Below are 57172 nucleotides of genomic sequence, written 5' to 3'. Positions count from 1 at the left end.
GGATGGCCACCTCGCGATCTCCATTTCACCCGTCTGAGCAGGACCGGAGCCAGCGGGCGGCGACAGGTGGGCAACGCTCGGTTACTGGCGGGTAAGGCCAGGTCAAGGCCCTACAGCTTCAAGATCGAAGGCCGCTGACCAGGCGTTACATCGCCTTCCGGGGAAGAGTTATGGCCTCCTTTTAGGCCGAACGGGTGAAATTGCGTGAAGCTCTCCCGAACTGAACGGCCACACGGCGTGATCTCGCCTGATTGGCGTAGCGCATTGCGAAAAAGCCCCCGGTGCTTTCCTTGCGGTGAGGGCATATAGTGCTTGGGCACTGAGAGGTAGTCGTGCGAACGGGAAGGGTCACGGTTCGATACCAGTGTCCGGAATGTGCCGGCTGGGGAAGCCATCGGTGACGCTGAGTATCGACAAGATCTCGAAGTCGTGGAGTCCTCAGTTGGTTCCCCGGCGTCGCGCCCTCCCCGCACGCCCGCCTTTCACCCCTGACCACCAGCACGACGATTGCGGGACCGCACGCATGCGCCGTTCGCCTACGCCTAGTTCGACACGCCTGCTTGACCAGCGCGGAGACGCACGAGGAGTCCGCTCGTGAGCGGGGACCGGCGGTCCGCCGGCTTCCTGCAGTGGCGCAACTGGTCGCTGCCCACGAAGCTGGCCGCCGTCGTTCTGGTGCCCGTTCTGTTCGCGATCACTCTCGGTGTCGGGCAGATCCAGTGGCAGGTCCAGCAGGCCGATGACTACGGCCGGGTCGCCCAGGTCCTCGACGCCGAGAAGCAGATCGAACCGCTGACCAGCGGTCTGCAGCGGGAGCGCAACCGGGCGGTCGACGCCCTGGTCGGCGACGGGCAGATGAGCTCCTACACCGACCAGATCGCGGCCACCGACAAGGCCGCCGAGGACCTGCGCTTCGTCATCACCGACAACGACATCTACACGGATGTCGTCGGCGAGCGGTTCACCGAGGCCCGCCGGGCGCTGGACGCGCTGGGCGCGGTCCGCGCCGGCGTGCAGGCTCACCGGGTCACCGCCGTGCAGGCCATCGGCGCCTACAGCCAGGCGGTGCGCGCCGGGCTGGCGCTGGACCGCGCGCTGACCACCAGCGTCGCCGACCCGCGGATCTCCTCCAGCGCGACCGCCATGACCGACCTGCTCGGTCTGACCGAAGAGGTCCGGCTGCAGCAGGCGCTGGTGCTGTCCGGTCTGGACGACGGCTCGCTGGACGCCGCCACGCTCGACAACCTCTCCGGCTCGCGCGCCCGGCTGCTGTCCAAGATCAACGACGCCGGTTCCGGTGTGGCCAAGCACTGGCAGCAGCGCCTCCAGCAGCAGCTGCAGGTCCCGGCGATCGTGCAGCGCAACCAGATGCTCGCCGCGATCATCAGCGAGAGCACCGACAACAAGTCCAGCGGCGGCTTCTCCGTCAGCCGCGAGGCCTGGAACAGCTCCAGCGACGGCTCGGCGGCCACCATCGAAGGCGGCCGCGGCGAGCTCGCCGCCGAGATCCGCTCGATCGCCCAGGGCTTGGCCGACGACGCCAGCAACCGCGCCGGGTGGGACTCGGTGCTGCTGCTGGCCTCGCTGATCGCCGCCGCCGGCGTGATCATCATGATCACCCGCCAGCTGCTCGGGTCGCTGCGCGAACTGCGCATCGGGGCGCTCGACGCCGCCGAGTACGACCTGCCGCAAGCCGTCACCGCGGTCCGCGAGGGCAAGGGCTCCGACGCCGAGGTGCCGCCGCTGCCGGTGAGCACGACCGAAGAGGTCGGCCAGGTGGCGCGGGCCTTCGACGAGGTCAACCGGCAGGCGCTGCGCCTGGCCGTCGAGCAGGCCGACCTGCGCCGCGGCTACAGCGACGCGTTCGTCAGCGTCTCCCGCCGCAGCCAGGCCCTGCTGGAACGCCAGCTGCGCCTGTTCGAGGAGCTGGAGCAGGACGAGGAAGACCCCGACCAGCTGTCCCGGCTGTTCCAGCTGGACAACCTCGCGACCCGGATGCGCCGGAACAACGAGAACCTCATGGTTCTGTCCGGCAGCGACCTCGCCCGCCGCTTCACCCAGCCCACCGACCTCGCCGACGTGCTGCGCTCGGCGGTCTCGGAGATCGAGCAGTACCCGCGGATCGCGGTGCAGCCGACCCCGGCGGTGAAGCTGCGCGGCAACACCGCCAGCGACCTGGTGCGGCTGACCGCCGAGCTGATGGACAACGGCGCGAACTTCTCCGCGCCGGACACCGTCGTCACGGTCTCCAGCTACCAGTCCGGTGACGGCACCGTGGTGCTCGACATCCTCGACAACGGCATCGGCATGGGCGACGAGGACCTGGCCGAGGCCAACGAGCGGCTGGCCCGCGTCGCCGAGGACGACATCTCGACCTCCCGCCGGATGGGCCTGTTCGTGGCCGGGCGCCTGGCCGCCCGCCACGGCATCTCGGTCGAGCTGCACGGCGGGCCCGACGTCGAGGGCGTGCGCGCCACCGTGCTGGTGCCCGCCGAGCACGTCGTCTCGTCCCAGGCGGGGCCCTCGCAGGCGCCGCCGTCGGCGCAGCCCGCGCAGGTCAACGGCCACTCGCTGCCCGGCCTGCACAACCCGGGCACCTTCCCGGGCTCCAGCTCGCTGGCCGGTCCCGGTTCGCCGCTGCCGCAGCGGATGCCCGACCGGAACCGCCCGGAGGACAGCGGCTGGCAGACCCAGGAGCCCTCGTTCACCGGGATCCAGGACTCGGGCGCCCACGACTTCAGCGGGCACGACTTCGGGGCCCAGGACTTCGGCGGCCAGGACTTCGGGGCGCAGGACTTCTCGTCGCAGGACTACGACAACGCCAACCAGCCGACCAGCCTGTTCGAGCCGATCTTCCCGCAGGACCAGGGCGAGAGCTCCGGTCAGTTCGACGGGACGAGCTTCTTCGAACCGGCCGGTGGCGGGCAGTCCAACGACTTCTTCACCCCCGCGGGGCCGGAGGACGCACCGACCAACAGCTTCTTCGGTTCGTCCCTCGACGCCGACCGGCCCGCGGCCGAGGAGGCCCCGGAGCCCGCGCCCGAGCCGGTGCGCAACGACCTGGCCGGGCAGTGGTTCATGCCCGCCGCCTCCGACTCGGTGTCGGAGACCGGCGAGTTCCACTGGCCGGAGACCCGGGACGGCGACTCCGCGCTGTTCACCTCGGGAGCGTCCGAGGACGATGAGCCGCAGCTGACCTCGTCGGGCCTGCCGCAGCGCAAGCCGCGCAACAAGCCCGCCGAGCCCGCCGAGGACGCCCAGCAGGGCGGCGGGCAGGGGCGCAGCGCCGAGGACATCAGCAAGCAGCTCGCGCGCGGCGGTGTCCAGTTCGGCAGCACCGACCCGGACTCGGCGTTCAAGCCGTGGCCGCCGGACCCGTCCGAGCCGGCGCCCGAGCTGCCCGAGGCCAAGCCCTGGATCCCGCAGACGCCGGAGGCCCAGGCCTGGGACTTCGCCGCGGACAAGGCCCGCGAGGCCGCCGAAGCCGCGGCGAACCCGCAGGAGACGTCGTTCACCAGCGCCGGGCTTCCGCGGCGCAAGCCGAAGGCGAACCTCGTGCCGGGGAGCGTGTCCAGCCAGTCGCAGCAGCCCAGTCAGCCGCGACGGCTCCAGCGCGATCCGAACGCCTTGCGCAGCAGGCTGTCCGACTTCCAGGGCGGTGTCAGCCGAGGCCGTCACCGGATGACCGACGAGGGCTGAGTGGTGGACACTCTCGAGAAGACACGTGATCATCTCGGCAACGAACAGGAGGTTGCATGAGCGCACAGACTATTTCCCGCAGGTTCGGCTGGTTGATCACGGACTTCACCGAACGCGTGCAGGGAGTGGCGCACGCGATCGTGGTCTCGGCTGACGGCATCGTGCTGACCGCGTCGGCGACGCTGCCGCGGGATCGTGCCGACCAGCTCGCCGCCGTGGCCTCTGGTCTGCTGAGCCTCACGCAGGGATCGGCGAAGTGCTTCGAGGCCGGCCGCGTCGTGCAGACGATCGTGGAGATGGACCGGGGCACGCTGCTGCAGATGGGCATCAGCGACGGTTCGTGCCTGACCGTGCTCGCCGCCCCGCAGTGCGACATGGGCCTGATCGCCTACGAGATGACGATGCTCGTCGAGCGCGTCGGTCAGATGCTCACCCCGGAGATCCGCAGCCAGCTGCAGAACAGCAACAGCGCTGCGTCGGGCCAACTGGTGTGAGGACGCGATGAGCAGACGCTCGGAGTACCCGCGCCGGGACCGAAGACGACAGAACTCGGGCGACGACAGCTTCGCCGACGTCGTCAACGCCTTCACGTTCGGCGCCAAGCCGCCCAAGCGCGACAAGCGCAGGGAGCGCTCGGCGTCGGATTCCTCGCAGGCGAACGAGCTGGATCAGCGCGCCCGCACGGTGTCGCAGGACCCCGCCGACGCCGTGCCGGAAGCCCCCGTGGCGTCCAGCATCCGCTCCTACACCTGGACCGGCGGCCGGACGAAGTCGAACTACGAACTGGCCATCGAGACCTTGGTCTCGGTCGGCGAGAATTACCGGCCCGGCGCACCGGTCCGGCTGGAGCACCAGTCGATCGCCGAGCTGTGCCAGCAACCGCGTTCGGTGGCCGAGGTGGGAGCATTGCTGTCGGTGCCGATCGGGGTCGCCCGCGTACTGCTGGCCGACATGGCCGAACTCGGATTGATTACCGTGCACAGCACGGTGAGCGAAAGCGGTAGCGCACCACACATGCTGTTGATGGAAAGGGTTTTGAGTGGACTCCGTCGGCTATAGCGCACCCCAGCTCGGCTCCATGCCGGAGGCTGCCAACCGGGGTGGCACCAGCTCGACGTCGGCGAAGATCGTCGTCGCGGGTGGGTTCGGTGTGGGCAAAACGACGTTCGTCGGTTCGGTCTCGGAAATCGTTCCGCTGACCACCGAAGCGGTCATGACGGAGGCTTCTCAGGGCGTCGACAACCTCGACGCCACTCCGAACAAGACCACCACGACCGTGGCCATGGACTTCGGCCGCATCTCGCTGGCCTCGGACCTGATCCTCTACCTGTTCGGAACCCCCGGGCAGCAGCGGTTCTGGTTCATGTGGGACGACCTGGTGCGGGGTGCCATCGGCGCCGTCGTGCTGGTCGACACCCGCCGGCTGGCGGACTCGTTCTCGGCGATCGACTTCTTCGAGGACCGCGGTCTGCCCTACCTGGTGGGCGTGAACATGTTCGACGGCGAGATGCTGCACTCGCTCGACCAGGTGCGGGAAGCGATGGCGATCGGCCCCGAGGTGCCGATCGGTCCGGTGGACGCCCGGGACCGGGAATCCACCAAGCGCACCCTGATCGCGCTCGTGGAGCACGCGATGCGGCACTGGACGCAGCGCCAGGCCATGTGATCCGGCCGAACGTCAGGACGTGATCGAGCGGCGCCTTTGGGGTTCCGGGGAAGTTTTCATGAAAACTTCCCCTCCCGCCGTCAAAGGCGCCTTTCGAACCGGATTCCGGGAACGGTGTTCCCGGATTTCCCGGATAACCCGGGGTTTCAGGGTTTGCGGGCGACGCCGCCGAGCAGGTTGTACTCGCCGTCCGAGGGCTCGGTCAGGCGCGGGCCGTCCGGCCACCAGTCGAAGAGGTGCACCAGGCCGGGCTCGATCATCTCCAGGCCGTCGAACAGCGCCTGGATCTCGTCGCGGCTGCGGTAGAAGCAGCTGCCCATCATCGAGTTGAACTTGACCTCGGACTCCTCGGCGAGCTTCGCGCGGGAGCTGCCGTCGGCCGGGTTGTGCAGGTGCGAGATCGCCAGGTACGAGCCGGAGGCCAGCGCGTCGAGGTAGGTGCGCATGATGGCCGCGGGGTTCTCGTCGTTGGTGACGTGGTGCAGCGTGTTGCTGTGGATCAACCCGACCGGCCGGTCCAGGTCGAGGTACTTGCGGACCGATTCGTGACCCAGCACCGCCTCGGGGTCGCGCAGGTCGGCGACCGCGAAGTGGGTGTACTCGTTCTCCTCCAGCAGCGCGCGCCCGTGCGCGGCGACCGACGGGTCGTTGTCGACGTAGATGACCGTGGCCTCGGCGTTGAGCCGCTGCGCCGCCTGGTGGGTGTTCTCCGCCGTCGGCAGGCCCGATCCCAGGTCGAGGAACTGGTCGATGCCGGCGTTGCCCGCCATGAAGCGCACGACGCGGATCAGCCAGTTGCGGCACTGCCTGCCGACCTGGATGGCCTCGGGCGCCAGCTGCTGGATCTGCCGCAGCACCTCGCGGTCGACGTCGAAGTTGTCCTTGCCGCCGACGAACGCGTCGTAGACCCGCGCGATGCTGGGCTTGGTCGTGTCGATCTGCGGGGGAGGGGCGTCAGCCATGAGAGGGGTCCGCTCGGTTGCTTCGTGGGGAACGATCTCGTACCAACAGTATGCCGGTGGCTGCGGCGGGTAAACAGCCATATCGGGGTAAGCGTGGGTGAGCTGGGCGACTGAGTCGGTCCAGCGGTCCCGGTCCTCTTGGGACGTTGCGACGCGGCAAAAACGTTGCACGGCAAGCTACCGGGTCCCACCGCGCTCGCGCGGGCCGGGGCAGTGGCAGACTGGCGCGCGATGAGTGACGCGGTACTGATCCTGGGTGGCCGGAGCGAGATCGGCCTGGAGGTCGCGAAGCGCCTGGTGCGCCGCGGCAACGGCAAGGTGATCCTCGCGGCCCGGCGCGCGCAGGACCTCGACGGCGAGGACGCCGCGCTGCGCGAGGCGGGCGCGACCGAGGTCGTGCGGGTCGAGTTCGACGCCGCCGAGCTGGGCACCCACGAGGCCCTGCTGCGCGACATCGCGCAGAAGCACGGCCCGATCGGCACCGCGGTGATCTCCTTCGGCATCCTCGGCGACCAGCAGCGCGCCGAGGACGACGCCGCCCACGCCGTCGACGTGGTGAACATCGACTACGTCGCCCACGTCAACGTCCTCACGCACCTGGCGAACCTGCTGCGCAAGCAGGGCCACGGCAAGATCGTGGTGTTCTCGTCGGTGGCGGGCGTGCGGGTCCGCCGCGCCAACTACGTCTACGGCTCGGCCAAGGCCGGCCTCGACGGCTTCGCGAACGGCCTCTCCGACGCCCTGGTCGGCAGCGGCGTGGACCTGCTGATCGTCCGCCCGGGTTTCGTCATCGGCCGCATGACCACCGGCATGGACCCGGCCCCGTGGTCGTCGACCCCGGACCAGGTCGCCGACGCCACCGACAAGGCCCTCCAGAAGGGCCGCCGCCTCGTCTGGGTCCCCGGCATCCTCCGCTGGGTCTTCGCAGCCATGCACTACGTCCCCCAACCCATCTGGCGCCGAATGCCCCGGTGACGGCCGGATCCCGAGCCATGCGCGACCAGCGTCCGCGCGGGAATCCCTGTCCGGCTGGTCACTGATCGACTACACTGAGTGATTTCCGTAGTGGTGCTCGGAGAGGTTCAGTGATGTCACGTCCTTGGGAAGCGGACCCCTCCGCGGGGCTCAAGCGCAGGTGGGGCAAGTCGCCGATCGAGCTCGGCAACACCGACAAGATCAGCGGATGCCCCGACGTCTGGGAGCTGGACAACGGCGACGTCGCCGTGATCGGGCGGGATCTCACCGAGCAGTACCGATCGCGCCTTCCCGAGAGCGCGGCCATCGCCGAGGACGAGCGGCTGGTGGTGTTGCCGCGGAACGTGCTGATCGCTGCTAAGCCGGACATCCCGGATGCGTGAGATGAGCGACCTCCCCGGCGAACGCCTGGAACTGGACGCCTATCTGGACGATTTCGACGCGCGGTTCGCGGATGCCCGCGGAGCTGTGTGGAAGCTGGAGCGACGACAGCACTTCCGGCAACCCGAGAGCGAGAGCTGGACGGCCTTCTCGGAGGGGAACTGGGACAGGGCGCTGCAACTCCTCGAGCGCAGCGGGCCCGGGGTGGCGGCCGAGTACCGGACCATCGCTGACAGCGGGCTGAGCGTGCACCGGGTGCGGGTCGTCGAGGAACCGATCGTTCCGTACCTGCAGTGGGAGCTGCATTCCTTGCGGATTCGTGAGCAGTGCGGCGAGCACATCAACGTCGTCTCGGCGGACCAGGTCGCATCGTTCGAGCAGGACGAGCAGCTGCCGGAGATCGTCACGCTCGGCGATGCCGTGCTGTACCAGCTCATCTACACCGATGACGGCATCCTAGACGGTGCCGTCCGCGTCACCGAAAGAGCTGTCGTCGAGGAACAGCAACGATTCGTCCGGGCCCTCTTCGCCCGGGGAGAGCCGCTGGAACGGGTCTTCTCCCGCCGAGTCGTCGACCTGCCGCCCCCTCATGGTCAGTGAGCACCGCGACGAAATTCCTGAACCCGCGTCCGGTTCCACGCGGTCGGAGATCTCCGGATCCGCAGAGCACGCGGTTCAGGCCAGAGACGTGCACGGCGGGGTTCACTTCCACTCGCACGGCATCGGCGGCGGGCCCGTACCCCGGCAACTGCCGAGTGACACGTGGGGTTTCGTCAACCGGAGCGCCGAGCTGGAAAGACTCGGCTTGCTGCTGACCGATGGCTCCCGTGACGAGGCGACCGTGCTGGTGATCGTCGGTACCGCCGGGGTGGGCAAGACCGCCCTCGCACTTCGCTGGGCGCATCGGGTGCGGGACCGCTTCCCGGACGGGCAGCTCTACGCCAACCTCCACGGGTACGACCCCGGCACGCCCGTGTCTTCCTACGACGTGCTGGAACGCTTCCTGCAAGCGCTGGGAATTCCCGCCGATGCGATCCCAGCCGACGTGGAGAGCCGTGCCGCGCTCTACCGGTCGGTCTTGGCCGAGCGGAGGTGCCTCGTCGTGCTCGACAACGCGGCATCCGTCGCTCAGGTGCGCCCCCTCCTTCCCGGATCCTCGGGTTGTCCTGTCCTGATCACGAGTCGAGACCGCATGTCCGGCCTCGTTGCGCGGAACGGAGCGCAGCGCCTGACTGTGGAGATCCTCAGCGCGGGCGAAGCCACGGCGTTGCTGGAGAAGATCACCTCTCACTACCGCGAGCGGGATACGCCCGAGGAAATCGCTGAACTCGCCGATCTGTGCGCCCGCTTACCGCTGGCGCTGCGCATCGCGGCCGAACGGGCCGCCGCCCACCCGCACATGCCACTGCGGGAACTCATCCAGGATCTTCGCGACGAATCCGAGCTCTGGGACGCCCTCACCGCCGACGACGCCCACGAGGGTGACGCCGTCCGCACCGTCTTCGCCTGGTCCTACCGGGCCCTGCCCGGCTCGGCCGCCCGCTTGTTCCGGTTGCTCGGCCTGCACCCGCGTCCGGAGTTCAGCGCGCACGTCGCGGCCGCGCTCGTCGGTACCACCCTCAAGCAGGCTCGTCGCGAACTGGACGTGCTCGCCGGTGCCCACTTGATCGAACAGATTCACCCCGACCGGTACCAGTTCCACGATCTGCTCCGCGCCTACGCCGTCGACCAGGCGCAGCGCGATGAGACCGACGAGAGCAGGCGGGAAGTCCTGCGTCGGCTGCTGACCTGGTACTTGCACGCGACGCACTCCGCGGCGTCGGTCATCGACTCCCACTTCCGGCCGGCACCCCTGGATCAGGCCGACTTCGCGGTCCCGCACTTCGCCGACGTCGACGAGGCCACCCGGTGGTACGAGATCGAACGGGACAACCTCGTGGCCGCCGTCGTGGCAGCGGCAGATCACGGCTTTCGCGACCTCGCTTGGCGGCTTCCCTTGGCGCTGCGGCGGATCTACGCGGTTCGCACGCCGGTCGACGAGTGGATCAGGACCGGGGTGATCGGTCTCGACGCCGCGCAGCGGACGGGTGCGCGAGCTGCGGAGGCTGATCTGCTCGAGAGCCTGGGAATGGCCTGCACCCAGGCACAACGCACCGAGGACGCGATCGCTCACCACCGGCGAGCGCTGTCGATCCGCCGGGAGCTCGGTGATGATTTCGGCGAGGCGACCACGCTCAACGCCCTCGGGCTGACCTTCCTTCGCAGCCACCAACTCGATCGGGCACGTGACTGCTTCGAACGATGTCTTTCCCTCGTCCGCGGGCTGGGCGAGCGGCGTTGGGAAGGCATCGCTCTCGGCAATCTCGCCGACACCACTACCGACCTGGGTGGTGCTGAGGCTCTCGGCATGGCGGAACGAGCCATCGCGATCCACCGGGAAACCGGCAACGTCCTCAGCGAGTTCGCCTGCTTGATGGTCATCAGCGGCATCCAGCGCGACAGCGGTCGGCCTGACCGGGCCCTCGAGCACGTTCAGCAGGCGTTGGACATCGCCGATCAACTCAGCAATCCCGTCCGAGAGGCGTACGCCCTGCTCGAACTCGGCAGGGCGAACCTCGCCGCCGAACGTCCGGACGATGCCCTCGCCGGTCTCCATCGAGCTGCAGCGCTCTACAGGAAGCTGGCGGACACGGGCAGGCAAGCGGTCGCGTTCGACCTCACGGCTCAGGCCTACCAGCTGCTCGGTCGGCCTCAGGACGCCGTGGACTTCTACCGACGAGCCGTCGCCGGACATCGTGATCGTGACGATCGGTGGCAGTGGGCTGAATCCCTCGATCACCTCGCACGAGCTCTCGGTGAAGCAGGTGACCGCGAGCAGTTGCGACAGCACTGGAACGACGCGCTCCAGCTGCTCGCTCCGCTCACCGACCCTCGAGCCGTCGCGCTGCGAGACGAGATCACTGCGCATGCGCAGCAGGAGGGCGAACGCTGAACCGAAGCCGTTCCGGACTACATCATCGGTGGTCTGCGGCGGGGTTCTGGGGGTTTGAAGTGGCCGCCGTCGGGTCCGGTGGGCTTGTCGTGGCCGGCGCCGAGGTACTGGCAGAACCAGCGGCCCGCCATCTCGGAGACCTTGTCCAGCGCCCCGGGTTCTTCGAAGAGGTGCCCGGCGTGCGGCACGATCTCGATCTTGACGTCGGTCAGCGGCAGCGAGGTGAGCAGTTCGGCGGCCTGGCGGTTGAGGTTGAGCACCTCGCGGTCGTCGCCGCCGACGATCAGCAGCGTCGGCGCCTGCACCTCGGCGAGCCCGTCGCCGCCGAGGTCGGGGCGACCGCCGCGCGACACCACCGCGGCGACCCGCTCGGGCCGGCGGGCGGCGGCCTTCATCGCCGCGGCCGCGCCGGTGCTCGCGCCGAACAGGCCCACGGGCATGCCGCGGGTGGCGGGCCAGGAGTCGAGCGCGTCGATGGCGGGGGTGAGCCGCTCGGCGAGCAGTTCGATGTCGAAGCGGAACTCGTGCGTGCGCTGGTCGGTGGCGGCCTCGTCGGTGGTGAGCATGTCCAGCAGCAGGGTGCCGAAGCCCGCGTTCTGCAGCTGCTCGGCGACGGCCCGGTTCCGCGGGCTGCGCCGCGAGCTGCCGGAACCGTGCGCGAACAGAACCACCGCCCGGGCAGGCGGTGGCATCACGAGGTCCCCTTCGAGCGTTCCGTCAGGGGTGTTGACCGTCATCGGCTCGGTCGTGAGTTGAACCATCGGGAGCCTCCCTCGGTTTCCGGGCGCAACGGCTACCCCGACGGGCCCGTCGCGACACGCCTCAGGCTCACCCCCACTGTCACCTGAACGAGGCCGCTCCGCAGGAGGATCTAGGAGCGCACGGCGTTGCCCAACGTCATGATCAGCCGGTTGTCCCAGGCGAACATGGACGCCACGGCCACCAGGTCGTGCACGTCGTCGGGCCCGAGCCCCGCCGAGTGCAGCCGCCGCACGTCGGCGGGCCGCAGCGAGGACGGCGTGTAAGCCAGGGCCCCGGCGACGTCGACGACGGCCCGCAACCGCGGGTCGGCGATCGCGGCCGGTCCGGCCTCGGCCAGCACCACCGCGGTCATCGGGTCGCCGGAGAGCTCCACCTGCCGCTTGCCGTGCACGGAGGTGCAGTAGCCGCAGCCGTTGATCAGCGAGGTCGCCAGCGCCGCCAGCTCCCGATCGGCCCGGTCCAGCGCTCCGCGGCCGGTCATGATCGCCTCGCGCAGCAGCGTCTGCGCCGACAGCACGCCGGGGTCGAGCTTGAGGGTCTCCACGAACTCGCCCCCGGGCACGACCCGCGACACCCACCGCATCGACGGGAACGCCTGGTCGGGCGTCGACAGCGCGAACCCGTCGGCGGCCGCCCCGGCCTCGATGGTGATGCCCTGCTGCGAGGCGGGACCGTCGCCCGCGCCCGCGACGAGCTCCAGCCCGCTCTCCAGCCGCACCCGGAAGCTCGCGTAGGCGGCGACCTGGGTGGCGGTGACGACCTGCGCGGGGCTGAAGTGCTGCAGCAGCTCGGCGACCTCATCGGCACCGGCGTCGGCGGGGTCGAGGGCGACCTGCTCGCAGTGCGCCAGCAGCGCCTGCGTGGCCTCCGGCAGCTCACCCCAGCGCTCGACGTCGCGCACGACCTCGGCGTCGTCGAGCCCGGCGGCCACGGCGTCGGCGTAGGAGGGGGATTCGTTGACCAGTGCGACGCGCAGCGCGATCCGGGCCCGATCGGTCTGGTCCAGCTGGGACTGGTCTTCGGGCCGGAGCACTGCGGCATCGGCGTTCTCGGCGGCTTCCCGGACGTCCGGTCGAAGCACGGTGAGCGTTTCGGCTGCGCGATCGCTGACGGTCGTCATGCGCAGACCTTAGCGCTGCAAGATCTTTCAGCTGTGCGGGAGGTTGAGCTGCCAGGACACCCCGTACCGGTCGTTGACCCAGCTGAACCTGCGCGAGAACCCGTAGTCGCCCGGCGGCATCAGCACCGCCCCGTCGGCGGAAAGAGCCTGGTGGAGGCGGTCGTGCTGCGCCTCGTCGACGCAGTCGACGTACAGCGACACCGACGGCGTGAAGTCGAAGCCGTGCGACACGGGCGAATCGATGCACATGTGCTGCCGCCCGCACAAGGTGAACGTGGCGTGCTGCACGGAACCTTCGGCCCCCTGCTCACCGGGCCCGTAGCGGTGGACGGCCAGCACCTCGGAGTCGTCGAACAGGCCGACGTAGAAGCGCATGGCCTCCTCGGCCTTGCCGTTCTGGAACATCAGGAACGTGGAGATCTGCGTGGGCATGGCGACTCCCTGGTGCGCGGGCGGACCGCGGGCGAGTATTGCCGCTACCACCGACATCCGCCCGAGGAGGAACTTCCGTGACCATCCCGATGGTGATCGACACCGACACCGCCCAGGACGACTGCATCGCCCTGCTCGTCGGCCTCCTCGACCCCCGGGCCGACCTGCGCGCGATCACGATGGTCGCCGGCAACGTCGGCTTCGACCAGCAGATCCGCAACGCCTTCCTGACGCTCAACGCCGCAGGTCACCTGGGTTCCGTCCCGGTGCACCTGGGATGCCGGCGGCCCCTGGTCCGGCCGTGGGAGAGCGCCGAGAACGTCCACGGCGACGGAGTCGGCGGCATGACCATGGACATGACCGGCTGCGACCCCGACCCGGAACACGCCGTGGACGCGTTGATCCGACTGGCGGCCGAATCCCCGGGCGAACTCACGATCGTCTGCATCGGGCCGCTGACCAACATCGCCACGGCGACGATCAAGGACCCATCGTTCGTGGACAACGTCAAGGGTCTCTACGTGATGGGCGGCAGCAACAACGCCCGCGGAAACATCACCGCCGCAGCCGAGTTCAACTTCTACGTCGACCCGGAAGCCGCGAAAGCGGTGTTCGCGGCGGGTTTCGACATCACGGTCATCCCGTGGGCCCCGCTCACGTTGGAACGCGCCGTCTTCGGCCCGTCGCAGCTCGCCGAGATCGAAGCCCTGGACACCCCGCTGTCCCGCTTCTTCACCCGAGTCTGCGCCACAACCCTCGAGTTCGACCGAAGCGTCGGCATCAACGGCACCACCCACCCCGACTCCCTGACAGCAGCAGTCCTCCTCCACCCGGAACTGATCACCCGAGCCGGCCACTACCACGTCGACGTCGAAACCCAAGGAGACCTCACACGCGGCTACGCCGCCATGTCCTGGGGAATCCACGGCCTGGAGCCCAACGCAACCGTTGTTGAAGACGTCGATGCCGAGGGCTTCCACCGGCACATCAAGACACTTCTGGAGCAATTCAGGTCCAGCTCGGCATCGACCGACTAGCGAAGCCTCGGCAGGCCGCGAATGCTCCGGCTGACATGACCCGGTTCGTTCATACGAACGATCCGGTTGTCCAGCGGCTCCGGAACGGCATGTGTCGCGAGACGCGTCTACCGGGCTCCGATCAACACCAACGGATGATCTACGCGCGTACCCTGGATCCGCTCCGCGACGGTTGGTGTGGAGCTGTGGCGACCGTGGGGGTTGGTGATGGGGACCAAGTTGTACGTCGGTCAGGTGCTTCGTTATCCACGAGAGAAGAGCACGACTGAACCGCAGGTTCAGGGCTACGACAACTTCCACTTCGTGACGCACTCACCGGGGAAACCGTTCGCCCTGTTGGAGGCCGGGATCAACCCGATGGCGAAGGTGGACGGCGGTCGCCGGCCGGCTGTCCTCATCCGCTCCAGTCCGTGGAAGGCGGGCAGCGAGGAAACGCCGTGGCGTGATGTCTTCGACCTGGACAACGGGCACATCCGCTACTTCGGCGATCACAAGCACTCCTCGGCGGGCGATCCCGGAAATAGCCCCGGGAATGCGGCGCTGCTCGCCGCCTTCGACCTGCATTGCGCACCGACCGCGGCGGAACGCGCGAGCGCTCCGCCCCTGCTGGTGTTTCGGTCGGTATCGCGGAACAAGCAGCCCAAGGGACACGTGGAGTTCTGCGGGGTCGGGATCATCGAGCGCGCCGAGCGGGTCGTGCAGTGGTCCGGATCCGGAACGGACCGCCGAACGTTCACCAACTACGTCTACGATCTCGCACTGCTTGACCTGACCGCCGAAAATGAGCAGGTCGAGTGGGACTGGATCACCGCTCGACGTACCCATGCGACGAGCTGTTCGGAGGCTCTCGAACTCGCTCCTTCAGCGTGGAAGCAGTGGGTCGACAACGGTAGTGCGGCGTTGCCGAAGCTTCGCAGGCGCGTAGCGCGGTCTCGCATCACCAAGGTGCGTGATCAGCGTCCTTCGTCGAGCGACACGGCGGGACGTCTTCAAGCGGTTTACAGGCGCTTCGACGACAACAAGCACGCCTTCGAAGCTCTCGCCGCCGCTGTGGCCGCGCGTGCGCTGCGGGGCAGCGGGACCGCCTACCACCAGGGCTGGCTCACACGCCGTTCCGGCGATGGTGGCGCCGACTTCGTCGGGCGACTCGACATCGGAACGGGACCGGCCGCTACCAGCCTCGTCGTTCTCGGCCAGGCCAAGTGCATCAAGCCGGACGGACTCATCTCGGCGGAACAGATCGCTCGTGTCGTTGCTCGCCTTCGGCGAGGCTGGATCGGCGTCTACGTCACCACGGGCTCCTTCTCCGAAGCGGCACAGTTGGAAATGGTCGAAGACCAGTACCCCATCGTCCTCATCAACGGTGCGACGTTGATCCACGAACTGCGGGCCATTGCCAGCGAAGATCACGGGGGTGATTTGAAGGCATGCGTCGATCACCTGATCGAGCAGCACTCGCCGACGATCACCAACCGTCGTCCCGAGGAGATCCTTCTTTCCTAGGGATTGGTCCTCGTGCGCCCGGCTGCTGACAGTCTCGACCACGTCCGGTCATCCGAGAATCAACTGACCGTCGTAGTCGAATCTGCCCAGCGAGGTCGGCAGAAGCTCTACCATGATCATGTATATCGAGTGATCGGGAGCGGGCATGCCTGAACGGGACGAAAAGAAGGATTTGCAACTCAGATTCGACCCGCTCACGGTGTCACACCTCGGTTCGAACATGTATTCGCGGATGCCGAACGCGGTGGCTGAGCTGGTGGCGAACGCGTACGACGCCGACGCGACGCGGATCGCCGTGCGAGTGAACGGGACCGGCCATCAGCAGTGCATCGTTGTAGAAGATGACGGGCACGGAATGTCGCGCGATGACGTCCGGGAAAAGTATCTGCGCATCGGTCGAAATCGACGCGACACGGAATTGACGGGTTGGTCGGAGAGCGGTAAGCGCCGTGTCTCGGGGAAGAAGGGGCTGGGGAAGCTCGCCCTGTTCGGGATCGGTCATCACATCGAAGTCGTCACGACCCGCGCCGGTAGTGGTGACAGCCTGGTCGTGACCATGGACTGGGACGACCTCATCGGCACCAAGGACGGGGATTACCGGCCTGGATCAACGACCGAATCGGTCGACAAGTCCAGGCACGGGACGAAGGTGACGATCTCGCGGCTGACGCGCACGACAGACATCGCACCGCGCTCGCTAGCGGAAAGCCTGTCGAGGCTCTTCCAGTACAACGACAGCGAGGTCTCGCTCGTTGTGATCGACCGGAACGGTGGGGAAATTCCGGTTACCCGCGATCTCCGGCTGGAGTCGATCGAATCGGAGATCAAGTGGAACATCCCGGGCGGGCTGAAGAAGACCGCCGAGCCGTTGCTCGCGTGGGAGGTCAAGGGGGTGATCATCGCCGCCAAGAAGCCGCTGGCCACGCAGATGCGCGGGATCACCGTGTACACGAACGGCAGGCTGGCCAATGAGCCCGAGTTCTTCGGGGCCGCGGATTCGAGCTACGCCTACGCCTACATGACCGGGTACGTCGAGGTCGACCTGCTCGACACGATCGAACCCGATGTCGTCGCCACCGACCGCAGGGCGGTCAACTGGGAGCACCCGAAGGCCGCCCAGATCCGCCAGGAGTTGAAGCGGATGGTGGAGGAGATCGCGCGGGACCGGAAGAACTGGCGTGAGGACCAGAACAAGAAGGAAGTCGCGGAGACGACCGGAGTCGACACCGACGAGTGGGTTGGATCGATCAGCACGCCGGAGAAAGAGCCGCTCAACGACATGTTGAACGTTCTTCACTCGGAAGATGCTGACATGAGTCGAGAGAGTCGGATGCAGATGTTGTCCGGCCTGCAGCGGCTTGCGCCGCCTTATGCCGACTTCGTGTGGCGACACCTGCACCCGCGTATCCAAGAAGTAAGCGAGGCCGCATTCAAAGCGGGCCACTATCACATGGCGCTTGGCGAGGGGATCAAGGGATACATTCAGGATCTTCGAACCAAGGCCGATGACCACGATGATCCTGAGGGCAAGGTGATCAATCAGTTCCTGGGGACTGGCAGCGGCAAGCGGTTGAGGTTCGCCCACGGCTACACCCGGGGCAGCCTCAAAATCTCGAACAGCTCGGCGACCAGCCTCGATGATGGAAATCGTGCCTTGGTTCAAGCCATCTGGCAGATGTTCCGAAACCCGATCGCGCACGAGCCGGCTGCGACGCTTGAAAAGCTCGAGGTGATTTCACCGCGGGACTGCCTCGACGCGCTGAGCCTGCTCTCCTTCTTGCGGTTTCGGTTGGACATGGTCGAGTGGGTAGAGCCGTAAGAGGCTGCGTGAGCGCCGGTGAACGTGACCGGTCGTAGGGTGGTCCCGTGGCCGCGACGAAGCCGACCCGCGCGTTGAACGAAGGCACGCGCAAGAGCATGCAGTCGAACAAGGGGCGGGACACCAAGCCGGAGCTCGCACTGCGTCGAGCGGTGCACGCGCTCGGCCTGCGCTATCGGGTGTCCGTTCGGCCCCTGCCCAAGATCAGGCGCACGGCCGACCTGGTCTTCACCAGGGCGAAGGTCGCGGTGTTCCTCGACGGATGCTTCTGGCACGGGTGCCCCGATCACCACACCAAGGCGGTCACGAACTCGGAGTTCTGGGCCGAGAAGGTCGCGCGCACGCGTGAACGTGACCGCGAGACCGACCGCCTCCTGCAGGAGGCGGGGTGGGCCGTGGTTCGAATCTGGGAGCACGAGCAGCCGGCCGAAGCCGCCCAGCGCGTGTCGCACGTGGTGCGGGGTGCGAAAGCGACGGACGGGTCGGTCAGCTAGCGGCCTGAGCGGGTGAGTCCGGGTCGGTGGAGGGGAACTCCCATCGCGTTTCGACCGGTTTGGTCGACTTGTCGGTGAAGACCGCGTCGATGCTGTCGGACACCTTGTCCGGGTCGATGGTCGAAGCGACGATCGCTGTGACGGTCTCGCGCACCGTCGTGCGGAGCTCGTTGTCCAGCTGCTCCTCGTCCAGCGCTTCGAAGAGCATGAACGGGGCGAGGCGCAGGAGCCGCTTGAGGAAGTCGCGGAGCGCCTCGCGTTCGGTGATCTTGCCGCGCAGCGGGGTGAGGTCGAGCTCGTTCCAAACCCGGAGGATCGCCTTGACCAGGAACGGGCTTCCGCCGAGGGCTTTGCGGCGGGCGTAGATCTGATCGAACGCCGCTTCGCCCAGCACGGTCAACGCTTCGTAGGGCTTCGTCGACTCAGGCGTGTAGACCAGCTGAGCGCGCCACCACATGCGTCCGAACACGTGGCGGGTGAGGTCGGTCCCCAGCACGCGATCCCGGGGAGGCTTGGGATAGCGCCAGTACGCCACGTCCGGGAGCACCATCAACGCCAGGAACGCCCAGATGTCACCCGAGGCGGCTTCGGCGGGCATCATCTCGGAATGGGAGTGCAGGTACTCCGCGACTCTCAGGTCGAAGAGCGCGTTGTCCTTCGTGCTGCCCTTCTCCGGGTAGCCGGACTCCACGGCGATGTTGAGGACGGCCTCACGCATCTGCAGCAGGTGGCTCTCGGGCACCCGGTCACCACCGGTCGCCGCGTAGACCATGGAGTCGTGCCGGGTGCTGACGCGTTCGGCGAGTTCGAGGACGGATAGCCGGCTGTACTCCTCGAACAGGGGCTTCGCCTGGCCGGCGAGCAGACGTGGGTAGAGCAGGCTCATCAGGACACCTCGAAGAGTTTGACGGCGTTCTGCACGTCCGAAGCGAACAGGTTCGGCTGGTTCTCGTGGCTGAGCCGCAGGTCCGTGATCGACACACCCGGGAAGAGCTGTCCGACCAAGGTCATCAAGGTCTCGCCCACCGAGTCCTCGGGGAAGTCCGCGTCTTCGTGGAAATCGCTGTTGCGCAACGCGTGCTCGACCATGACGCGGCTGACGTCGGCCTTGATCATCGAGAGCACGAGCTTGTCGGTGTCGCGCGGGCGCTCGGCGTTCTGCACGGCCGCCACCGCCGGCGCGTTCCGCTCGTTGACGAGGAGCAGCAACGAGCCCATCGTGGCGCTTTCCAGGTTGTCGCTGATCTGGAGATGCCACGCGGCGTCGCTGGGGAACGAGGTCTTGTCGAAGTCGATGACGGCGATCGGGAACTGCGGTGCGTCCCCCTGCAAGCGGAGCGAGTGGTGGTCGTTCCACAGCACTGATCCGGATCGTCTCGGAGCCGCGGGACGCGGAGAACTCCCCGGGGACGCGACGACCAGGGCGGTTTCCAGGAGGAGCGTTCCACCCAGCTCAGCCCCGGTCAGCTCGAAGGCGATCTCGATGGTTTGCACGCCTTCGCCCGCGATCCGGACCCTTCGGCCGGGACCGCGGAGGTTGGAACCGGACGATGTCCACACGGACGAGAGCATGAGAACGGAGTCAGGGCCCAGACCCGCTCGCTGCCTCGTGCGGTCGACGTCGACGCGGATGTTCCGGTGCAACGCGATGTTGGTCAGGTAGTCCCAGTGCTGCAACTCGGTGGGCATCGGGACGTGGGAGTCCTCCATGGCCATCTGCCAGTGGTCCGCCTCGACCACGCTCTCGGGAGGAATCCGGTAGGGAGGTGCGAGCCGGGTCACGAGGTCACCGCCTTAACCCTGAGCTGGATGTCGGTCATGGTGTCCGGAGCAGGGCGGATCACGGCTCGACGGGGACGTTCGGCATCGCCTTCGGTGAGCAGGGTCGGCTCCGTCACCAGTGCCTCGTCCCCGTCGTACCAACCCAGCAGTTCGGGCATCGCGGCGCCGATCGGTGGTTCGGTCTCGTCGCCGCCGGCGATGGCCACGTTGAGTTCGATGCCGACCTCCTGCGGTCCGGCGACCGGAAGTCGGAACTCCTGGATCAGCACTGCCTGCCCGTCGTGCTCGTCGTAGTACGGCTCGTCGAGGTACTGCACCCGCGGGCGCTTGCGTTTCGGCGGTGAGGTGAGCTCGCCGTCAAGTCCCTGACCGGCCGCTTCTTCGGACCGCGCGTGGTCGAGATCGTCGGGCTGGGGCTGATCGGAGACCTCTTCACCGTCCGACCACTCGGAACCGGGCGAGTCACCGGACTTCGGCGGTCTGGTCTTCGCCGGCTTCGGTTTGGTGCGGCGGGTGCGGAGCGTCCCGGTGCCGTCGGATTGCCCGTAGTCGGTGGCTCCCCCGATGCCCCACGAACCACCGACCAGCGGCGAGAGCAGGGTGCTCGCGGCACCGAGCGAGATCTTGGCCGACCCGACCTTGGACGCCTTGTCGAGGCCGAGCAGCTCGTTCGCCATTTCGCGGATCCGACGCAGTGCCGTCCGCACGTACGTGCTGTCCGGGTATTCGAGCGAATGGGCGTTCCACGCGTCGTGCGTCGGTGGTTCGGCGCGCGAGAAGGCGTGGTCGATCTCCGAGCTCGAATCGGCCTTGAACACGCCTGCGTAGGACAGGTACTCGCTCGGCGGTTTGGGCCCCGGGTGGTAGGTCACGACGAGTTCGGCCGACCGCATCAAGCAGACGTGGTGCGGGAAGGTCTCGATACCGGCGGTCTGGGCCGCTCGACTCGGTTCCAAGGGCGGAGCGTGCCGTTTGACCAGACCGAGCCGTCCCAGCAGCCGCTTCGGTTTGAGGCACTGGACGACCGTGCCGTTCGATCCGGACATCTTCTCGTGAGCTGCGACGAAGAGGTTGAGCGGACGTGTCTCGCGGGGATCCGGAACCGGCACTTCGGTCCCGTTGCACTCGACGGAAAACCGCATCGCGCTCTGCCCGGCGTTGTTCGCGAGCATCTTCGGCCACAACTGCCAGGCGATCGTGTCGGCGAGGTACTCGGCGACGTGGCGCTCTTCCACTTCCTTCAGATCGGGATCGAGTTCGTCGAGCTTGGGGTCGATGACCACGATGGTCGTCCCCGTTTCCTCCTCGCCGAAGGCCTCCAGGCCGAGTCGCCGCGCGGTCGCGTCGGCTTCGTCGTCGAACAGCGGCTCAACGACGTGACCTGAGGTATCGCCCCACCAGTGTCGTCCGGTGTAGCGCCGTTCACTGCCGTCTTCCTCCGCCAGATAGCTCTGCCACAAGGCGGAGCCCATGAGGCGGGTTTGGTAGCGGCCCTCGAACAGGCATCGCGTGTGGATGAGGACGGTTCCGGTCTTGGCGAGCAAGTAGAAGATGCCCTTGCCGAATCCGTAGGTCCCGCCACCCAGCGCGTTATCCCGTGGCTCGCCCACGTTCCGCACGAAGGCCACGAAGTCGTGGCGTTCGGTCACGGTGCTGTCCGCGCGGGTCGGGCCGCCGAGACCGCGTGTTCCGCGGTCGGACACCTCCAGGACGCGGATGCGCGACTGCCGCAACGACTTCCGCAGCGGAAGCCGGGTGTCGTCGGGAGCGCCCTCCTGGAGGAGATCTCGCCAGGCGTTGGCGTGCGCGGCTCCGACGGATCGCAGGTTGATGCGGTAGTCGACCGGGCGGTCGCCGATGGCCGCATCCCAGCTGTTCTGCGCGGATTCACGGACCAGGATGGTCAGCAGATCGAGGTTGGGGCGTCCGAGCTGGTTCCGGATGCCTTCCGCAGCGCTCGCCCCTTCCGGTGGGAAGGGCTGCGAATACCAGCGCGGTGTGCTCACGCGTGCTCCCGAATGAGGTCTTCCAGGTATCCGGCGACGGCGGTGCCGTCCAGCGGGCTCGGCGTCTCGCCGGACAGGTCGATCGTGTAGGCGACGTCCGAGATCCGGTCGTCGGGAATGGTCAGCTGATCCCGCGTCACTCTGGGAAAGGCGTCGTCGACGGCGTACCAGTTCTCGGCGCCCACCACGAAGCGAACGTCCCGGTAGTGCGGGTTGTCCGACGGGTAGTAGCCGACCGAGGCCAGCGAGGTCAGCAGCGCGCTTTCATCGTCACAACGGCGGAGGGCGAGTTGGACCAGGTCGGGGAGGTCGTCGCCCTCCTCGGAGGTGCGGTCGAGTCGCAGCCAGGCGAGAGCGAGCTTCCCGTTCTCGGGAGCGAGCAGTTGATCGAGCCCGTGAATCCGAACCCGACGTTGCGTCGTTCCGCTCGACGTCTTCACTTCGACCGCTGTGTGCGTGCCCGCGAAGTCGTGTTGGGTGCCGAACGGACCCTTCCACAACCGGTGCGCGCTGGCGTCGATCTCCAGCAGCCTGGTCAGGATCAGAAGCTCCCCGTACAAACCGGCCACCTGATCGCCGCCGAGCGGAGCCCCCGATGACCGGAACAAGGCCTTCCACCGGTCGATGACTCGGTAAAGGGCTTTGAGCGGGTTGTCCTGGTGGTCGTTCACCTCGGTGAGCACGTCCGCGCACAACGTGGTGAACACGTCGTTCAGGTCCGAGCGCAGGCAGCCGAGGTCCGCGTAGTGCTGGTAGTGCTCGCTGTCCTCCAGCGGACGCTTGCGCAGGACGAGCACCGGGCCGTCGAGTCCCCGCCGCACGGCTTGATGGGACGTCACGGGGAGGAGCAGGTGCCGGTTGCCGTCCTGGTCCACCCCGATCGCGAGAGGGCCGTTGGTGGTTTTGGCCGGGAGTTCCGCCACGCGCAACGCGCGTTCGTCGGAAGGGCACTCGGCTTCGAGCTCGAGCCACTTCTCCTCGATGAGTTCGCGCGGCTCGCTCATGATTCGCCTTCTGCGTCCTCGTCCTCCACCTCGACCTCGACCTTGGACAGGTCGGCGGAGACGTAGTTCCACTCGACCTGGCTGTCCATCGCCGGACGAGGGAAGACCAGGCCGACGCCGATCGCGTGTTCCGGGAGGTCCAGCGGCTCACGACGCTGCTTGGTCTGCTTCGCGTTGTGCAGCGGGCTTGAAGTCTTGTCGATGGCGTAGAGCGTGATCAGGCCGGTGTCCGGGAGCTGCCTACGACGCTCGGATTTGATCTCGGTCTCCGACAGCTTGCTGATGGATCCCGTCAAGTCCAGGGCGGCGTCTTTGCGGCTCATCAAGGTCTTGATGTCGACGAACTTGGGGTCGGGACCCGACTGAAGTCGGGCACGAATGACGCGGCCGACCTCAGCGCCCGGGGCGAACTCGAAGGTGCCGTATCGGCTGTCCTTGTTTCCCACCAGGGCGACATTCCATCGGCCGAGAGAGTCGGCTTCGCGTACGCGCTTGCGGATGTACCTGCTCAACAACTCGCTGTCGCACTCCTTCGACTCCTCGTGGAACGAGTAGTTCTGGAGGAAATCGAGGATGAGCTCGTGCGGAATGCTGCGGAAGATGTGCAGTCCGTCTTGCGGACGCTCGTGGCGAGTGCAGTCCGCCATGGCCTGCGAGACGAGGTTCTTCGCGGCCTCCTGGTTCTTCACGAGCCAGTCCGCGTCGCGCTCGAAGTAGCGGGTCTGGACTCGCTGGCCACCGTAGGCGGATGCCGCACGGACCGCGTCCTTCATCTTGGCGGCGGCCGTGACCCGCAAGGCCGGGTGGAGTCGGAGCCGGACCGCGAAGGTCAGCGGGTCCTTGTCCTCGGTCATGTACACGTCGATGTCCCGCCGCATCTCCGCTTCGACGGTGGCGACGTGCCGGAACCAGTCGCGAAGTTCCTCGGTCATCCAGATCCGAGGCAGGTCGGCGTAACCGACCCGGTATCCGAACCAACGGCCCATCTGCAGCAACGTGTCGTAGGCGGAAGCGGCGCGGACGAAGTAGCTGACCGACAGGCCCTCGAGCGTCAGCCCTCGGGACAGGGTGTTGCCGCCGACCGCGATGGCGACGACGGGCCCGTTGTCGTAGTCCAGACGATCTTCGCTGCTGGAGTTGTCCATGATGATGCGGCAGTCGTCGAGCACGCCCGGCAACTCGGCGAAGAGCTGGTCGAACTCGACGGGGCGCTCACCGAACTCCTCGGCTGGAATGGCCAGCGACTCCTTGGTCCACAGAGCGTTGAGCCGTTCAAGGGTTCGCGGGTCGTCGAGCGAACCCTTGAGCTGTTCGCGAAGGAACTCCAGCGGCCTGCGGAAACTGTTGTGCACCGCCGTCTTGACGCTCGTGTGGATCAGCATCGTGTTGTGCGGGTTGCCGGTCCCGCGTACGCGCCGTGCCGCGGTCACCATCCAGAAGTAGTGGATCGAATCGCGCAGCGTGTCGGTGATCTCCGGGGTGAACTCCGCGGCATCGACCTTCGGCGCGGGTCGAACGCACGGGATGTCGTCCTCCGGGATCTCCCGGAGCATGTCCAGCCCGTCCTCAACGTCATCGGCCGACTCGCCCTCGAGGACGTCACGACCGAACAGGGTCTCGGTGCCGAAGTAGCCATCAGCTCTGGAGGGCTGGGGAAGGTTGACCACGAAGTGCTCGGGGTAGAGATCCTTGGCACTCGGGTCGATCAGCAGATTCGCGAACGGGGACGCTGTGTATCCGACGTAGCCGGATTTCGGAAGTTTTTCGAGGATCTCGCGGATCAGCGGGTTGATCGACTTGGTCCCGACCGTCGCCTGATCCGCTTCGTCATCGATGATCAGAGTCGGGCAGTCCTGCAGCTGATCGGAGGCCTTGCCGATCCATTCGGACAGCTTGCGAAGGACGGTGGCGTTCTTCTTCACCACGCACAGCACGTGCGTCTTGTTGCTTTTGCCGAAGAACGACGCCGGGTTCGCGGGAGGGGTGAAGTCTTTGTCCGGCTCGGTGAGCTGGGACCACAAGGTCGGGTTCGGGTGGACGAGCTGGCTCTCCAAGCGGGCCTGCGTCTGCCTGCGGAGCCCGTTGTGGATGCCGGCGAGCACGATGAACAGCTTGTAGCCGCTGTCCGCTGCCTTCGCCATCACCGAGGTGAAGTTGGTGGTCTTGCCCGACTGGACGTAACCGACCACCAGGCCCCGCGTCGAGAACTGGCGTTCCCGCGGGTGATCGAGGAGTGACACGATCTTGGTCGACGAGTCGTTGAGGCTGCTCAGCGCCTTGTCGGACATGCCCTTGGAGAGCAGGTTTTCCAGCGCGGGCCAGCACTTGTCGCCGGGCTTGGGGCCGGTGTACCAGGTGTACCGGTTGCCCATGACGACGGATTTGGGCTCCTTGAGCTCCTTGACCGCGACGGCTTTGGCTTCATGCGTGCTTCGGATCTTGTGAATGGTCTCCTGGCCGATGCCCAGGATCTCCAGTCGCTTGACCGCTTCCGCCGGATGAAAGGAATGAAGCAGAGCTTGAAACGTGTCGTACTGGCTCTCGAACTCGTCGTCCACGGAAACGTCTCCCCAAGTGTTTCGGGCATTGACCCAATTGCTGCCCAGGAGCGCAAGGGTAGACGGTGTGCTTAGCGAGTTGAACGGGCATTAGGGCCTTGTTGTTCGCGGGCGTTTGAACTAACTCTTTCGGAGCAGTTCAAGGATCGGAGAGTAGTGGCCGAGTGGTCCAATGCGGTTTTCTTCGCTGAATTGCGTCCTGGATTGATGTCCGTGTGGTAGCGCCTGCGCCGGCGGTGTGTCTTCGGTCCGGTTCAAGGGTTTTCGCCCCTGCCGGCACGTCGCGACCGGGACGTCGGCCCGGCCGGCTAGGATCATCGGCTGTGTCGGACGCGTCGGAGTCGAAGCAGCAGGAACAGGGCCGGGTGGTGGACCTGTTCGCGGGCCCTGGTGGGCTTGATGTTGCTGCGACCTGGCTCGGTCTGGACGTTGACGGGATCGAGTGGGATGCGGACGCGTGCGCGACGCGGAGGGAGGCCGGGCTCTCGACGTTCCAGGGTGATGTCCGTGAGTGGGGGCCGAAGGACTTTCCCGAAGCGACGATCTTGACGGGCGGCCCGCCCTGCCAGACCTACACGGTTGCGGGCTCAGGGGCCGGCCGGGCGGCCTTGGACGAGGTCCTCGGATTCGCCGACCGGATGGCGGCCGGTGATGCCAAGGTTCAGGACGACATTCGCCGGGCCAGCCGCGATCATGATGAGCGAACGGGCCTGGTTCTGGAGCCCTTGCGTTGGGCGCTGGAGGCGTACGAGGCCGGTGCGCCCTACAAGAAGATCGTGTTGGAGCAGGTGCCGGCGGTCCGTCACGTCTGGAAGAAGTACAGGGAGATCTTGAAGGGGCTCGGCTACAAGGCCGAGTGCGGAGTCGTGAACACCGAGGAATTCGGGGTGCCTCAGACGCGCCGGCGGGCCTTGTTGATCGCCTCGTTCGACAGCGAGGTCGAAATTCCCTCGCCGACTCATCAGCGTTATCGAAAGGGCGTACCCAGGGCCAAGGGAGTTGATGCCGAGGGCATTTACCCCTGGGTGTCGATGGCTGATGCGTTCCGTCGTTCCAAGCTTCCGAGTCGCGGCCGGTTCGAGGTCGTGTCGAACTACGGGACCGGGGGAGATCCGAAACTCCGCGGACGGCGAACGTCCGAACAGCCGTCCGCGACGATCACCGGGAAGGTCAGAAGGAACCGCCTGGTGACCGAGGGCTCTGACGAGTTCGACCGCTTCTCGTACCCCGAAGCGGGCCTGCTTCAGACCTTCCCGAGCGACTTCCCCTGGTCGGGAGGGGATATCGGCCAGCAGATCGGGAACGCCGTCCCGCCACGTCTCGCGGTCTACGCATTGGCCGAGGTGCTCGGGCTCGAGGTCAAGAGCAACGACGTCGACGCTGCTGTCGAAGGCGAGTGGGAGAAGACCAGGGAGTCGAAGCCCTTGGCGAACTCCTCGCCCAAGAAGCGAGCGCCATCGGACCTCGCGCTCTTCGACGCGTAACCGGCCGCGCCGCGATCGAAAGCCCGGGTCACCGGTTGAGCGAACCCGACCTGACCGCGGTCATGAACGTCGACCAGCTCTCGCACCCGAAGACCAGGACCGGACTTGCTTCGCCCAGCTTGGAATCCCGTACCCCGCGGAGACCCGGGGCTTCGCCGACCTCGACGCACTGCTGGGGGTTGCCGCTGCTGTAGGTGGACTTGCGCCAGTTGGTGAACGCGTTCGCGTTCATGCTGACCGCGAACCGCGGTTTTCCTGGGCGAAGAGCCGATGAACGGCCCGTACCAGGAAGCCGTCGAGCGTCTCGACTCCGTGGCGCTCAGTGCGAGACAATCTCAGCAACTGATCTCGGGACTGATGCGTGAGCTGAGGTAGCTGCTGTGGACTGGAACCGGGTGGAGTGGCGCAAGTCGAGTCGATCCGGCTCGACGTCGAACTGCGTGGAGGTCGGACACGGCGGCGAAGTCGTGGGCGTGCGCGATTCCAAGGACCGGTCCGGAGGCCGGCTCGAGTTCACCCGACCGCAGTGGGATCTGTTCCTCGGTCGGTTATCCAGGCGTTGAGGCCGCTGAGAAAGCCGACTTGTGCAGGGATGGGAGAGTTTTCGCTGATGCGTGACCTCAACTGGCGCAAGAGCAGCCGAAGCGGCCCCTCCACCAACTGCGTCGAAGTCGCGGCGGACGTCGAGACCGTCGCGGTGCGGGACTCGAAGAAGCCGGAAGGTGCTCGCCTGGCGGTCAGTCCCGCTAGCTGGACCGCGTTCTTAACCGAGCTGAAGACCGGGCGTTTCGACGTGTGATGGGGCCGCGGCCTGGAACAGCGGTCACAGCCTGAGCATGTTCCGGGTCGTCTGCTTCGCGCCCGGATCGTCGAGAACTGCGGCTCCGTTGGCCACTGAGTGGCGGATCCCGTTGTAGACCAGGTCCCACAGCGCGGGGTTCTCCTGCAGGTTGTCGACCCGGATGAGCAGTTCCTTGCCGTCTTGGCCCAGTGCGAGGTCGTTGGCGGTCAACCCGCCTGCGATCCGCACGCTCTCCAGCTCGTACGTCCTGATCCACCGACGCTTGTGGTACAGCCAGTGAGCCCCAGCAGCGATGGGCCGATCGTTGTTCATGAACAGGACGGCGGCGGCTGGGATCACGAGCAGGGCGAGCCACAGCGAACCACTGTTCATCCAGGACAAACCCCAGTTCTTGATGGTGAGCACGACGACACCGAATGCGAAGTACCACCCTGCCGTGGCCAACAACCGAGTTGGGGAGGCCCGCCACCATTCCAGAGCAGGCCCTTGCTCGTCCGGAGGCGCGGGGATGGCGCGTCGACCCCAATCGGAGTTGATGAGCTTCGGCGAGGGCTCGACTCCGCCCCAGACGTAGAGTTCGGGAGCACGCGGTGGCCGCGGCTCACCCGAGATGTCGGGTTTCGGTGGCAGTGCGGTGTCCACTCCGGTGACCCCTTAACGAGGTTGAAGGCCGGTCGGTTCGATGTCTGAACGCGGCGAGCAGTTGAATCCGGTCATGCGTCGGTCTCTTCGGCGGCGTTGATGGCATTCTCTCGTGCTCTTGCTCGCGCGAGAGCTATACCGAACGCGACGAGTGCGATGAGCACGACGATCGCGAAGGTGGCTAGTGCAGGGCCGAGAAGGTCTGGTCGGAGCGCGTAGGTTGCGGCCAAGACTGCCACGACCAGGGCCAAGAAGGTCCAGGCGATGCGGTCCGGGACCATCGGCGGTCGATTCGCCGTTCGGTGCCTTTCGGAATCGGGACGGAGACGCAGCATTCCGGTTGTGAAGTTGTTCAGCGATGCTCCGTTCTGAACGGAGTGCACCATTCCGTTGTAGACCAGTGCCCAGAGCTGGCGGTTCGTTTCCACGGTCGCGATGTAGCTGCGAACTTCTCGTCCTCTCCGGTCGGTCAGATGCAGGGTCCAGCCCTTCAGCGTGCCGGACAGGCGGATCTCGGCGAGGTCGTACGTGTCGACCCATCGACGGTTCACGCGTAGCCAGTCGGCTCCTGCCGTCAACTGAGTGTGGTTCCAGTCGCGCAGGACCGCGACGAGAACGAACAGGCTGATCAGCCCCCACGGGACGGGGTCATGCGTCCAGGAGAGATCTCCATGGATCCAGGTGAATGCGATCGCGATGAGGACCACGGCGATCGCATTGCCGCCCAACATGTGAAGCCGCTGGTCACCGAGGGATTCGAGTGTTGGGCCGCGTCCCACCGGGGGCTTACCTGCTGACAGGAGATCGCCGCTGTTCTGCGGAGGTGGCCCGAGCACGATCGGAGCAGCCGGAGGTCGTGGTTCGCCCGTCTCCGGATCCGGGCGAGGAGGAAGCTCGGTACTCATCTTCCGAAGAAGTCCAATCGTCCATGTGGGCTCAGCGGAGCTGGAGTTTGGTCAGGGCTTGTTCGTTGGCTGTTGCCGTGCCGTGGAGGACTGAATGGGCGATGCCGTTGTACACGAGGTCCCAGAGGGCACGTCGGCGTTGCAACTGCCGCAGGCTCGCTCCGGCGAAGCCGCCGTGAACGTCCGTCAGCTCGATTGCGATCGACTGGCCGCCTGCGGTGTACGAGACTTTGACCGTTTTCAGCTCGTAGAGCTTGACGTAGGTCTTGTTGGTGGTGGCGAGCCAGTCCGCGCCTGCCGAGTACCCGCCGCTGCGGCCGAGGAAGTAGAACACGATGGGCGGCCAGATGATGAAGAGCCACAGCCACCAGGTGGCCATCCAAGAAATGCCCCAGTCGCGCAGGCACAAGTAGAGGATCCCCAGGACGCTGAGGGCGGAGCCGGCCTTCACCGCTTCGCTGCCTTCGGCCTGGTACCACTCCAGGATCGGCCCTTCGCCTTCTGGCGCGGGCGGGAACTTGGCTCTTGCCCGGTCCGTCTTGCCCTCGGTCTTCCACGTCGTGATGACGGGTGCTTGCGGTGGCCTGGGCTCTCCGGTCAGCACGTCGGGCTTCGGGGACACCTGAGGCACGCGTTCACCCTCCGAGTCGCTGAGGCTCAACCGGACATGTTGCAGCGATGGTATTGGTCAACGGGCTCGTGACTGGCGCGATCACTCTATGAACTGGCTGCGGACGCACCTCGATCGGGGACGGGCGCAGTTTTCATGAAAACTTCGTCTTCCCTGCGTACGGAGGTACTACCGTGGGTGGATGGGGACTGTCAGGCAGGTTCAGGTGACTTTTGATTGTGCTGAGCCGGAGCGGGTGGCTCGGTTCTGGTGCGAGGTGCTCGGGTACGTCGTGCCGGCTCCGCCGCCGGGGTTCGACTCGTGGGAGGCGTTCGACCGGTCGTTGCCTCCGGACATGCAGGGCAAGGCTTTCGCCTGCGTGGATCCGGGCGGGGTGGGGCCGCGGTTGTTCTTCCAGAAGGTGCCCGAGGGCAAGGTTGTGAAGAACCGGGTGCACCTCGACGTGCGGGTCGGGACGGGGCTGGTGGGGGAGGAGCGGCTCGCGGCGCTGGAGGCCGAGTGCTCGCGGCTGGAGGCGCTCGGGGCGACCAGGGGTGAGCTGCTGGTGGCCGACGAGTTCAACGAGTCCTGCCAGGTCATGCAGGACGTCGAGGGCAACGAGTTCTGCCTGGACTGACCCGGCCGCATCCCCGGTTGAAGGGCTACGGTTCGCTGATGGGCTGGTTGAGCGAGGTCCGCGACTCCTACGACGAGATCGCGGCCGGGTACGCCGACGAGACCCGCGACCTGCTCGACAGGCTGCTGCACGTGCGGGCCGGGGTCGTGCTGTTCGCCGACCTGGTGCGGGCCGTCGGGGGTGGGCCGGTCGTCGACGCGGGGTGCGGGCCGGGGCACACCACCGCTCTGCTGCGGGAACTGGGCGTGGACGCGTTCGGCGTCGACCTGTCGCCCGCGATGATCGAGATCGCGCGGGCCGAGCACCCCGAGGCGCGGTTCGAGGTCGGGTCGATGACCGGGCTCGACATCGCCGACGAGTCCCTGGCCGGGGTGATCGCGTGGTGGTCGCTGATCCACATCCCGGACGAGGCGGTTCCCGGTGTGCTCGCGGAGTTCCGCCGGGTGCTGCGGCCCGGCGGGGTGCTGGCCGCGGGCTTCCACGTCGGCGACGGGCGCGAAGCCCGGATCCGCGACGACCTGCCCGCGCCCGTGCACGGCTACCTCCGCCGGCCGTCGCGGGTCGCCGAGTGGCTTCGCGACGCCGGATTCACCGTGGAATCGCAACACCTGCTGAGCCCGGACGGGCCGAGACCAGGAGCCATCTTGTACGCCTGCCTGCCCCGGCCGGCCGACGGCTGACCGGGCGCTACTCCCCGGTGAGCAGGCCTGTTTCGCTGTTGAGGACCGAGTCGAGGAGCTGCATCACCTCGGCGGTCTCGGCGAGCTCGCCGATGACGATGATCTTGAGGCGGTGGCGGTGCTCGTCGTAGAGGGTCTGCACGCGCGGGGCTCCCACCCCGGCCAGGACCAGGGAGCCGAGGCGGTCCGCCGCCGCGCGGTCGACCCCGTCCAGCTGGACGATGCTGGAAACCTCCACCGCGCCCGCGGTTCCGGTGGGCTCGGTCGATCTGCCGGTGAGCTGCTCCAGGTCGGACTTGGCGATCCGGTACTGCTTGCCGATGCGGACCGCGTTGAGCCTGCCGGAGCGGATGTAGCTGCGAACCGTGCGGACGTGCAGGCCCAGCAGTGCCGCGACCTGCTCGACCGAGTACATATCTTCCTGCATCGTTTCCCATCTTAAGTTGTGAAGCGGAAGGATGCGTAATCGCGTTACGCCGGGTCGCCGGGTTCGATGAACGACTGCACCATCCTCGGGAAGATCTGCGTGAACAGCGGCTTCGACGTCGCGCTGGCGCCGGTGAACGCGGCGTGCTCCAGCTGGGCCTCGTAGACCGAGGTCAGCGCGCGGACCGCGTCCCGGGTGTCGACGACCAGGTGCAGGTTGAGACGGTCCAGGGCCTCGTGCAGCAGCTCGGCGATCGAATCCGTCAGGTGCTCCAGGGATTCGCCCGCGCGCTTGCGCAGCTGCGGGTCGCGCAGGGCGTGCGCGCGGAACTCGGTGACCAGCATGTACCAGTTGTGGTCGGCGATCAGCGACTCCGCGCAGGCCGTGCCGACCTTGACGATCGCCTCGTGCAGCGACTCGCGGTCGGCGACTCCCTCGACGAGCACGTCGTTGACGATCGTGCGCGTCTTCTGGATGCGCAGGCTCATCTCCTCCTCGTACACCGCGAGGAACAGGTCCTCCTTGGTGTCGAAGTTCGAGTAGAAGGCGCCGCGGCTGAAGCCCGCGGTCTCGCAGATCAGCTCGACCGGGGTGTCGCGAATGCTGTGCTCGGAGAACACCTCGCGCGCTGCGTCGATCAAGCGCCGACGCGTCTGCGCCCGCCGCCGTGTTTCCCGTTGGCGCGGTTGGTCGGTCATGCCGGGCATTCTCCTGCGGTGTTTCGGCTCACAGTTGCCTGGAGCCACGAGCTAGGTGGATCTCGGGAAATATACAGTCTGTATCGCATACACCGTGTATCGAAATACCGGGAGTGTTCCCCTTGTCTTCGTTGCTTTACCGGCTGGGGCGGGCAGTGGTCCGCGGTCGAGCCTGGGTGCTGGTCGCGTGGTTAGCCCTGCTCGCGGTGCTGGGAACGGGCGCCGCGCTCTTCCAGCAGGGCATGGAGACCGAGATGTCGATCCCCGGCTCCGAGTCGCAGGACACCCTCGACCACCTCAACAACGTTTTCCCCCAGATGAGTGGCTCCAGCGCCCAGCTCGTGGCCACCGCGCCCCCGGGTCAGCGCATCGACTCGCCGCAGGGCCGTGAGGCCATCGAGGACCTCATCCACCGGGTCGAGGGCCAGGAGGGCGTCACGGCGGTGATGAACCCGCTGTCGGACATGGTCAAGAACCAGGTCTCCGGCGACGGCGACACCGCCCTGATCACCGTGCAGCTCAGCTTCCCCGCCACCTCGGTTCCCGAGAACGTCAAGAACGACATCCTCGCGCAGGCCGACGCCCTGGAGCGCCAGCTCGGGCCCGGCAGCGAGGTCCACGCCGGCGGATCGATCTTCTCCGTCAACATGCCCGCCGTCGGCGCCACCGAGGCCGTCGGCGTGATCGTGGCGCTGCTGGTGCTGCTGCTCATGCTGCGCTCGCTGGTCGGCGCCGTGATGCCGCTGGTCACCGCCCTGGTCGGCGTCGGCGTGTCGATGACGATCGTGCTGCTGTCGACCGCGTTCGTCACCGTCTCCTCGGCTGCTCCGATGCTCGGCCTGATGCTCGGGCTCGCCGTCGGCATCGACTACTCGCTGTTCATCGTCTCCCGGCACCGAGAACAGCTCGGCGACGGACTCGACGTCTCCGAGTCGATCGCGCGCTCGGTGGCCACCGCCGGATCCGCGGTCATCTTCGCCGGCGCCACCGTGATCATCGCGCTGCTGGCGCTGGCCGTGCCCGGCATCCCGTTCCTGACCGTCATGGGCATCCTCGCCGGTGTCTCGATCGCCGTCGGCGTCGCCGCCGCGCTCACGGTCATCCCGGCGCTGCTCAGCTTCGCCGGAGAACGCCTGCGCCCCAAGCGCCCCCGCGCCAAGCGCTCCACCCGGACCCGCCCGCGCGCGAAGTTCAGCCTGCGCTGGGTCCGCGCCGTCACCAAGGCGCCGCTGCTGACCATCGTGATCGTCATCGGCGCCCTGGGCATCTGCACGCTGCCCGCCGCCGACCTGCGGCTGTCGGTGCCCGACGCCGGTGCGCAGGCCGTGGGAACCCCGGCGCGCGACACCTACGACGCCATCGCGAAGCAGTTCGGCCCCGGCTACAACGCGCCGCTGATCGTCACCACCGACGTCATCGGCACCAAGGACCCGCTCGGCCAGGTCAACGGCATGGCCGACGAGATCCGCGCGCTGCCCGGCGTGGCCGCGGTGCCGATGGCCAGCCCGAACGAGACCATCGACACCGGCATCATCCAGGTCATCCCCACCGGCGGCGGCGAATCGCAGTCGACCGAGGACCTGGTGCACCGGCTGCGCGACATGAGCCCGCACTTCGAGCAGAAGTACGGCGCGGGCATTGCCGTCACCGGTATGACCGCCATCGGCATCGACTTGTCGGAGAAGCTCTCCGACGCGCTGCTGCCCTTCGGCATCATCGTCGTCGGCCTCACCCTGGTGCTGCTGGCGATGGTGTTCCGCTCGGTGTGGGTGCCGGTCAAGGCCGCCCTCGGCTACCTGCTGTCGGTCGGCGCCACCTTCGGCGCCACGGCGTTCGTGTTCAACCAGGGACACCTGGCCGGACCGCTCAACATCACCCACGTCGGCGGCGTGATCAGCTTCCTGCCGCTGCTGCTGATGGCGATCCTGTTCGGCCTGGCGATGGACTACGAGGTGTTCCTCGTGTCCCGGATGCGCGAGGACTACACGCACAACCGCGACGCCAAGCGCGCCATCGAAGCCGGCTTCACCAACGTCTCGCCGGTCGTCGTGGCCGCCGCGGTCATCATGATCTCGGTGTTCGCCGCGTTCGTGCCGCACGGCGACTCCAACATCAAGCCCATCGCCTTCGGACTCGCCGTCGGCGTGTTCGTCGACGCCTTCATCGTGCGCATGACGCTGGTGCCCGCGGTCATGGCGCTGCTCGACGACCGGGCCTGGTGGCTGCCGAAGTGGCTGGCGCGCAAGCTGCCCGCGCTCGACGTCGAAGGCGAAGCCCTCGAGCACGAGCTGCGGCTGGCCGACTGGCCCGGCAACGACGAGGTCGTCAGCGCCCGCGGCTTCGGCGTCCGCGACGACCGCGACGAGCCGATCTTCGAAGACGTGCGCCTCGCGCTGCGGCCCGGCGGCGTGCTGTCCGTGCAAGGCGACGACGACGAGCTGTCCTCGGCGCTGCTGCACGCGCTCGGCGGACGCCTCAGCGGCGTGCAGGGCGACGTGCGGGTGCTGGGACTGCTGCTGCCGCAGCGGGCCCGGGCCGTGCGTTCGCGGACGGCGCTCGTGCGCTGCCGCGACAGCGAGGCGCCCGCCGCCGAGATCGCCTCGGCCCTGGCCGACGGCGTGCGGCTGGTGCTCATCGACGAGCTCGACGCCGTCGCCGACACCGAGCAGCGCACCGAGATCGCCCGGCTGCTCGCCGACGCGTCCACATCGGACGGTCAGCCGGTGGCCTTCGTGGTCACCCACCAGAACCCGAGCCTGGTCTCCGGCCTGCTGCCGGAGCACCGGCTGAGCACCATGCGGCTTTCCACGCGGCCGGCCTCCCCGGCGTTCACCGGCCGCCTCCTGGAGGTTTGAGGGACATGCTGAACCCGTTCACCAACGCGAGCCGCCGCGCGGGCGGCTCGGTGGGCTGGCGCACCTGGACCGGCTTAGTCCTGGTGCCGGTGATCATCGTCGGAGTGCTGGCCTGGGCCTTCTGGGCGCCGATGTCCCAGCACGGCGCGGCCAAGGTCGCCGTGGTCAACAACGACGAACCCGCCACCATCAACGGTCAGATGGCGCCGCTGGGCCGCGAGATGGCCGCGAAGCTGGTCAACAACACCGAGTCCGGCTACTCGTGGGAGATGACCGACACCGACGACGCCAACGAAGGCCTCAGCGAAGGCCGCTACTCGGCGGCGGTGTTCATCCCGAAGCAGTTCTCCCGCAACGCCGCCTCGGCCATGACCGGTGAGCCGCTCGACGCCACCCGCGCGGGCATCAGCGTGCAGACCTCGCCGGTCGCCGCCCCCGCCGACGCCGCCGCCGTCTCGGCCGCGGCCCGCGACAGCGTCGCCGTGTTCAACAAGCAGATCCTCGAGCAGCTGCTCGACGGCTTCTACGGCGGCTTCACGCAGATGCACGACCAGCTCGGCACCGCCGTCGACGGCGCCAACCAGCTCGCCGACGGAAGCAAGCAGCTCGCCGACGGCGTCGGCCAGCTCGCGGGCGGTGTCGGTCAGCTGACCGGCGGCACCGGGCAGCTCGCGCACGGCGGCAACCAGCTCGCCGACGGGACCGAGCAGCTCGCCGGAGGCGTGTCGCAGCTGTCGGGCGGGCTCAACCAGCTGCACCAGCAGATCCAGCAGATGCCCTCGCAGACCCAGCAGCTCGCCGACGGCGCCAAGCAGGTCGCGGCCGGGAACCGGCAGATGGCCAACACGTTCGCGCCGCTGGCCGACCAGATCATCACCGCCACCGACCAGATCCCCAGCGAGTCCACCGCTCTCGACGGGCTGCAGAAGCTGCTCGCGCAGTGCCCGCCGGAAGGCACCACCGTCGACCTGTGCAAGGGGCTGCGCGCCGAGGTCGACCGGCTCAGCCAGCAGCAGGGCGCGCTGGACGCGCTCAAGGCGCAGATCCAGAAGCCGGCCCGCGACATGCGCGACGGCATGAACGGCCTGGCCTACGGCGCCGAGCAGGTCGCCAACGGAAACCAGATGCTCGCCGACAAGTCCGGTGAGCTCGTCAACGGCATCGGCCGGCTCGCCCAGGGCGGGCAGCAGCTCGACGGCGGCGCGCACCAGCTCTCCGGCGGTGCGCGGCAGCTCGCCGACGGGCTCAACCAGTTCAACGGCGCGTCGCAGCAGCTCGGCACGGGTGTGCAGGCGCTGGCCGACGGCAGCCGCCAGGTCGCCGACGGCAACCGGCAGTTCGCCGAGCAGATGGCCCCGGCGGGCGACAAGCTGCCCAGCTACAGCGACGCCGAGCGCGAGCACCTCAAGACCGTGGCCTCGAGCCCGGCCTCGCTGGAGTCGAACCTGCCGGGCTTCGGCAAGTCGCTGATCGCGCTGCTGGTGGCGATCGCGTTCTGGACCGCCGCGCTCGGCGTCTACGCCGTGACCCGCGCGGTTCCCGCCGACGCCTCGACCTCGCGGAAGTCGACCTGGGCGCTGGTGCTCGGGTCGGTGCTGCCCGGCGTGGCCGTGGCGGCGATCGGATCGGTGCTGGTGAGCACGGTCCTCGCGCCGTTCCTGGGACTCGGGTTCGGCGGCTGGGCGGCGTTCACCGGCGTGACGTTGCTGGCGGCGCTGGCGTTCGTGGCCGTCAACCAGGCGTTGATCGCGGTGTTCGGCAGCGTCGGGCGGATCATCTCGATCGCGGTGCTGGTGCTGGCCGCGGCGACCGGGGTCGTGTCGACGGTGCCCGGATTCCTCCGCGACATCAGCGGACTGCTGCCGACTCAGGGTGCGGTGCAGGCACTTTCGGCCATCGTCACCGGAAGCGGCGGCGCGGGCAGCGGAATCCTGCAGCTCCTCGCCTGGCTGGTGGCCGGGGTCCTGGTGTTCGCCCTGGCGGTGGACCGCGCACGCGTGGTCCCCTCCCGCCAGTTCCGCCGCCGCCCCACCCCGGGCCCCCGCCCGGCCTGGTGACCCCGCCTCCGGGGTGTCCGGCTCCGCGGAGCCGGACACCCCGGGGAGTTGCTGTGGTCCCGGAGAGTGCGTTCGTCACCCGCGGACAGTTTTAGCCATAATTGACCGGACATAAAGGACATTGATCATGGGTGATTATGGCTAAAACTGTCCGCAGGTGACCCGCAGCGGCCCCGCAGCGGAGGAATCGCTGCCGGTGAGCGGCATCAAGGGCGCCAACGGGGGTTTCTGCCGGTTTTGGCGACGATCTTGTCGAGGAGCGGGGAGTCGTCCGGGATCGGGACCTCGGGGCCGTAGGCGCCCATCTCGCGGCCCTTGGCGGCGGTGCGGGTGACCTCGGCGAGGGTGTGCCCGAGGGTGTCGGTGCTCCAGGTGGCCTCGGTGTCGGCGGCGCGGGTGAGGTCCCAGGCGTGGACCGTGTACTCGACCGTGATCAGCCCGCCGACCAGGTCCGACGGGTAGCGCGTGGGCCCGCCCATGTGCGTCTCGCCGGTCCAGGCGTCCGGGGCGCTCCAGGCGTGCGCGATGCGGTCCAGCTGCGAGAGCAGCACCTTCGCCCAGTCCCCGGTGGTCCGGTCGACGACCTCGGCCGGCGCCGGGACCAGCTCGCCCCGCGCGGCCGCCTCGAACGACGGGCCCCAGAACAGCAGGTGGTTGATCAACCCGCGCACGTCGAACTCCGCGCACGGAGTCGGCGCCGACAGCTGCGACGGCGAGATCCCGGCGACGACCTGCTTGAGCGTCGCCACGGCCTGAACCAGGTGCTGAGCTCCGGACATGCCGACACCTAACCATCACCCGCCCGTGTCCGCCCGACCGAACGACGGCCATCCCCGGTGACACGGAATACGGCCGTAATCCGGACTCCGATTACGGCGGTAATCCGGACTCCGATTACGGCCGTAATCCGTTCGGGAGGACCCGCTCAGGAGAGGAGTTTGCGGAGGAGTTTGTTGCCGAAGCCGTAGCGGATGAGGCCGTCGAGGTTGCGGATGGTCTTGTCGGTGTAGGGGTACCAGACGCTCTCGCCCTTGGGGGAGCCGCGCGTGAGCAGGATCGGCTGGGCGTGGGTGAAGCCGCGCAGCGAGTCCAGGCCGTTGACCTGCCCGACGCCGCTGTCCTTGCGCCCGCCGAAGGGGGCTTCGGGGACGCCGTAGATGACCGCGGCGTCGTTGTGCACGACCGATCCCGTGGTCAGCTGCCCGCCGATGCGCTCGGCCTTGGCGGCGTCGCGGGTGAACACGCTGCCGCCGAGCCCGTACTTGCAGTCGTTGGCCATCCGGACGGCCTCGTCCTCGTCGCGGACCCGCATCACGGTCGCGATCGGCCCGAAGGTCTCCTCGGTCATCAGCTCCATGTCGTGGGTGGCGTTGACGACCACCGTGGGCTGGAAGAACAGGCCCTCACCGGACACCCGGGAGCCGCCGACGAGCACTTCGGCGCCCTTGTTGGTGGCGTCCTTGAGGTGCCCGCTGACCACGTCCATCTGCTTGTCGAAGAACAGCGGCCCGACGTCGCCGTCCTCGGAGCCGTAGCGCAGCGCGGAGACCTTCTCCTTGAGCAACCGGATGAACTCGTCGGCGACCGACTCCACCACGTAGATCCGCTCGACGCTCAGGCACACCTGCCCGGAGTTGAACATCGACAGGTACGCGGCGCCCGAGGCGGCGCGCTCCAGGTCGGCGTCGGCGCAGACGATCATCGCGTCCTTGCCGCCGAGCTCCAGCGTGTAGGGCTTGAGCGAGGACGCGCAGGACGAGGCGATCTTGCGGCCGGTGCCGACGCTGCCGGTGAACGAGATCTTGTCGACGTCGCCCTCCACCAGCGCCGCACCGGTCTCGCCGTCGCCGTGCACGCACTGCACCACGTCGGCCGGAACGCCCGCCTCGTGCAGCACCTTCACGGCCAGCTCACCGGAGCGGGGCGTGACCTCGGAGGGCTTGAGCACCACCGAGTTGCCCGCCAGCAGCGCCTGCACGACGGGGTTCAGCGACAGCACGAACGGCGCGTTCCACGGCGTGATCACCCCGACCACGCCCAGCGGCTGGTACTTGATGCGCAGCTTCTTCATCGGCAGCAGGTAGCCGTGCAGCCGGCGCTTCTCGTCGCGCAGGTCCTTCGGCGCCCGCTTGCACCAGAAGTTGACGAAGTCGCAGGCGGGCACGACCTCGATGGTCAGCGCCTCGGCCCGCGGTTTGCCGGTCTCGGCGCGCACCTGCTCGACGATCTCCTCGCGCCGCCGCACGAGCACGTCGACGACGTTGCGCAGGATGCGGGCGCGTTCGGCGACCGGTCGCGCGGCCCACTCGGCCTGGGCGGCGCGGGCGCGTTCGATCGCCGCGTCGACCTCGGCCTTGCTGCTGATCTCCAGGTCGCCGACGTGGTGGCGGTCCACCGGGCTGTCCAGGCGGATCCGGCGCCGTCCGTCCTCGGTGACCGGTTGCGGCTGCACGATTGCCATGCGGATTCCTCACTCGTAGCTGACTTGCCAGTGCTTGATTCCGTTGATGAAGCTGGATCGCAGCCGTTCGGGTTCGGCGACCTGCCGCAGGTTCGGCAGCACGTCGGCGATCGCGTTGAAGATCAGGTCCAGTTGCAGCCGCGCCAGGTTCGCCCCCACGCAGTAGTGCGCGCCGGTGCCGCCGAAACCCAAGTGCGGGTTGGGGTCTCGCAGCACGTCGAAGCGGAACGGGTCGTCGAAGACGTCCTCGTCGAAGTTCGCCGAGCTGTAGAACAGGGCGACGCGCTCGCCCTCGCGGACGAGCTGCCCGCCGATCTCGACGTCGGCGGTGGCGGTGCGCTGGAACGAGGTGACCGGCGTGGCCCAGCGGACGATCTCGTCGGGCGCGGTCGCCGGGCGGCGCTCCCGGTAGATCTCCCACTGCTCGGGGTGGTCGACGAAGGCCTTCATGCCGTGCGTGGTGGCGTTGCGGGTCGTCTCGTTGCCGGCGACCGACAGCAGGATCACGAAGAACCCGAACTCGTCGGAGGTCAGCGCCTGCCCGTCGACGTCGGCGGTGACCAGCTTGGACACGATGTCGTCCATCGGGCACGCGCGCTTGGTCTCGGCCATCGTCATCGCGTAGCCGAGCACTTCGGCGGAGGCCTGGACCGGGTCGCCGAACTCGGGGTCGTCGAAGTTGAGCATCTGGTTGGACCAGTCGAAGAGGTTCTTGCGGTCCTCCTGCGGCACGCCCAGCAGCTCGGCGATGGCCTGCAGCGGCAGCTCGCAGGCGACCTGCTCGACGAAGTCGCCGCCGCCCTGCTCGCGGGCGTTGCGCACGATGTCCTGGGCCCGCTCGGTCAGCGCGGCCCGCAGGTTCTCCACGGCGCGCGGGGTGAACCCCTTGTTGATGATGCCGCGGATCTTGGTGTGCTTCGGCGGATCCATGTTGACCAGCATCGTGCGGATCGCCTCGAACGCCTCCGGCGTGGTGTTGCCGGGGAAGCGGATGATCGCGTTGTTGGCCGCCGAGGAGTACAGCTTCGGGTCGCGGGAGATCGCCCGGATGTCGGCGTGCTTGCTGATCACCCAGAATCCGCCGTCGTCGTAGGGCGCGTCCATGCCGTCGGTCTGGGCGTTCCACCAGACCGGCGCGGTCGCGCGCAGCGAGGCGAACTCCTCGACGGGCGTGCGCTGCGCCCACAGCTCGGGGTCGGAGAAGTCGAGTCCAGCCGGGATCGTCGGGTCAGGCACCGTTGCCTCCTCGCGGATCGCGGGGGTTGATCACGCTCCGGCTTGCCGAAGCGAGTCATACAGACATACCGTAGATGTATGATTGTCCGGAGGCAATGGGCAGCGCACCAGGTCCGCTCGGCCATACTTGAGTCATGAAACGACCGGCGTGGAACGGTGCGCCGCCGCGTGACGGCGAGGAGGCCAAGGCCCGCATCATCGATGCGGCGATGCGGTGCATCGACCGGCACGGGCCGGGCAAGACGAGCCTGTCCGACGTCGCCTCCGAACTCGGCGTCATCCGGCAGACCGTCTACCGCTACTTCCCGAGCACCGAGGAGCTGTTCGTCGCCGTCGGCTACGCCGCGCTCACCAGCTTCCTCGAACGGCTCGTCGACCACCTCGCCGGACGCCGCGATCCCGCCGACGTCGTCGTCGAAGCCATGGCCTACGCCATCGAGCAAGTGCCGAAAGACCCTTACCTGGGGCTGTTCCTGGACCTCGGTCGTCCGGACGCGTTCTCGCGCGGCGCCACCTCGGTCCGCGCCTTCGACGCCTGCCGCCTGGCGTTCGCGCGCACCGATGTGGACTGGGACGCGCTCGGCTTCTCCGGCGACGAGCTCACCGAACTCCTGGAATTCCTGCTGCGCGTGCTGCTGTCGTTCGCCAACGACCCGCTGCCTGGGCGCGACGGAGCCGATCTGCGTGCGTTCCTGCACCGCTGGGTAACCCCAGCACTGCACGCGCCCGCACCGGCTCCCTAGGTTGCGACGACTGGTCTCGGGACCGTACGTTGCGGGCACGCCGAGGGAACGGGACCAGCCATGGACCAGGACAAACGCGAGCCCTGGGCGGTTCAGGCAGGTGCGGAGAAGATCCTCGCCGCCGAGGACATGCGGGACTACGCGATCTTCGCGCTGGACGCCGAGGGACACGTCGCCAGCTGGAACGAAGGGGCCGCTCGTCTCAAGGGCTACACCTCCGACGAGGTGATCGGCAGCCACTTCTCGCGGTTCTACCCGCCGGACCAGGTCGCCACCGGCTACCCGGACTGGGAACTGCGGCAGGCGAGCGAGAACGGCTTCTTCATCGACCGCGGCTGGCGCGTGCGCAAGGACGGCAGCCGGTACTGGGCGCACGTGGTCATCGCCGCGCAGCGCACCCCGGCCGGTGAGCTCGACGGGTTCATCAAGGTCGTGCGCAACGAGAGCGAGGCGTCGGCGCGCGTCGAGCGCACCCGCCGCCGGCTGGCCGACCTGTTCGAGATCGCGCCCGCCGGGATCGCGCTGCTCGACGACCGCGGGCGGTTCCTCGACGCCAACGGCGCGCTCTGCGACCTGCTCGACCGCCGCCTCGAAGACCTCGTCGGGCTCCGCGACGTCGAGGTCCTCGACCCCACCGACACCGGCGGCGGGCTCGTCGACGGCGACACCCGCTCGACCGGCGACCTGCTCGTCCCGCACCGGCTGCTGGCCCGCGCCGACGGGACGCCCGTGCCCTGCCAGGTGCGGGCCGCCGCGTCGGTCCGCGACGACGGCAGCCGCAGCTGGCTGATCACCTTCCACGACATCACCGAGCAGCTCGCCCGCGCCATGACCCTGCGCCACCAGGCCACGCACGACGACCTCACCGGGCTGCTCAACCGCCGCGGCTTCCAGGAGCGGCTCGCCGAGATGCTGCCGCCGGACAAGCCCGGCAGCGTCGCGGTGCTGTTCTGCGACCTGCACAACTTCAAGCGGATCAACGACGCCCTCGGCCACGAGGCCGGCGACGAACTGCTCTCGGAGGTCGCTGAACGCCTGCTGGAGGGGCTGCCGGAGCGCTGCGAAGCCGCCCGCTTCTACGGCGACGAGTTCGTGATCCTCTGCCGCGACCTCGACGGCGCGGCCGATCTGGAGTCGATCACCGAGAGCGTCGCCGAGCTGTTCCGGATGACCGTGCCGCTGCGCGGCAGGCACGTCCAGGTCACCGCGTCGATCGGGGTCAAGGCGGTCGAGGACAGCGGTGTCGACGTGGTGAGCCTGCTGCGCTCGGCGGAGTCGGCGATGCTCGACGCCCGGGTGCGCGGCCAGACCCGGGGCGGCGGCCACGACCAGCTCGCCCTGGAGGAGGAGCTGCGGGAGGCCATCGCCGGCGGCGAGATCGACCTGCACTACCAGCCGGTCGTGGACAACGACGGCACCGTCGTCATCGCCGAGGCGCTGCTGCGCTGGACGCACCCGGATCTCGGCCCGCTCACGCCGGACGTGGTGCTGGCCATCGCCTCCCGCGGCGGGATGCTCGCCGACCTCGACACGTGCGTGCTGCGGACGGCCTTGCGCGAGGCGAGGTCCTGGCGGCGTCGCGACGGGGGAGCGGTGAAGGTCTCGGTGAACCTGACCGGATTGCGGCCCGAGCAACCGGGTTTCGCGGAGGTCGTGCGCTCGGTGCTGGCCGAAACCGGTGCGGCGCCGGACATCCTGGTGCTGGAGATGGTCGAGACGGTGTTCGCGCAGCTCGAACCCGAGCAGCGGCAGGAGATGAACGACCTGGTGGCCGACGGCGTGCAGTTCGCGGTCGACGACTTCGGCACCGGATACTCGTCGCTGGCGGTGCTCAAGGAGCTGCCGACGCAGGTCATCAAGCTGGACCGGATGTTCGTCTCGGGCGTCGGCGAAGACCCCGACGACCTGGGCATCGCCCGCGCCATGACCGAACTCGCCCGCACGCTCGGCCGGATGTGCATCGCCGAAGGCGTGGAGACCTCCACGCAGCACCAGCTGCTGCGCGCGGTGTCGGTCGACGCCTACCAGGGCTACTACTTCTCCCGGCCGATCCCGCCGGCGGAGTTCCGCGCCTACCTGGCCGGGAGCTGAGACCTCGAGAACCGTTGGGCCCCGGTCGTGTTGGGCCCGCCCCTGAAAAACACGACGCCGGTGTCGGACATCCCCATGTCGACACCGGCGTCGCGTCCACCCCCCTCAGAGTGGCTTTCTTAGCGGACGCACGCTGGCGCCGGGCATCCCCAAGCCGACGCCAGCGCGCGTCCCTTTCCCCCTCACAGTGGCTCTTCTTCGGCGATGCGTCGGTGCCGGGCATCCCCAAGCCGGCACCGACGCATGCCTTTCCCCCTCACAGTGGTCCTTCTCCCGCAGCTCCGGCGCCCCGAGCGCCGCGTCGGCGAAACACCCTCACCCGGAAGTATCTCACCGGAAGCTTTCTTCTATGTCGTTTTCTTCTCAGAAAGATATATCCCGAGAAGAATCGTCGCAAGAACCGAACCGTGATTTGTGACACAGGTCACACAGAGTGAAGGGCGCACGCGTCCCGGAAACAGGGGGTGAACTGCGAAAACGCAGAGGGAGGGCAACCGTGCGGATTGGAGCGATCAGCGCCGGCTGGGGTGCTGGCGAAGCCGCGCACGACTCCGGCGTCAGGAGGGGGGAACTGACGCGTGGCCAGGCTTGGTGCGCGGGTGGGTTCGACCCGTCGCGCGTAACGGGTCGCCCGCTCGCCTGGGGAGTCGACGGCTTCTCGGGCCGTCACCGATGCTTCCAATCCGCACGGCTCGGTCCTGGGCTTCCAGCGCCTCGGCGCGAGCCGGACCGATCAACACCTCCCGGGCATAGACCAACATCTTGTTAGATAGAAGCTAGCAACGTTACCTCTCGCGCGCAAGATAGTTCTGAGTGAGGAACACTGGAAACTCCGGTCACACCCCGGATTCCTCGTCGTTGCGACCGGCGAAGACCCAGCTCATGCTCGAAGTCGTGGGGTGGCTTCCGGTTCGCCTGATCTGCTGCGCGGCGCTCGTCGCGGCGTCGGCGAGCGCCTGCACGATCAACATCACGCCCCCGGGCACCCCTCCGCCGCCACCCGCACCGCCTCCCGCGACCACAGTCGTCCCGCCCGCCGTGATCCAGCAGCCGACGGTGCAGCAGCCCGCGCCGGTGCCCACGACGCACGACTGCGAGCAGCTGCAGGACGCAGGCATGACCTTCCCCCAGGTCGTGCAGTACTGGTACGGCCTCGGCGCGCCGACCGACATGGACGACGACCGCGACGGCATCCCCTGCGAAACCGTCTACGGCGAGAAGAACGCCCCCGCCGCGACACCGCAGACCACCACCCACGACTGCGCGACCCTGCAAGCCCAGGGCATGTCCTTCGACGAGGTCACCCGCTACTGGAACTCCCTCGGCTCACCCGCCGACATGGACGACGACTCCGACGGCATCCCCTGCGAAACCATCTACGGCGAACGCTAGACGGCCTCCGGAGAGCGGATCAGGAGCGAGAGCTGTTCCAGATCTCCAGCGGCGCGGCGCCGCAGTGGTCCAGCACGACGTCGCTCTTGCGGGCGTCCTTCCACGTCGTCAGGCACTCGCGGACCGAGATCGACTCCACCGTCGCCGGGAGCACCCGTCCCGCCTCCCGGCCGCCGACGTTGATCGTCCGGTTCGCGCCTCTCGTGTGGTACTCGGGAAATTCCTCGCGGCGCCCGCCGTCCGCGACGTCGATGAGCAGCGCCGCGCCCTCGCCGTCGGCGTCGGTGTCCTGCACGGTTCCGGTCAGGTGGACGAGGCCGTCGTCGCTGCGGACGACCTCGCCGGAAGCCGTCATCCCGGCGATGTCGGTCACCGACCGGTCGGTCGTCCAGGTCGTGGTCGCCGGTGCGAACCACTTCTGCACCGCTCCGTACTCGAACACCAGCACCGCCGCTCCGCCCACCACGGTGACCACCAGGCCGCTCACCACCGCGATGGCCGCACCGCTCAGCGCCCCGCGCCGTGCAGGTTCGTTCTGCATCCGGACCCCCTCCGCTCGCGGAGACCCCGACAGATCGGCCTCAAGAGTGCCGCGAACAGTCGCGCACCGGAAGCGGGGAAGGCGAGAGGTACCCGGATAGCCCAGAGCAGGTGTGCGCGGGCCTGCCGGAAGCCGTCACGGCCCGTTCTGCCTCGGGAAATGTGACTGTTGACGCACGGGCGCACCGGACGAACCTACGGGTGCGTAACCTGCTCAAATGGCTGAAATCGTCTATCCGCCCGTCATCTTGGCGGCGAAGGCCATGTTCCGCGTGCTGGACAACCGGCTGCGTGTGACGGGCACCGAGCACATCCCGCGCACCGGAGGTGCGGTGATCGCCTGCAACCACGTCAGCTACCTGGACTTCATCTTCTGCGGATTGGGCGCGCAGCCCGCCAAGCGGTTGGTGCGCTTCATGGCCAAGAAGGAGGTCTTCGACAACAAGGTCGCCGGGCCGCTCATGCGCGGCATGCACCACATCCCGGTCGACCGGGCCGCGGGCCGCGAGTCCTACGACGAGGCCGTGCGCCGGCTGCGCGCGGGCGAGGTCGTCGGCGTGTTCCCGGAGGCGACGATCAGCCGCTCGTTCACCGTGAAACCCATCAAGTCCGGCGCGGTCCGGATGGCCGCCGAAGCCGGCGTCCCCGTCGTGCCGATGTCGCTGTGGGGCACGCACCGGCTGTGGACCAAGAGCAGGCCGCGGACGCTGACCAAGCGGCACGTGCCGATCCACATCCACGTCGGTGAACCGTTCTGGCCGACGCCGCAGGACGACCCCGACGCGCTCACCGAAGACCTCCGCGCTCGCATGGCCAAGATCCTCGACGACCTGCAGGCCGACTACCCCGAGAAGCCCGAGACCGAGGACGAGCGCTGGTGGCTGCCCGCCCACCTCGGCGGCACCGCCCCCACCCCCGAAGAAGCGGCGGAACTCGACGCCCGCAAGGACGACTAGAGCCCGAGCATTTCGTTCAGCCTGCGCAGGACGTCGAGCTGGGCGGGGTTGTAGAGCTCGACGAGGGCGTGCAGGACGACGGGGGTGGCGAGGGCCTCGCTGCTCGCCACCCCCGCCAGATCCGGGTTCTCGGCGAACTGCCTGCGCACCAGCGGTGCGAAGGTCTCGGCGAGGCGTTGCCGGGTGGCGTCGTCGGCATCGGCGGGCAGCGCCTCGAACTCGGTCTGCGGCGGGAACGGCTCGGCCGGGCGCATCAGCGCGGCGATCGCGTGCTCGTCGAGGACTTGCGAGTAGATCATCAGCCACGAGCGCTGCAGCTCCGACATCCCGGCGACGTCGCCGTCGAAACCCGGTGGCAGGTCGGGGAGACTGCGTCCGCTCAGGATCAGCCGCACCTCCTCGCGCATCCGCTGCTGCCGCTCGATGCTCGCTTTGAGCTCGGAGTCGAGCGCGCGCAGCGTCTCCTCCGCGTTGCGCGGGTCCTCCATCGCGGGGATGTCCGACAGCGGCACGCCCAGATCGGCGAGCCTGCGGATCCGCAGCAACCGGACCAGGTGCGCGACGCCGTAGCGCTTGTACCCGTTGGGCCTGCGCTCGGGCTCGTCGAGCAGCCCGATCCGGTGGTAGTGGCGGACGGTCTTGACCGTCGTTCCCGCCAGCTCCGCCAACTCGCGCGTGCTCCAGGCCATGACACCAGTGCACACCGTGCCCCAGGGGCAGGGTCAAGCGCTTGACCCTGCCCTGAGGGCACCGTTTCCACTCTTCGGCGTCGGACGAAGACCGAGGAACCGGGGAAACGATGAAGCGCAGGTGTGCGGTGGTTCTGGCGGTGGTGATCGGCGCGGCGAGCTCGCTGATCGCACCGCCCGCGATGGGGGAGGGGCTCGCCTGGGGGCCTTGCCCGGCGGACGTGAAGGCGGAGGCGGTGGCGCTGGAGTGCGCCGAGGTCCCGGTTCCGCTGGACTACGGCGATCCCGGGGGCGAGCGGATCGACCTCATGATCTCGCGGGTGGTGAGCGCGCGATCCGGCCAGAAGCGCGACGTGCTGATGCTCAACCCCGGCGGACCGGGCGGATCCGGGCTGGCGTACGCGGATCTCCTGGTCTCGCTGGGAATGCCCGCGAGCGTCCTCGAGCACTACGACGTGATCGGCATGGACACCAGGGGTGTCGGGCACTCGGCCCGGGTGAGCTGCGGGTTCACCACCGAGCAGGGATACCCGGGCAACATCCCGCCCTACGCCGTCGACGACGCGGCGGTGCTCGCGCAGGCCGAGGCCTCCCGCCGGGTCGCCGAGCAGTGCGCCGCTCACGACCCGCGGTTGCGGCACCTCTCCACGGCGAACATGGCCCGCGACCTGGACCGGATCCGGTCCGCGCTCGGTGCGGAGAAGACGAGTTTCCTCGGCTACTCCTACGGATCCGCGCTCGGCGCCGCGTACGCGTCGATGTTCCCGGAGCGGTCCGATCGCGTGGTGCTCGACAGCAACATCGGCGACAGCCACCTCGACCGCGACGGAATGCGCCGCTACGCCTCCGGTTTCGAGCTGGCCTTCCCGGACTTCGCGCGGTGGGCCGCCGAGCGGGACGAGACCTACGGCTTCGGGCCGACCCCGGACGCGGTGCGGCAGACCTACTTCCGGCTCGCGGCGCGCGCCGACCAGCAGGCCGTGGACGGTGTCGACGGGAAGCTGTTCCGGCTGTCCACCTTCGTCGGGCTGTTCCGCGAGTCGACGTACGAGCAGACCGCGCAGACCTGGCGCGCGGTGCGCGACGGCGTCCAGGCACCGCCGCCCGCCCCCGAACCGGGACCGTCGCCGTGGGACAACGAGTGGTCCGTTTTCCTGGCCGTGACCTGCAACGACGTCGCCTGGCCGGGCGATGTGGCCACGTATCGGCAGGCCGTCGCCGAGGACCGCGACCGCTACCCGATGTTCGGCGCGGCCGCGGCCAACATCAGCCCGTGCGCCTTCTGGCCACCTCCGGCCGAACCGCCGGTGGCGATCGAGGACGAGGGTCCGGCCAACGTCCTGGTCGTGCAGAACCGCCGCGACCCGATCACCCCGCACCGCGGCGGCGAGCTCGTGGACGAGAGGTTCGGTCCCCGCTCACGTCTCGTCAGCGTCGACGCGGGAGGCCACGGGGCTTACCTCATCGGTGACAACGCCTGCGCCCGCGCCACCACGACCGACTTCCTGCTCGGCGGCGAACTCCCGGACGACGACGTCTCCTGTCGTTGAGGGGGTGGGGGAAGTTTTCATGAAAACTTCCCCCACCCCGACGGGACAAGACGTCCTCACGTCACCGATTCCCTCAGGGGTGGTGCAGTTTTCATGAAAACTGTCGAATCATCGGGACGGGACAGTTTTCATGAAAACTGTCCCGTCCCACGACGTCATCAGGTCCCCGAGGTCACCAGGTCACGGGGAGGGACGTGACCCCACCGGTGATGGTGGGGCGGACCTCGAGCTCGTCCATGTCCTTGGCCAGGCGGAGGCCGGGCAGGCGGCGGGCGAGGGTCTCGAAGACGATCCGCAGCTCGGTGCGGGCCAGGCTCGCGCCGATGCAGAAGTGCGCGCCGTGGCCGAAGCCCAGGTGGGTGCGCTCCTCGCGGTCCGGGTCGAAGGTCTCCGCGTTGGCGTAGGCGGATTCGTCGCGGTTGGCGGAGTTGACCGACAGGATGACGGCCTCACCGCGCCGGATCGTCACGTCGGCGATGTCGACGTCGGTGTGGGCGTAGCGCAGCAGCCCGAGATCGCCCGGCGCGCCCAGCCGCATGATCTCCTCGACCGTGCGGTTGACCCGGCCTGCCGGGTCGGCGGTCAGCGACGTCCAGTGCTCGGGCTGGGTGAGCAGGAACAGGGTGCCGAGGCCGATCCGGTTGACCGTGGTCTCGTGACCGGCGAAGAGCAGCCCGACGCAGAGCCGGATCATCTCCTCGTAGTCGTAATCGTCGTCCTCGTCCTGGGCGCGCACGAGGTCGGAGATGACGTCCTCGCCCAGGTCGTCGCGCTTCCCCTCGGCCAGGCCGGTCATGTAGGCGTTGAACTCGGCCCGCGCCTTGTGCGGATCGTCGTCGTCGGCCAGCGTCGCCATCCGGCTCGACAGCGAGTGGAACAGCTCCCGGTCGCTCTCCGGGACGCCGAGCAGCTGGCAGATGACCGCGACCGGCAGCGGGAACGCGAGCCCGGCGTGCAGGTCGACGACGTTGCCGCCCTCGTGCTCGGCGATGAGCTGGTCGATGTAGCCGTCGACGAGCTGTTGGACGTGGTCGGTGAGCATCCGCATCCGCTTGGCCGAGAACGCCGGGGTGAGCAGCCGCCGCATCCGCGTGTGGTCGGCCTCCTCGGTCTCGTAGTTGCCGCTCGGGCCGTCCTGCACCGCAGCGGTCGAGACTCGCGAGGCCTTCTCCGGTTCGGGGTGGGAGCGGCCGAACCGCTTGTCGCTCAGGAGTTCTCGGACCTCGTCGTAGCGGGTGACGAGCCATGCCGGGTCGCCGGCCGGGGTGGTCACCGGGGCGACCGGTGCCTCGCGGCGCAGCACCTCGTAGAGCGGAGCGAGATCGAGCACGTTCGGCCTGGCGAAGGGCAGCTGCGGGCGCTCGGCGACAGAACTCATGGCACTCCTCGGTGCATTTTAATTGGCAGTCACTGCCAATAATGTTGTGCGGACTAGGGTGTGTCAACACGAATCCGGTTTGTCCGAGGGAGGGCCCCGTGGTCGAACGCCCCCGCCGAGGCCGCCCACCGGCCAGTGACCAGCAACGACAGCAGCAGCGGCTCGACATCTCCCGCCACGCGGTCGCGCTGTTCCGGCAGCACGGAGTCGCCGCGACCTCGGGCGAGCAGATCGCCCGCGCCGCCGGCATCTCCGAGCGCACCCTCTGGCGCTGCTTCCGCACCAAGGAGGCCTGCGTCGAACCGCTGCTGGCGAAGTCCATCGACGCCTTCCAGGAGGTCCTGCGCACCTGGCCGCGCGAGCTCGAACTCGCCGAGCACCTGCGCGAGTCCTACACACCGGTCATCGACTCCGGCGACGAGATCGAGGCGGTCCTGGCCGTCATCCGCATGACCCACGACGAACCCGCGCTACGCGCCGTCTACCTGGTGCTGCGCGAACGCGCCGAACCCGCCTTCGCTGAAGTCCTGGCCGACCGCATGGGCCTGCCCGCCGACTCCCTGGAAGTCCGCATGCAGGCAGCGGCGACCAGCGCAGCCCTGCGCGAATCCACCGACCACCTCGTCGCCACGGCCACCGCCGACGGCGTCCCCGAAGAGGTGCTGCAGAAGCACCGAGAACACGTCGCAGACGCCCTCCGCCGCCTCACCCACCCACCGGCGCTGTAGAAGGTCCGCCCGCGGGGAGTGCGGTAGTGCCTCAGAACCTGAAGTCCATGCCCAGCAGCTTCCAGTGCTCGCCGGGCGGCATCAGCTCTTCGGCGTGAGAACGGTCTGCGGGGTCAGCTCACCTGGGGGCCGATGTTGCCGACGCGCACGGGGCCCTCGATCGGGCTCGGCCAGGCCGTGCTGATCCCGCCGCCGGCCGGGAGGTTGAAGGTGATCGAGGAAGCCGGGATCGGGTTGGGCGATTCCGCGGGCATCGCGACGTAGGCGGCGCCGGGGTGCTTCTCGTCGATCGTGTAGGGCTCGGCGGTGTCCGGCTCAGGCACGATCACCGGGACGTCCACGACGGTGTTGTCGTTGAAGAAGGTCAGCCCCGACGGCGCGCCCTCGACCTGGCAGGACACCCCGGGCTTCGCCTCGAACTCGATCTGGAACAGCCGTCCGCCGTTCGGCGACGGGATCTCGGCGACCGAGGTGTTCAGGTCACCCGGCACGCAGAACGGGTACTCGGCGGCCGTCGCGGCACCGGCGCTGACCAGCGCACTCATGCCGATCAGGGTGCTGAGCGCGGCGGCGCTCGCGACGCGGCGGAACTTCGACGTGATGCTCATGCGGTGCCTCCAGGTCGATGTGACGTCCTCACCCACCAAGACGCCCCCGCCCCGCCGACGATGCCCCCACCCCAACAAAAGTGACCTTCCCAGCACAGGACAACCCCACCCGCCGCCAAGACGTCTTGGGCTCGGCCGCTAGCTCGATCCAGCTAACCGCTGAAGATCTTCCGCTAGCTCGAGTTCCTTCAGGGTACGATCAGAACGTCATTTTGGTCGATTAACGACGCATCAGGCCTTCAAAGTGCAGGCTTGGAACGCTTGGGGTGTGCCGTGCTGCTGCGCTTCAGAGTTGAGAACCACCGGTCGCTGCGTGATGCCGCCGAGCTCTCGCTCGTCTCATCTCAAGCTCGTGGAGCCGTGCCCTCGGACGGCGACTGGAGGCGAGCGACCACCAGGGTCGCCGGGATCTACGGAGCGAACGCGTCGGGGAAGTCCACGGTGCTGCACGCGATGGACTTCATGATCGCCGCCGTGAGCTTCTCGGCCACGCGGTGGGGGGATCACGACTCGTTCCGGTACCACCCGTTCTCCTTGGACTCCCGAGGCGGGACGAAGCCGTCCAGCTACGAATTGGATTTCGTGGCGGAGGGCGTTCGCTACACGTACGGGTTCGAGTCGAACGCGAGCGGGATCCGTTCCGAGTGGCTGTACTCGTACCCCGAGCGTCGGCGTCGCGTCCTCTTCGAGCGGTCGCAGGGGGAGCGTCCCGAGATCGAGTTCGGGCGCCACCTGCCGGGTGAGAACGTCACCATCAGCAAGCTCGTCAAGCCGACGTCGCTGTTCCTCTCGGTGGCGGCGAACAACAACCACCCGACCTTGACGTCGCTGCAGCAGCATCTGGCGAGGCACGTCGGCTACGCGCGTTTCACCGAGGCCGACAAGCAGGGCCGGATCCGCATGGTGGCCCGTCTGATCGAGGACAGGGTGCTGCTCAGGCAGACGGAGGCGCTTCTGCGCTTCGCGGATCTCGGGATTTCTGGTGTCGAGCTCAAGGCCAACGATGCCTCGGGACCGCACAGGGAGCTGGTCAAGAAGATCGCCGATGCGCTGAAGCAGTCCGACGCCGTTCCAGAGGATTCGGTTGATGTGCTCTTCGGCGACCTCCAGAAGAAGATCAGCTTCACGCACGTGTCCGAGAGCTCGGGGGAGTCGTTCAGTCTTCCGCTGACGGCGCAGAGCAGCGGAACGATCGCCTGGCTCAGCATCTGCGTTCCCGCCCTCATGGCACTGCGCAACGGCGACGTCTTCGTGATTGACGAGCTCGACTCGAGCCTGCATCCGCGGTTGTCCGCGGCGTTGATCTCGATGTTCAAGGACCCCGTCATCAACCCGACCGGAGCGCAGCTGATCTTCACGTCCCACGACACCTCCCTGCTGGGGCGAATGCTCGGTGAGAACACGTTGGGCGCGGACGAAGTCTGGTTCACGGAGAAGGACGCATCGGGAGGGACAGAGCTCTACGCGCTTCGCGAGTTCACCGTCAGGGCTTCGGACAACGTCGAGCGCAGGTACCTGCAAGGTCGCTACGGCGCCGTCCCCATGATCGAGCTGGACGATCTGCGCGCAGCCCTGGCCGGCGGGGAGTGAGATGGCGAAGAAGCGACTTCGCGAGAAAACCGATCTCCGCAGGCCCACCGGGAATCGTCGCGAGCGGTCACGAATTCTCGTCGTGACCGAGGGGGAGCAGACCGAGCTGCAGTACTTCAAGGGCCTCTGCCGCTTCCTCCGCGCCACGGGGGTGTCGGTTACGGGCGTTGACGTGAAGACCGAGGGACGCGACCCGCTGAGCGTGGTCAACCGCGCGAGGCGGGAGACCCGGAACGAAAAGCTGGTGGGCGCCCGGGACGGTTTCAACGCGGTGTGGTGCGTCGTCGACGTCGATGACCATGAAACGCTTCCCGAAGCGGTCGAACTCGCCCAACGCATGAAGTTCAACGTGGCGGTGAGCAATCCCTGTTTCGAGATGTGGCTGCTCTTCCACTTCGAGGCCTGCACGCGGTACACGACCCGAAGCGAGTTGCGAGCGAAGCTCCGAAAGTTCGGCGTCGACGGTAAGAGCATTCCCAGCGGATTTCCCTACAAGGATGCGCCCTTGGCGTCGAAGAGAGCTCCGCGTTTCGACGGCGCCGTTCCGGAAAACCCGGGCTCGGGCGTTCACGCCCTCAGCGACTACCTGCACGCGGGAGTTCGCGAGTCCTGAAGCGCGTTCTCCAGGACAGCGACCCCGCCCCGCCGATGAGTTCTGCGCCACCGCGAGGTCTGCACGGGTGAAGGTGACCGACCACTCGCCGCTCGTGGAACCAGCCCGACAGACGAACGAGATCTGGCCAGCGGCCGGGAGTTGGAACGGTCGCCGCTGCTCGCGATCAGACCGCTTCGTCCGTGTGCGAACCCGGAGCAACTGCCGCCAAGTAGGAGACGGTTTCCCCTGGTCACAGAAGCGCCCCCGGCAGGATTCGAACCTGCGACACCGGCTTTAGGAGAGCCGTGCTCTATCCCCTGAGCTACGGGGGCCTGGTCGGAGAGTACCTGGGTGGGGGTGGGGGCTTGGCACCTGGTGGTGCCTGTGAGGCTGCACCGCTGGTTGATCCGGGCGCGTATCGTCAGGTGATCGTTACTGTTCGCGATGTTCTGGGGCTGGCATGCGCAACGAGTTCAGCGGTTCGGCGGGGAACGTGGTGCAGGGTGGCATCGCGGGGGACGTGCACTTCCACGCCGCGGAGGTGCGGCGGGAGCCTGCTCGGGAGGTTCCGCCTGCGCCGGTGGGTTTCGTGGATCGGGAAGGGCCTCGGGCGGTGCTCGACGCCGTGCTGGCCGAGGAGCGTCGCGGGCGGGCCGGGTTCGTGGTGATCAGCGGGGCCGGTGGGGTCGGGACCAGCGCCTTGATGACGATGTGGGTGCATGAGGTGGCCGACGAGTTCGACGACGTGCTGTGGATCGACTTCGGTGGCCGGGCGCGCAGTCTCGACGACGTGGCCGCGCGGTGCCTGCGGTCGCTCGGGGCCGCCGACGAGGACGTTCCCGCTTCCGCCGCGGATCGGATCGCGCAGTTGCGCAGTCGCACCAGCGGTCGTCGGGTGCTGTTCGGGTTCGACCACGTCGCCGATCCCGAACCGCTGCTGGAACTGCTGCCCGCGGCGCCCGGGTGCGTCGTGGTGTGCACGGCCGCCACCGACGCGCCGGAGCTGGCGATCGACGGGGCGCGGCCGATCCGGTTGTCCGCGCTCGAACCCGAACACGCCCTCGACTACCTGCGGGAACGCGGCATCGCCGTCGACGACGACCTCGCGTCGGCGACGGAGGTCGTGGAGCTGTGCGGGCGGGTTCCCCGGGCGCTGCGGTTGATCGTCGGGCAGATGTTCAAGCGCCGCTGGAACCTCGCGCGGGCCGCGCGGGAACTGCGGGAGCACCGCCGCGACCATCTCCGGGACGCGCTCACCGCCTACGACGTCGCCGTCGCCGGGCTGACCGACGCGCAGGCGCGCTGCTACCGGGCGCTCGGCGGGTTCCCCGGGACCGCGTTCAGCGCCGAGGCGATCGCGGCGCTCGCCGGCGACCCCGACGCCGGCGACCACCTCGCCGAGCTGCACCGCAGCTGCCTCGTCGAGGCGAACGACCAAGAGCAGTACCTGCTGCCCGCGCTGGCCGCCGAGCACGTCGGCGCCGTCGCCGACGACGACGCGCTGCGCCGGTTGGTCGCCTGGTACCGGCGGATCGGCGGGTTCGCCGACCGGGCCGTGATGGACCCGAATCGGTTCCGGGCCGTCGACGACCGGATCGAAGGCGACAACCCGTTCACCCGGACGACCGGGCGCGAATGGCTCGAACGCGAGCGGCTGAACCTCCTCGCCGTCATCCGGGCCGCCTCCGCGCGCGGCTGGGACTCCGACGTCGTCGTGCTCTGCGAAAGCCCGCTGTGGGCGCTGCACAACCAGCACAAGAACTACGCCGACACGCTGTCCGCGCTGGTCATCGGCGTCGAATCCGCTCGGCGGCCGGGCGGCGAGCTCGCCGAGGTGCGGTTGCGGAGCCTGCGCGGGCAGCTGCTCACCGAACTCGGCCGGCTCGACGAGGCGGCGGTGGAGTGCGAGACCGCCGTGGAACTCGCCGAGCGGATCGGGCACCGGCGGGGACTGGCCTCGGCCGTCGAGTTCCTGGGCAAAGTCCGCTACGCGCAAGGGGAATTCGCCGAATCCATCGCGCTGCACACCCGCTCGGAGGAGATCAACCGCGAGCTCGGCAAACCCCGGGGAGAGGCCATCCAGCAGCACCGGATGGCGATGGCGCACATCGCTCTCGGAGAGCCGAAGCGGGCCCTGGAACTGCTGCGAAAAGCCCTGCCCTGCTTCGAAGAACGCGGCGACGTCCGGCTCGTGCAGCGCGTCTGGGCCGAGATGGGCCGGGCGCACCAGGCCCTCGGCGAGCACGACGACGCGGTGAGCGCGCTGCGCGAATCGGTGTCGATCGCGCGGCAGCGAGGGGTGTCGTTCGACCTCGCCGGGGCGCTCGAACTGCTCGCGGACTCGCTGACCGGCGCCGAACGCGAGCAGGCGCTGCGGGACGCCCTGGCGATCTACGCCCAGGCGCACAGCCCGCGCGCCGAGCGGGTCCGCGAGAAGCTCACGGGGTGACGGCCTCGACCGGTTCCGGCGTCGCCGGCCACGACGGTTCCCGCAGGTCGAGCAGGTCGTAGAGGAGCGCGCGCAGCCTCGCGCACGCGTCCTCGGCGAAGGTGAGGCCGGCGAGCTCCGCGTGACCCGGGACCGGCCTCGCCGCCTCCAGCTGCGGACGCGGATCGGCGTGCGGATCCAGCCGGGCGGTGCGCTCGCCGAGCAGCGCCATCGGCGACTTCGGCGCCACCTCGCCCTCGCCGAAAGCGCCCAGCAGCAGCGGTTTTCCCAAGCACGCGGCGTAGTGGGCGAGGCTGCCGTGGTCCGACACGACCACGTCCGCCGCCACCAGAGCCGCCTGCCACGCGCGGATCCGGGGGAGCAGCACGAGACCGCGCGAGCGGGCCGTGCTCAGCCACGTCTCCAGCTGCAGACGCTCGTAGCGCGTCCACACGTTCGGGTGCAGCGCCAGCGCCACCTGGGCGTCCGGGAACTCGGTGACCAGCTGCTTCGCCAGATCACCGCGGCGCGCGAACAGCGACTCCGGACCCCACGTCGACGCCAGCAGGACCAGACGGCGATCACCCGTGCCCAGCGCCCGGCGGTAGTGCTCGCGCAGCGGCAGGCTCGCGCGCAGCCGCTCGAAGCACGGATCACCGATCACCGCCGCGCGCGGAACCGCCTCCGGGCACTGGCGTCGCAGATCCTCCAGTCTGTCCACATGAGACACCCCGATGGCGGTGGGGACGACCTCGCCGTCGTGCAGCAACTGCCGCCGGGACAGTCCCGAGATCTCCTCTGCCACACCGGTTTCCGTTGCCACCCGCTTGTGATGGCCCGCTCCGTGCGGCAGCGTCAGCACCGGTGAGCCGAGCTCGTGCAGCGGGCCGTTGCCGCTCGGGGAGACCGCCAGGTCGAACCCGCCGGAGCCCCAGCCGACCACGTTCGCGGCCGAACCGCGCAGCTCATCGGCCAGATTCGCGGAGAACTCCGAACCCGGGCACACCGCGAAACGCGTCTCCACCCGCATGTCGTCCGCCAGCAGCGGCAGCACGTCGAGCAGCCGGTCCAGCGCGGTCAGCGTCCGGACCGCTCCCAGGACGCGGCGCTGCACCGGGGCCGAATCCCACCGCTGCGCCCGATCACCGGCCACAGCCGCCACCGCCCTGGTTCCTGGTTCCTGGTTCCTGGTTCCTGG

At 68.2% G+C, this 57172-nt stretch carries 51 protein-coding genes and 1 tRNA gene; 28 read left to right on the top strand and 24 right to left on the bottom strand.

Translation table 11 applies throughout. The features are described from left to right. Positions 1-594: 594 nt before the first annotated feature. From BM424_RS09250 to BM424_RS09235, 4 genes are read left to right on the top strand one after another with little or no spacing between them, the layout of a single operon-like run. Entirely contained in the window at positions 595-3699 is a 3105-nt protein-coding gene (locus tag BM424_RS09250) for a sensor histidine kinase (RefSeq protein WP_093415346.1), read from the top strand. Positions 3700-3755: 56 nt separating this feature from the next. Continuing rightward, positions 3756-4193: a roadblock/LC7 domain-containing protein gene (locus BM424_RS09245; protein WP_093415344.1), complete on the top strand. Its 438-nt coding sequence runs from the start codon at positions 3756-3758 to the stop codon at positions 4191-4193. Between the two features lie 7 nt (positions 4194-4200). Next, positions 4201-4758 (top strand): DUF742 domain-containing protein, encoded by a 558-nt coding sequence (locus BM424_RS09240; RefSeq protein ID WP_093415343.1) that lies wholly within the window; start codon positions 4201-4203, stop codon positions 4756-4758. Next, entirely contained in the window at positions 4739-5365 is a 627-nt protein-coding gene (locus BM424_RS09235) for a GTP-binding protein (RefSeq protein WP_093415341.1), read from the top strand. Before BM424_RS09240 ends, BM424_RS09235 begins: the two co-directional genes overlap by 20 nt. 146 nt (positions 5366-5511) lie before the next feature. On the opposite strand, the gene BM424_RS09230 is transcribed toward BM424_RS09235, so the two are convergent. Next, the gene (locus tag BM424_RS09230; protein ID WP_093415340.1) at positions 5512-6327 is read right to left on the bottom strand and encodes an SAM-dependent methyltransferase; all 816 of its coding nucleotides are present in this window, start codon (positions 6325-6327) and stop codon (positions 5512-5514) included. A 231-nt stretch (positions 6328-6558) separates the two neighbouring features. On the opposite strand from BM424_RS09230, the gene dprE2 reads away from it, so the two are divergent. The 4 genes from dprE2 (at position 6559) to BM424_RS09210 (ending at position 10675) form a co-directional block, all read left to right on the top strand. Beyond that, positions 6559-7302: a decaprenylphospho-beta-D-erythro-pentofuranosid-2-ulose 2-reductase gene (gene dprE2, locus BM424_RS09225; RefSeq protein WP_093415745.1), complete on the top strand. Its 744-nt coding sequence runs from the start codon at positions 6559-6561 to the stop codon at positions 7300-7302. Positions 7303-7415: 113 nt separating this feature from the next. Beyond that, positions 7416-7685, top strand: coding sequence for a hypothetical protein (locus BM424_RS09220; RefSeq protein ID WP_093415338.1), 270 nt, complete (start codon positions 7416-7418; stop codon positions 7683-7685). Position 7686: 1 nt separating this feature from the next. Further along, on the top strand, positions 7687-8283 hold the full coding sequence (locus BM424_RS09215) for a DUF6879 family protein (RefSeq protein WP_093415337.1): 597 nt from the start codon (positions 7687-7689) through the stop codon (positions 8281-8283). Further along, positions 8273-10675 carry an ATP-binding protein gene (locus tag BM424_RS09210; protein ID WP_093415335.1) on the top strand — a complete coding sequence of 801 codons (2403 nt, stop codon included), beginning with the start codon at positions 8273-8275 and terminating at the stop codon, positions 10673-10675. Before BM424_RS09215 ends, BM424_RS09210 begins: the two co-directional genes overlap by 11 nt. Before the next feature lie 17 nt (positions 10676-10692). Here the strand turns inward: BM424_RS09210 and BM424_RS09205 are convergent, their stop codons facing one another. The 3 genes from BM424_RS09205 to BM424_RS09195 all read right to left on the bottom strand — a co-directional run bounded on the left by BM424_RS09205 (position 10693) and on the right by BM424_RS09195 (position 12989). Continuing rightward, positions 10693-11436 (bottom strand): dienelactone hydrolase family protein, encoded by a 744-nt coding sequence (locus tag BM424_RS09205; protein WP_093415333.1) that lies wholly within the window; start codon positions 11434-11436, stop codon positions 10693-10695. Between the two features lie 110 nt (positions 11437-11546). After that, on the bottom strand, positions 11547-12557 hold the full coding sequence (locus tag BM424_RS09200; RefSeq protein ID WP_093415332.1) for a peroxidase-related enzyme: 1011 nt from the start codon (positions 12555-12557) through the stop codon (positions 11547-11549). A 27-nt stretch (positions 12558-12584) separates the two neighbouring features. Beyond that, the gene (locus tag BM424_RS09195) at positions 12585-12989 is read right to left on the bottom strand and encodes a VOC family protein (protein WP_093415330.1); all 405 of its coding nucleotides are present in this window, start codon (positions 12987-12989) and stop codon (positions 12585-12587) included. Between the two features lie 77 nt (positions 12990-13066). Here BM424_RS09195 and BM424_RS09190 point away from each other — a divergent pair, with 77 nt between their 5' ends. The 4 genes from BM424_RS09190 to BM424_RS09175 all read left to right on the top strand — a co-directional run bounded on the left by BM424_RS09190 (position 13067) and on the right by BM424_RS09175 (position 17842). Next, positions 13067-14026 (top strand): nucleoside hydrolase, encoded by a 960-nt coding sequence (locus BM424_RS09190; protein WP_093415329.1) that lies wholly within the window; start codon positions 13067-13069, stop codon positions 14024-14026. A 207-nt stretch (positions 14027-14233) separates the two neighbouring features. Then, the gene (locus BM424_RS09185) at positions 14234-15529 is read left to right on the top strand and encodes a restriction endonuclease (RefSeq protein ID WP_093415744.1); all 1296 of its coding nucleotides are present in this window, start codon (positions 14234-14236) and stop codon (positions 15527-15529) included. A gap of 145 nt (positions 15530-15674) precedes the next feature. Further along, complete coding sequence (locus BM424_RS09180; protein WP_093415327.1) at positions 15675-17348, top strand: ATP-binding protein; 1674 nt, start codon at positions 15675-15677, stop codon at positions 17346-17348. A 47-nt stretch (positions 17349-17395) separates the two neighbouring features. Continuing rightward, positions 17396-17842: a very short patch repair endonuclease gene (locus BM424_RS09175; protein WP_093415325.1), complete on the top strand. Its 447-nt coding sequence runs from the start codon at positions 17396-17398 to the stop codon at positions 17840-17842. On the opposite strand, the gene BM424_RS09170 is transcribed toward BM424_RS09175, so the two are convergent. The 5 genes from BM424_RS09170 to BM424_RS09150 are packed head-to-tail and all read right to left on the bottom strand — an operon-like array spanning position 17835 to position 25192. Next, positions 17835-18728, bottom strand: coding sequence for a DUF6339 family protein (locus BM424_RS09170; protein ID WP_093415324.1), 894 nt, complete (start codon positions 18726-18728; stop codon positions 17835-17837). The genes BM424_RS09175 and BM424_RS09170 overlap by 8 nt on opposite strands. After that, positions 18728-19624, bottom strand: coding sequence for a hypothetical protein (locus BM424_RS29415; RefSeq protein WP_245775725.1), 897 nt, complete (start codon positions 19622-19624; stop codon positions 18728-18730). The genes BM424_RS09170 and BM424_RS29415 overlap by 1 nt, the downstream gene beginning before the upstream one ends. Continuing rightward, complete coding sequence (locus BM424_RS09160; RefSeq protein ID WP_093415322.1) at positions 19621-21630, bottom strand: hypothetical protein; 2010 nt, start codon at positions 21628-21630, stop codon at positions 19621-19623. The genes BM424_RS29415 and BM424_RS09160 overlap by 4 nt, the downstream gene beginning before the upstream one ends. Next, positions 21627-22634 (bottom strand): PD-(D/E)XK motif protein, encoded by a 1008-nt coding sequence (locus BM424_RS09155; protein WP_093415321.1) that lies wholly within the window; start codon positions 22632-22634, stop codon positions 21627-21629. Before BM424_RS09155 ends, BM424_RS09160 begins: the two co-directional genes overlap by 4 nt. Beyond that, positions 22631-25192 carry a Z1 domain-containing protein gene (locus tag BM424_RS09150; RefSeq protein ID WP_093415319.1) on the bottom strand — a complete coding sequence of 854 codons (2562 nt, stop codon included), beginning with the start codon at positions 25190-25192 and terminating at the stop codon, positions 22631-22633. Before BM424_RS09150 ends, BM424_RS09155 begins: the two co-directional genes overlap by 4 nt. Before the next feature lie 323 nt (positions 25193-25515). On the opposite strand from BM424_RS09150, the gene BM424_RS09145 reads away from it, so the two are divergent. Continuing rightward, on the top strand, positions 25516-26676 hold the full coding sequence (locus tag BM424_RS09145; RefSeq protein ID WP_093415317.1) for a DNA cytosine methyltransferase: 1161 nt from the start codon (positions 25516-25518) through the stop codon (positions 26674-26676). 28 nt (positions 26677-26704) lie between these two features. Here the strand turns inward: BM424_RS09145 and BM424_RS09140 are convergent, their stop codons facing one another. After that, complete coding sequence (locus BM424_RS09140) at positions 26705-26908, bottom strand: DUF397 domain-containing protein (protein ID WP_093415315.1); 204 nt, start codon at positions 26906-26908, stop codon at positions 26705-26707. Between the two features lie 148 nt (positions 26909-27056). Between BM424_RS09140 and BM424_RS09135 the strand changes: the two genes are divergently transcribed. Further along, the gene (locus BM424_RS09135; protein ID WP_093415313.1) at positions 27057-27239 is read left to right on the top strand and encodes a DUF397 domain-containing protein; all 183 of its coding nucleotides are present in this window, start codon (positions 27057-27059) and stop codon (positions 27237-27239) included. Between the two features lie 47 nt (positions 27240-27286). Continuing rightward, positions 27287-27475: a DUF397 domain-containing protein gene (locus BM424_RS09130; protein ID WP_093415312.1), complete on the top strand. Its 189-nt coding sequence runs from the start codon at positions 27287-27289 to the stop codon at positions 27473-27475. A 24-nt stretch (positions 27476-27499) separates the two neighbouring features. Here BM424_RS09130 and BM424_RS09125 read toward each other — a convergent pair whose 3' ends face one another. The 3 genes from BM424_RS09125 to BM424_RS09115 form a co-directional block, all read right to left on the bottom strand. Next, a complete protein-coding gene (locus BM424_RS09125; protein ID WP_139274032.1) occupies positions 27500-28120 on the bottom strand; it encodes a hypothetical protein in 621 nt (206 codons plus the stop codon). A gap of 71 nt (positions 28121-28191) precedes the next feature. Then, complete coding sequence (locus BM424_RS09120; protein WP_093415309.1) at positions 28192-28851, bottom strand: hypothetical protein; 660 nt, start codon at positions 28849-28851, stop codon at positions 28192-28194. 205 nt (positions 28852-29056) lie between these two features. Then, positions 29057-29656: a hypothetical protein gene (locus BM424_RS09115; protein ID WP_093415307.1), complete on the bottom strand. Its 600-nt coding sequence runs from the start codon at positions 29654-29656 to the stop codon at positions 29057-29059. Between the two features lie 181 nt (positions 29657-29837). On the opposite strand from BM424_RS09115, the gene BM424_RS09110 reads away from it, so the two are divergent. Next, entirely contained in the window at positions 29838-30272 is a 435-nt protein-coding gene (locus BM424_RS09110) for a VOC family protein (RefSeq protein ID WP_093415306.1), read from the top strand. Between the two features lie 38 nt (positions 30273-30310). After that, on the top strand, positions 30311-30952 hold the full coding sequence (locus BM424_RS09105; RefSeq protein WP_093415741.1) for a class I SAM-dependent DNA methyltransferase: 642 nt from the start codon (positions 30311-30313) through the stop codon (positions 30950-30952). Between the two features lie 7 nt (positions 30953-30959). Here the strand turns inward: BM424_RS09105 and BM424_RS09100 are convergent, their stop codons facing one another. Together BM424_RS09100 and BM424_RS09095 are read right to left on the bottom strand one after the other, a co-directional pair. Further along, entirely contained in the window at positions 30960-31379 is a 420-nt protein-coding gene (locus tag BM424_RS09100) for a helix-turn-helix domain-containing protein (protein ID WP_245775724.1), read from the bottom strand. A 44-nt stretch (positions 31380-31423) separates the two neighbouring features. After that, a complete protein-coding gene (locus BM424_RS09095; protein ID WP_175547998.1) occupies positions 31424-32077 on the bottom strand; it encodes a TetR/AcrR family transcriptional regulator in 654 nt (217 codons plus the stop codon). Positions 32078-32199: 122 nt separating this feature from the next. Between BM424_RS09095 and BM424_RS09090 the strand changes: the two genes are divergently transcribed. Together BM424_RS09090 and BM424_RS09085 are read left to right on the top strand one after the other, a co-directional pair. Then, a complete protein-coding gene (locus tag BM424_RS09090) occupies positions 32200-34932 on the top strand; it encodes an MMPL family transporter (RefSeq protein ID WP_093415300.1) in 2733 nt (910 codons plus the stop codon). Between the two features lie 5 nt (positions 34933-34937). Then, on the top strand, positions 34938-36989 hold the full coding sequence (locus BM424_RS09085) for a YhgE/Pip domain-containing protein (protein ID WP_093415298.1): 2052 nt from the start codon (positions 34938-34940) through the stop codon (positions 36987-36989). 206 nt (positions 36990-37195) lie between these two features. On the opposite strand, the gene BM424_RS09080 is transcribed toward BM424_RS09085, so the two are convergent. The 3 genes from BM424_RS09080 to BM424_RS09070 all read right to left on the bottom strand — a co-directional run bounded on the left by BM424_RS09080 (position 37196) and on the right by BM424_RS09070 (position 40686). Then, on the bottom strand, positions 37196-37768 hold the full coding sequence (locus BM424_RS09080) for a TIGR03086 family metal-binding protein (RefSeq protein WP_093415296.1): 573 nt from the start codon (positions 37766-37768) through the stop codon (positions 37196-37198). 146 nt (positions 37769-37914) lie between these two features. After that, the gene (locus tag BM424_RS09075; RefSeq protein WP_093415295.1) at positions 37915-39450 is read right to left on the bottom strand and encodes an aldehyde dehydrogenase family protein; all 1536 of its coding nucleotides are present in this window, start codon (positions 39448-39450) and stop codon (positions 37915-37917) included. A 9-nt stretch (positions 39451-39459) separates the two neighbouring features. Next, a complete protein-coding gene (locus tag BM424_RS09070) occupies positions 39460-40686 on the bottom strand; it encodes a cytochrome P450 (protein ID WP_093415293.1) in 1227 nt (408 codons plus the stop codon). 134 nt (positions 40687-40820) lie between these two features. Here BM424_RS09070 and BM424_RS09065 point away from each other — a divergent pair, with 134 nt between their 5' ends. The 3 genes from BM424_RS09065 (at position 40821) to BM424_RS28370 (ending at position 44912) form a co-directional block, all read left to right on the top strand. Then, positions 40821-41429: a TetR/AcrR family transcriptional regulator gene (locus BM424_RS09065; protein ID WP_093415292.1), complete on the top strand. Its 609-nt coding sequence runs from the start codon at positions 40821-40823 to the stop codon at positions 41427-41429. Between the two features lie 60 nt (positions 41430-41489). Continuing rightward, positions 41490-43520 (top strand): putative bifunctional diguanylate cyclase/phosphodiesterase, encoded by a 2031-nt coding sequence (locus BM424_RS09060; protein ID WP_093415290.1) that lies wholly within the window; start codon positions 41490-41492, stop codon positions 43518-43520. 813 nt (positions 43521-44333) lie between these two features. Next, positions 44334-44912: a hypothetical protein gene (locus BM424_RS28370; protein WP_139274031.1), complete on the top strand. Its 579-nt coding sequence runs from the start codon at positions 44334-44336 to the stop codon at positions 44910-44912. A gap of 19 nt (positions 44913-44931) precedes the next feature. Here BM424_RS28370 and BM424_RS09050 read toward each other — a convergent pair whose 3' ends face one another. Beyond that, entirely contained in the window at positions 44932-45453 is a 522-nt protein-coding gene (locus BM424_RS09050) for a hypothetical protein (RefSeq protein WP_093415287.1), read from the bottom strand. A gap of 217 nt (positions 45454-45670) precedes the next feature. Between BM424_RS09050 and BM424_RS09045 the strand changes: the two genes are divergently transcribed. Continuing rightward, a complete protein-coding gene (locus tag BM424_RS09045) occupies positions 45671-46408 on the top strand; it encodes a lysophospholipid acyltransferase family protein (protein ID WP_093415285.1) in 738 nt (245 codons plus the stop codon). Here BM424_RS09045 and BM424_RS09040 read toward each other — a convergent pair. Next, positions 46405-47097 (bottom strand): MerR family transcriptional regulator, encoded by a 693-nt coding sequence (locus tag BM424_RS09040; RefSeq protein WP_093415284.1) that lies wholly within the window; start codon positions 47095-47097, stop codon positions 46405-46407. The two genes, BM424_RS09045 and BM424_RS09040, sit on opposite strands and share 4 nt — an antisense overlap. 110 nt (positions 47098-47207) lie before the next feature. Here BM424_RS09040 and BM424_RS09035 point away from each other — a divergent pair, with 110 nt between their 5' ends. Further along, positions 47208-48647: an alpha/beta hydrolase gene (locus BM424_RS09035; RefSeq protein WP_093415282.1), complete on the top strand. Its 1440-nt coding sequence runs from the start codon at positions 47208-47210 to the stop codon at positions 48645-48647. Positions 48648-48819: 172 nt separating this feature from the next. On the opposite strand, the gene BM424_RS09030 is transcribed toward BM424_RS09035, so the two are convergent. Then, the gene (locus tag BM424_RS09030) at positions 48820-50025 is read right to left on the bottom strand and encodes a cytochrome P450 (RefSeq protein WP_093415281.1); all 1206 of its coding nucleotides are present in this window, start codon (positions 50023-50025) and stop codon (positions 48820-48822) included. Positions 50026-50123: 98 nt separating this feature from the next. Here BM424_RS09030 and BM424_RS09025 point away from each other — a divergent pair, with 98 nt between their 5' ends. Next, positions 50124-50753, top strand: coding sequence for a TetR/AcrR family transcriptional regulator (locus tag BM424_RS09025; protein ID WP_245775723.1), 630 nt, complete (start codon positions 50124-50126; stop codon positions 50751-50753). 113 nt (positions 50754-50866) lie between these two features. Here BM424_RS09025 and BM424_RS09020 read toward each other — a convergent pair whose 3' ends face one another. Further along, positions 50867-51361 carry a hypothetical protein gene (locus BM424_RS09020; RefSeq protein ID WP_093415278.1) on the bottom strand — a complete coding sequence of 165 codons (495 nt, stop codon included), beginning with the start codon at positions 51359-51361 and terminating at the stop codon, positions 50867-50869. Positions 51362-51634: 273 nt separating this feature from the next. Here BM424_RS09020 and BM424_RS09015 point away from each other — a divergent pair, with 273 nt between their 5' ends. After that, positions 51635-52951: an AAA family ATPase gene (locus tag BM424_RS09015; protein ID WP_093415276.1), complete on the top strand. Its 1317-nt coding sequence runs from the start codon at positions 51635-51637 to the stop codon at positions 52949-52951. A 1-nt stretch (position 52952) separates the two neighbouring features. Continuing rightward, complete coding sequence (locus BM424_RS09010) at positions 52953-53564, top strand: RloB family protein (RefSeq protein ID WP_093415275.1); 612 nt, start codon at positions 52953-52955, stop codon at positions 53562-53564. A gap of 241 nt (positions 53565-53805) precedes the next feature. Here BM424_RS09010 and BM424_RS09005 read toward each other — a convergent pair. Next, positions 53806-53878: transfer RNA gene (locus BM424_RS09005), tRNA-Arg, on the bottom strand. 128 nt (positions 53879-54006) lie between these two features. Here BM424_RS09005 and BM424_RS09000 point away from each other — a divergent pair. Then, positions 54007-55995, top strand: a complete 1989-nt coding sequence (locus tag BM424_RS09000; RefSeq protein ID WP_093415273.1) for a tetratricopeptide repeat protein — start codon at positions 54007-54009, stop codon at positions 55993-55995. Here the strand turns inward: BM424_RS09000 and BM424_RS08995 are convergent. Continuing rightward, the gene (locus BM424_RS08995) at positions 55985-57136 is read right to left on the bottom strand and encodes a hypothetical protein (RefSeq protein ID WP_093415272.1); all 1152 of its coding nucleotides are present in this window, start codon (positions 57134-57136) and stop codon (positions 55985-55987) included. The genes BM424_RS09000 and BM424_RS08995 overlap by 11 nt on opposite strands. Positions 57137-57172: the final 36 nt, after the last annotated feature.

It is taken from the genome of Saccharopolyspora flava, from assembly GCF_900116135.1.
Taxonomy (GTDB): domain Bacteria; phylum Actinomycetota; class Actinomycetes; order Mycobacteriales; family Pseudonocardiaceae; genus Saccharopolyspora; species Saccharopolyspora flava.
This window is presented reverse-complemented; position numbering and strand designations above follow the sequence as displayed.

Excerpts from the sequence above, each read along its gene's own strand:
- BM424_RS09030 (WP_093415281.1), bottom strand. The coding sequence starts at position 50,025 with ATGAGTTCTGTCGCCGAGCGCCCGCAGCTGCCCTTCGCCAGGCCGAAC.
- BM424_RS09130 (WP_093415312.1), top strand. The coding sequence starts at position 27,287 with ATGCGTGACCTCAACTGGCGCAAGAGCAGCCGAAGCGGCCCCTCCACC.
- BM424_RS09200 (WP_093415332.1), bottom strand. The coding sequence starts at position 12,557 with ATGACGACCGTCAGCGATCGCGCAGCCGAAACGCTCACCGTGCTTCGA.
- BM424_RS09085 (WP_093415298.1), top strand. The coding sequence starts at position 34,938 with ATGCTGAACCCGTTCACCAACGCGAGCCGCCGCGCGGGCGGCTCGGTG.
- BM424_RS09185 (WP_093415744.1), top strand. The coding sequence starts at position 14,234 with ATGGGGACCAAGTTGTACGTCGGTCAGGTGCTTCGTTATCCACGAGAG.
- BM424_RS09220 (WP_093415338.1), top strand. The coding sequence starts at position 7,416 with ATGTCACGTCCTTGGGAAGCGGACCCCTCCGCGGGGCTCAAGCGCAGG.
- BM424_RS09065 (WP_093415292.1), top strand. The coding sequence starts at position 40,821 with ATGAAACGACCGGCGTGGAACGGTGCGCCGCCGCGTGACGGCGAGGAG.
- BM424_RS09205 (WP_093415333.1), bottom strand. The coding sequence starts at position 11,436 with ATGGTTCAACTCACGACCGAGCCGATGACGGTCAACACCCCTGACGGA.
- BM424_RS09110 (WP_093415306.1), top strand. The coding sequence starts at position 29,838 with ATGGGGACTGTCAGGCAGGTTCAGGTGACTTTTGATTGTGCTGAGCCG.
- BM424_RS09170 (WP_093415324.1), bottom strand. The coding sequence starts at position 18,728 with ATGAGCCTGCTCTACCCACGTCTGCTCGCCGGCCAGGCGAAGCCCCTG.
- BM424_RS09045 (WP_093415285.1), top strand. The coding sequence starts at position 45,671 with ATGGCTGAAATCGTCTATCCGCCCGTCATCTTGGCGGCGAAGGCCATG.
- BM424_RS09120 (WP_093415309.1), bottom strand. The coding sequence starts at position 28,851 with ATGTTGGGCGGCAATGCGATCGCCGTGGTCCTCATCGCGATCGCATTC.
- BM424_RS09060 (WP_093415290.1), top strand. The coding sequence starts at position 41,490 with ATGGACCAGGACAAACGCGAGCCCTGGGCGGTTCAGGCAGGTGCGGAG.
- BM424_RS09155 (WP_093415321.1), bottom strand. The coding sequence starts at position 22,634 with ATGAGCGAGCCGCGCGAACTCATCGAGGAGAAGTGGCTCGAGCTCGAA.
- BM424_RS09230 (WP_093415340.1), bottom strand. The coding sequence starts at position 6,327 with ATGGCTGACGCCCCTCCCCCGCAGATCGACACGACCAAGCCCAGCATC.
- BM424_RS09100 (WP_245775724.1), bottom strand. The coding sequence starts at position 31,379 with ATGCAGGAAGATATGTACTCGGTCGAGCAGGTCGCGGCACTGCTGGGC.
- BM424_RS09180 (WP_093415327.1), top strand. The coding sequence starts at position 15,675 with ATGCCTGAACGGGACGAAAAGAAGGATTTGCAACTCAGATTCGACCCG.
- BM424_RS09240 (WP_093415343.1), top strand. The coding sequence starts at position 4,201 with ATGAGCAGACGCTCGGAGTACCCGCGCCGGGACCGAAGACGACAGAAC.
- BM424_RS09140 (WP_093415315.1), bottom strand. The coding sequence starts at position 26,908 with ATGAACGCGAACGCGTTCACCAACTGGCGCAAGTCCACCTACAGCAGC.
- BM424_RS09080 (WP_093415296.1), bottom strand. The coding sequence starts at position 37,768 with ATGTCCGGAGCTCAGCACCTGGTTCAGGCCGTGGCGACGCTCAAGCAG.
- BM424_RS09105 (WP_093415741.1), top strand. The coding sequence starts at position 30,311 with ATGGGCTGGTTGAGCGAGGTCCGCGACTCCTACGACGAGATCGCGGCC.
- BM424_RS09245 (WP_093415344.1), top strand. The coding sequence starts at position 3,756 with ATGAGCGCACAGACTATTTCCCGCAGGTTCGGCTGGTTGATCACGGAC.
- BM424_RS09095 (WP_175547998.1), bottom strand. The coding sequence starts at position 32,077 with ATGACCGACCAACCGCGCCAACGGGAAACACGGCGGCGGGCGCAGACG.
- BM424_RS09210 (WP_093415335.1), top strand. The coding sequence starts at position 8,273 with ATGGTCAGTGAGCACCGCGACGAAATTCCTGAACCCGCGTCCGGTTCC.
- BM424_RS09010 (WP_093415275.1), top strand. The coding sequence starts at position 52,953 with ATGGCGAAGAAGCGACTTCGCGAGAAAACCGATCTCCGCAGGCCCACC.
- dprE2 (WP_093415745.1), top strand. The coding sequence starts at position 6,559 with ATGAGTGACGCGGTACTGATCCTGGGTGGCCGGAGCGAGATCGGCCTG.
- BM424_RS09215 (WP_093415337.1), top strand. The coding sequence starts at position 7,687 with ATGAGCGACCTCCCCGGCGAACGCCTGGAACTGGACGCCTATCTGGAC.
- BM424_RS09000 (WP_093415273.1), top strand. The coding sequence starts at position 54,007 with ATGCGCAACGAGTTCAGCGGTTCGGCGGGGAACGTGGTGCAGGGTGGC.
- BM424_RS09020 (WP_093415278.1), bottom strand. The coding sequence starts at position 51,361 with ATGAGCATCACGTCGAAGTTCCGCCGCGTCGCGAGCGCCGCCGCGCTC.
- BM424_RS09075 (WP_093415295.1), bottom strand. The coding sequence starts at position 39,450 with ATGGCAATCGTGCAGCCGCAACCGGTCACCGAGGACGGACGGCGCCGG.
- BM424_RS09040 (WP_093415284.1), bottom strand. The coding sequence starts at position 47,097 with ATGGCCTGGAGCACGCGCGAGTTGGCGGAGCTGGCGGGAACGACGGTC.
- BM424_RS09050 (WP_093415287.1), bottom strand. The coding sequence starts at position 45,453 with ATGCAGAACGAACCTGCACGGCGCGGGGCGCTGAGCGGTGCGGCCATC.
- BM424_RS09035 (WP_093415282.1), top strand. The coding sequence starts at position 47,208 with ATGAAGCGCAGGTGTGCGGTGGTTCTGGCGGTGGTGATCGGCGCGGCG.
- BM424_RS09195 (WP_093415330.1), bottom strand. The coding sequence starts at position 12,989 with ATGCCCACGCAGATCTCCACGTTCCTGATGTTCCAGAACGGCAAGGCC.